The organism is Actinocatenispora sera (genome assembly GCF_018324685.1).
Classification (GTDB): Bacteria; Actinomycetota; Actinomycetes; order Mycobacteriales; family Micromonosporaceae; genus Actinocatenispora; species Actinocatenispora sera.
On record NZ_AP023354.1, the window covers coordinates 3114584 to 3172254 of the forward strand.

49 protein-coding genes (2 of these 49 running past the window's edge) are annotated in these 57671 nt (G+C 72.1%); 28 read left to right on the forward strand and 21 right to left on the reverse strand.

The window, feature by feature from the left end:
- Window positions 1-100, forward strand: the 3' portion of a protein-coding gene (locus Asera_RS14995; RefSeq protein WP_169745891.1) for a low temperature requirement protein A. The gene continues 1082 nt to the left of window position 1, outside the view; 100 of the gene's 1182 nt are visible here — the last part of the coding sequence; the start codon falls outside the window, past its left edge; it ends in the stop codon at window positions 98-100.
- 67 nt (window positions 101-167) lie between these two features.
- Here the strand turns inward: Asera_RS14995 and Asera_RS15000 are convergent, their stop codons facing one another.
- Window positions 168-422 carry a mycoredoxin gene (locus Asera_RS15000; RefSeq protein WP_030448432.1) on the reverse strand — a complete coding sequence of 85 codons (255 nt, stop codon included), beginning with the start codon at window positions 420-422 and terminating at the stop codon, window positions 168-170.
- 174 nt (window positions 423-596) lie between these two features.
- Between Asera_RS15000 and Asera_RS15005 the strand changes: the two genes are divergently transcribed.
- The 5 genes from Asera_RS15005 (at window position 597) to Asera_RS15025 (ending at window position 4903) form a co-directional block, all read left to right on the forward strand.
- Entirely contained in the window at window positions 597-2759 is a 2163-nt protein-coding gene (locus tag Asera_RS15005) for an ATP-dependent DNA helicase UvrD2 (RefSeq protein WP_051802760.1), read from the forward strand.
- 323 nt (window positions 2760-3082) lie between these two features.
- Window positions 3083-3499, forward strand: coding sequence for a hypothetical protein (locus Asera_RS15010; RefSeq protein ID WP_030448430.1), 417 nt, complete (start codon window positions 3083-3085; stop codon window positions 3497-3499).
- Window positions 3500-3608: 109 nt separating this feature from the next.
- Window positions 3609-3968 carry a WhiB family transcriptional regulator gene (locus tag Asera_RS15015; protein WP_030448429.1) on the forward strand — a complete coding sequence of 120 codons (360 nt, stop codon included), beginning with the start codon at window positions 3609-3611 and terminating at the stop codon, window positions 3966-3968.
- A 52-nt stretch (window positions 3969-4020) separates the two neighbouring features.
- Window positions 4021-4167, forward strand: a complete 147-nt coding sequence (locus Asera_RS15020; RefSeq protein WP_157035064.1) for a hypothetical protein — start codon at window positions 4021-4023, stop codon at window positions 4165-4167.
- A 475-nt stretch (window positions 4168-4642) separates the two neighbouring features.
- Complete coding sequence (locus Asera_RS15025; RefSeq protein WP_030448428.1) at window positions 4643-4903, forward strand: hypothetical protein; 261 nt, start codon at window positions 4643-4645, stop codon at window positions 4901-4903.
- Between the two features lie 8 nt (window positions 4904-4911).
- Here the strand turns inward: Asera_RS15025 and Asera_RS15030 are convergent, their stop codons facing one another.
- The 3 genes from Asera_RS15030 to Asera_RS15040 all read right to left on the reverse strand — a co-directional run bounded on the left by Asera_RS15030 (window position 4912) and on the right by Asera_RS15040 (window position 9681).
- On the reverse strand, window positions 4912-6381 hold the full coding sequence (locus Asera_RS15030; protein ID WP_030450043.1) for an NF041680 family putative transposase: 1470 nt from the start codon (window positions 6379-6381) through the stop codon (window positions 4912-4914).
- A gap of 309 nt (window positions 6382-6690) precedes the next feature.
- Window positions 6691-8004 carry an ABC1 kinase family protein gene (locus tag Asera_RS15035; RefSeq protein WP_212804602.1) on the reverse strand — a complete coding sequence of 438 codons (1314 nt, stop codon included), beginning with the start codon at window positions 8002-8004 and terminating at the stop codon, window positions 6691-6693.
- Window positions 8005-8127: 123 nt separating this feature from the next.
- Window positions 8128-9681, reverse strand: a complete 1554-nt coding sequence (locus tag Asera_RS15040; protein WP_030448589.1) for an FAD-dependent monooxygenase — start codon at window positions 9679-9681, stop codon at window positions 8128-8130.
- A 113-nt stretch (window positions 9682-9794) separates the two neighbouring features.
- On the opposite strand from Asera_RS15040, the gene Asera_RS15045 reads away from it, so the two are divergent.
- On the forward strand, window positions 9795-10307 hold the full coding sequence (locus tag Asera_RS15045; protein WP_084132455.1) for a MarR family winged helix-turn-helix transcriptional regulator: 513 nt from the start codon (window positions 9795-9797) through the stop codon (window positions 10305-10307).
- A 13-nt stretch (window positions 10308-10320) separates the two neighbouring features.
- Here Asera_RS15045 and Asera_RS15050 read toward each other — a convergent pair whose 3' ends face one another.
- Together Asera_RS15050 and Asera_RS15055 are read right to left on the reverse strand one after the other, a co-directional pair.
- On the reverse strand, window positions 10321-11373 hold the full coding sequence (locus tag Asera_RS15050; protein ID WP_030448591.1) for a hypothetical protein: 1053 nt from the start codon (window positions 11371-11373) through the stop codon (window positions 10321-10323).
- A 275-nt stretch (window positions 11374-11648) separates the two neighbouring features.
- Complete coding sequence (locus tag Asera_RS15055) at window positions 11649-11801, reverse strand: DUF5679 domain-containing protein (protein WP_169745899.1); 153 nt, start codon at window positions 11799-11801, stop codon at window positions 11649-11651.
- A gap of 575 nt (window positions 11802-12376) precedes the next feature.
- Here Asera_RS15055 and Asera_RS15060 point away from each other — a divergent pair.
- Window positions 12377-12976 carry a M48 family metallopeptidase gene (locus tag Asera_RS15060; protein ID WP_051802770.1) on the forward strand — a complete coding sequence of 200 codons (600 nt, stop codon included), beginning with the start codon at window positions 12377-12379 and terminating at the stop codon, window positions 12974-12976.
- Complete coding sequence (locus Asera_RS15065) at window positions 12973-13608, forward strand: hypothetical protein (RefSeq protein ID WP_030448593.1); 636 nt, start codon at window positions 12973-12975, stop codon at window positions 13606-13608. The genes Asera_RS15060 and Asera_RS15065 overlap by 4 nt, the downstream gene beginning before the upstream one ends.
- A 90-nt stretch (window positions 13609-13698) precedes the next feature.
- Here Asera_RS15065 and Asera_RS15070 read toward each other — a convergent pair whose 3' ends face one another.
- Window positions 13699-14598 (reverse strand): LysR family transcriptional regulator, encoded by a 900-nt coding sequence (locus Asera_RS15070; RefSeq protein WP_030448594.1) that lies wholly within the window; start codon window positions 14596-14598, stop codon window positions 13699-13701.
- 74 nt (window positions 14599-14672) lie between these two features.
- Here Asera_RS15070 and Asera_RS15075 point away from each other — a divergent pair, with 74 nt between their 5' ends.
- Window positions 14673-15686: a DMT family transporter gene (locus Asera_RS15075; RefSeq protein WP_084132512.1), complete on the forward strand. Its 1014-nt coding sequence runs from the start codon at window positions 14673-14675 to the stop codon at window positions 15684-15686.
- Here the strand turns inward: Asera_RS15075 and bcp are convergent.
- The 4 genes from bcp to Asera_RS15095 all read right to left on the reverse strand — a co-directional run bounded on the left by bcp (window position 15595) and on the right by Asera_RS15095 (window position 18392).
- Window positions 15595-16068 (reverse strand): thioredoxin-dependent thiol peroxidase, encoded by a 474-nt coding sequence (bcp, locus tag Asera_RS15080; RefSeq protein WP_030448596.1) that lies wholly within the window; start codon window positions 16066-16068, stop codon window positions 15595-15597. The two genes, Asera_RS15075 and bcp, sit on opposite strands and share 92 nt — an antisense overlap.
- Window positions 16069-16169: 101 nt before the next feature.
- Entirely contained in the window at window positions 16170-16775 is a 606-nt protein-coding gene (locus Asera_RS15085) for a DUF7144 family membrane protein (protein WP_157035081.1), read from the reverse strand.
- Window positions 16776-17110: 335 nt separating this feature from the next.
- Window positions 17111-17839: a DsbA family protein gene (locus tag Asera_RS15090; protein WP_084132457.1), complete on the reverse strand. Its 729-nt coding sequence runs from the start codon at window positions 17837-17839 to the stop codon at window positions 17111-17113.
- Window positions 17829-18392 (reverse strand): MauE/DoxX family redox-associated membrane protein, encoded by a 564-nt coding sequence (locus Asera_RS15095; RefSeq protein ID WP_244843887.1) that lies wholly within the window; start codon window positions 18390-18392, stop codon window positions 17829-17831. Before Asera_RS15095 ends, Asera_RS15090 begins: the two co-directional genes overlap by 11 nt.
- Before the next feature lie 345 nt (window positions 18393-18737).
- Between Asera_RS15095 and Asera_RS15100 the strand changes: the two genes are divergently transcribed.
- The 3 genes from Asera_RS15100 to Asera_RS15110 all read left to right on the forward strand — a co-directional run bounded on the left by Asera_RS15100 (window position 18738) and on the right by Asera_RS15110 (window position 23657).
- Window positions 18738-20825, forward strand: coding sequence for a copper resistance CopC/CopD family protein (locus Asera_RS15100; protein ID WP_169745900.1), 2088 nt, complete (start codon window positions 18738-18740; stop codon window positions 20823-20825).
- 36 nt (window positions 20826-20861) lie between these two features.
- The gene (locus Asera_RS15105; protein ID WP_030448601.1) at window positions 20862-21563 is read left to right on the forward strand and encodes a YcnI family protein; all 702 of its coding nucleotides are present in this window, start codon (window positions 20862-20864) and stop codon (window positions 21561-21563) included.
- Between the two features lie 222 nt (window positions 21564-21785).
- Window positions 21786-23657: a glycoside hydrolase family 15 protein gene (locus tag Asera_RS15110; protein ID WP_030448602.1), complete on the forward strand. Its 1872-nt coding sequence runs from the start codon at window positions 21786-21788 to the stop codon at window positions 23655-23657.
- A 344-nt stretch (window positions 23658-24001) separates the two neighbouring features.
- Here Asera_RS15110 and Asera_RS15115 read toward each other — a convergent pair whose 3' ends face one another.
- The gene (locus tag Asera_RS15115; RefSeq protein WP_030448603.1) at window positions 24002-25108 is read right to left on the reverse strand and encodes a mandelate racemase/muconate lactonizing enzyme family protein; all 1107 of its coding nucleotides are present in this window, start codon (window positions 25106-25108) and stop codon (window positions 24002-24004) included.
- Between the two features lie 71 nt (window positions 25109-25179).
- On the opposite strand from Asera_RS15115, the gene Asera_RS15120 reads away from it, so the two are divergent.
- A complete protein-coding gene (locus tag Asera_RS15120; RefSeq protein ID WP_211255743.1) occupies window positions 25180-26502 on the forward strand; it encodes an ROK family transcriptional regulator in 1323 nt (440 codons plus the stop codon).
- 47 nt (window positions 26503-26549) lie between these two features.
- Here Asera_RS15120 and Asera_RS15125 read toward each other — a convergent pair whose 3' ends face one another.
- The 4 genes from Asera_RS15125 to Asera_RS15140 all read right to left on the reverse strand — a co-directional run bounded on the left by Asera_RS15125 (window position 26550) and on the right by Asera_RS15140 (window position 31380).
- Entirely contained in the window at window positions 26550-27617 is a 1068-nt protein-coding gene (locus Asera_RS15125) for a serine hydrolase domain-containing protein (protein ID WP_211255744.1), read from the reverse strand.
- Window positions 27618-27779: 162 nt separating this feature from the next.
- Entirely contained in the window at window positions 27780-28511 is a 732-nt protein-coding gene (locus tag Asera_RS15130; RefSeq protein WP_030448606.1) for a copper homeostasis protein CutC, read from the reverse strand.
- A 97-nt stretch (window positions 28512-28608) separates the two neighbouring features.
- On the reverse strand, window positions 28609-30123 hold the full coding sequence (locus tag Asera_RS15135) for a M81 family metallopeptidase (protein ID WP_030448607.1): 1515 nt from the start codon (window positions 30121-30123) through the stop codon (window positions 28609-28611).
- Between the two features lie 45 nt (window positions 30124-30168).
- Complete coding sequence (locus tag Asera_RS15140) at window positions 30169-31380, reverse strand: ROK family transcriptional regulator (RefSeq protein WP_035298061.1); 1212 nt, start codon at window positions 31378-31380, stop codon at window positions 30169-30171.
- A gap of 264 nt (window positions 31381-31644) precedes the next feature.
- On the opposite strand from Asera_RS15140, the gene Asera_RS15145 reads away from it, so the two are divergent.
- From Asera_RS15145 to Asera_RS15165, 5 genes are read left to right on the forward strand one after another with little or no spacing between them, the layout of a single operon-like run.
- Window positions 31645-33453 (forward strand): peptide ABC transporter substrate-binding protein, encoded by a 1809-nt coding sequence (locus Asera_RS15145; RefSeq protein ID WP_211255745.1) that lies wholly within the window; start codon window positions 31645-31647, stop codon window positions 33451-33453.
- Window positions 33454-33456: 3 nt separating this feature from the next.
- On the forward strand, window positions 33457-34416 hold the full coding sequence (locus Asera_RS15150) for an ABC transporter permease (protein WP_030448610.1): 960 nt from the start codon (window positions 33457-33459) through the stop codon (window positions 34414-34416).
- Between the two features lie 46 nt (window positions 34417-34462).
- Window positions 34463-35344 (forward strand): ABC transporter permease, encoded by an 882-nt coding sequence (locus Asera_RS15155; protein ID WP_035298063.1) that lies wholly within the window; start codon window positions 34463-34465, stop codon window positions 35342-35344.
- Window positions 35345-35400: 56 nt separating this feature from the next.
- Entirely contained in the window at window positions 35401-37083 is a 1683-nt protein-coding gene (locus tag Asera_RS15160) for a dipeptide ABC transporter ATP-binding protein (protein ID WP_030448612.1), read from the forward strand.
- Complete coding sequence (locus Asera_RS15165; RefSeq protein ID WP_211255746.1) at window positions 37080-38030, forward strand: ROK family protein; 951 nt, start codon at window positions 37080-37082, stop codon at window positions 38028-38030. The genes Asera_RS15160 and Asera_RS15165 overlap by 4 nt, the downstream gene beginning before the upstream one ends.
- Before the next feature lie 209 nt (window positions 38031-38239).
- Here the strand turns inward: Asera_RS15165 and treZ are convergent, their stop codons facing one another.
- On the reverse strand, window positions 38240-40039 hold the full coding sequence (treZ, locus tag Asera_RS15170) for a malto-oligosyltrehalose trehalohydrolase (protein ID WP_051802773.1): 1800 nt from the start codon (window positions 40037-40039) through the stop codon (window positions 38240-38242).
- 382 nt (window positions 40040-40421) lie between these two features.
- A complete protein-coding gene (locus Asera_RS15175; protein ID WP_084132460.1) occupies window positions 40422-41735 on the reverse strand; it encodes an ROK family transcriptional regulator in 1314 nt (437 codons plus the stop codon).
- A gap of 179 nt (window positions 41736-41914) precedes the next feature.
- Here Asera_RS15175 and Asera_RS15180 point away from each other — a divergent pair, with 179 nt between their 5' ends.
- From Asera_RS15180 to Asera_RS15200, 5 genes are all read left to right on the forward strand, one after another.
- Complete coding sequence (locus tag Asera_RS15180; protein ID WP_051802774.1) at window positions 41915-43282, forward strand: extracellular solute-binding protein; 1368 nt, start codon at window positions 41915-41917, stop codon at window positions 43280-43282.
- A gap of 65 nt (window positions 43283-43347) precedes the next feature.
- Window positions 43348-44211 carry a carbohydrate ABC transporter permease gene (locus tag Asera_RS15185; RefSeq protein WP_030448617.1) on the forward strand — a complete coding sequence of 288 codons (864 nt, stop codon included), beginning with the start codon at window positions 43348-43350 and terminating at the stop codon, window positions 44209-44211.
- Complete coding sequence (locus tag Asera_RS15190) at window positions 44211-45044, forward strand: carbohydrate ABC transporter permease (protein WP_030448618.1); 834 nt, start codon at window positions 44211-44213, stop codon at window positions 45042-45044. The genes Asera_RS15185 and Asera_RS15190 overlap by 1 nt, the downstream gene beginning before the upstream one ends.
- A 324-nt stretch (window positions 45045-45368) precedes the next feature.
- A complete protein-coding gene (locus Asera_RS15195) occupies window positions 45369-49466 on the forward strand; it encodes a carboxypeptidase regulatory-like domain-containing protein (RefSeq protein WP_030448619.1) in 4098 nt (1365 codons plus the stop codon).
- Between the two features lie 213 nt (window positions 49467-49679).
- Entirely contained in the window at window positions 49680-50519 is an 840-nt protein-coding gene (locus Asera_RS15200) for a phosphoribosylaminoimidazolesuccinocarboxamide synthase (protein WP_030448620.1), read from the forward strand.
- 12 nt (window positions 50520-50531) lie between these two features.
- Here Asera_RS15200 and Asera_RS15205 read toward each other — a convergent pair whose 3' ends face one another.
- Entirely contained in the window at window positions 50532-51545 is a 1014-nt protein-coding gene (locus Asera_RS15205) for a helix-turn-helix domain-containing protein (RefSeq protein ID WP_342344419.1), read from the reverse strand.
- A 474-nt stretch (window positions 51546-52019) separates the two neighbouring features.
- Here Asera_RS15205 and Asera_RS15210 point away from each other — a divergent pair, with 474 nt between their 5' ends.
- The 4 genes from Asera_RS15210 (at window position 52020) to Asera_RS15225 (ending at window position 55932) form a co-directional block, all read left to right on the forward strand.
- Complete coding sequence (locus Asera_RS15210) at window positions 52020-52856, forward strand: hypothetical protein (RefSeq protein ID WP_157035083.1); 837 nt, start codon at window positions 52020-52022, stop codon at window positions 52854-52856.
- Window positions 52853-54541: a hypothetical protein gene (locus tag Asera_RS15215; RefSeq protein ID WP_030448623.1), complete on the forward strand. Its 1689-nt coding sequence runs from the start codon at window positions 52853-52855 to the stop codon at window positions 54539-54541. Before Asera_RS15210 ends, Asera_RS15215 begins: the two co-directional genes overlap by 4 nt.
- Window positions 54542-54661: 120 nt before the next feature.
- Window positions 54662-55111 (forward strand): tRNA (N6-threonylcarbamoyladenosine(37)-N6)-methyltransferase TrmO, encoded by a 450-nt coding sequence (tsaA, locus tag Asera_RS15220; RefSeq protein ID WP_244843888.1) that lies wholly within the window; start codon window positions 54662-54664, stop codon window positions 55109-55111.
- A 269-nt stretch (window positions 55112-55380) separates the two neighbouring features.
- Window positions 55381-55932, forward strand: coding sequence for a hypothetical protein (locus Asera_RS15225; RefSeq protein WP_030448625.1), 552 nt, complete (start codon window positions 55381-55383; stop codon window positions 55930-55932).
- A gap of 87 nt (window positions 55933-56019) precedes the next feature.
- On the opposite strand, the gene Asera_RS15230 is transcribed toward Asera_RS15225, so the two are convergent.
- Together Asera_RS15230 and hisN are read right to left on the reverse strand one after the other, a co-directional pair.
- Window positions 56020-56901: a hypothetical protein gene (locus Asera_RS15230; protein WP_051802775.1), complete on the reverse strand. Its 882-nt coding sequence runs from the start codon at window positions 56899-56901 to the stop codon at window positions 56020-56022.
- A gap of 136 nt (window positions 56902-57037) precedes the next feature.
- Window positions 57038-57671, reverse strand: the 3' portion of a protein-coding gene (hisN, locus tag Asera_RS15235) for a histidinol-phosphatase (RefSeq protein ID WP_030448627.1). It continues 173 nt past the right edge of the window; only the last 634 of its 807 coding nucleotides appear in the window; its start codon lies off the right edge, out of view — the gene reads right to left on this strand; its stop codon occupies window positions 57038-57040.

Here is a 57671-nt window from a genome sequence, read left to right on the forward strand (position 1 = left end):
CCCGGCGTTCACCGGCGTACTGGTGGTGTTGATGGCCTGGCAGTGGGCCTACAGCACCCGGCAGGAGCAGCGCCGCAGCCGGTTGGTACCGGTCGGGTAGGCTCCGCGCCGTCGCGGCCGTCGGTGGTTCGACGGCCGCGCCGGGCCACCGGGATCGGGCGGCTGCGTCAGGCCGCGGCGAGGGTGGCGAGCTTGTCGCGTACCTGCACGATCGTCGGGTTGGTCATCGCGGTGCCGTCCGCGTACTGGATCGTCGGCACCGTCTGGTTCCCGCCGTTGACGCTCATCACGTACTCGGCCGCGCTCGGGTCCTGCTCGATGTCGACCACCGTGTAGTCGATCTGCTCCCGGTCGAACTGGCTCTTCAGCCGCCGGCAGTAGCCGCACCACGGCGTCGAGTACATCGTGACCGAACCACTCATTGGGGGGTGCCTCCTCATGCACGTCCTGAACGCCGCGTCGCGTGCGCCGGCGCACTGCCAGCCTGCCACGCGTCGCGGACGTCCTCTTCGAGAGCGATAACGTCGTAGCCGGCTGAGACCATCCCCGCTGTGGCCAACGGCGCACAGAATCGGAGGCAGTTCGTGTCGCACGGTGTGCACCCCGACCGTCCAGCGGCACCCCGCGTCACGGCCCCGACCGCCGAGGGCGTGCTGGCCGGGCTCGACGACGACCAGCGCGCCGCCGTCACGGCACCGGCCGGCCCGCTGTGCATCCTCGCCGGCGCCGGAACGGGCAAGACCCGCGCGATCACCCACCGCATCGCACACCGGGTGCTGACCGGCGAGGTGCGCCCGCAACACGTGCTCGCGGTGACGTTCACGGCGCGCGCGGCGGGGGAGATGCGCGACCGGCTGCGCGCCCTGGGCGCCGGCGGCGTGCAGGCCCGCACGTTCCACGCCGCGGCGATGCGCCAGCTGCGGTTCTTCGCCCCCCGGCTGCTGGGTGGCCGGGAGCTGCCCGAGGTGCTCACCAGCAAGGCCCGGCTGATCAACCAGGCCGCCGCCGCGGCCAGGGTGCGGGCCGAGTCGGCGCTGCGGCGCGACCTCGCCACCGAGATCGAGTGGGCCAAGTCGAGCCTGGTCGAGCCGGCCGAATACCCGGTCGCCGCCGCCCGGGCCGGTCGCGACACCCCGGTCGCGCCCGACTCGATGGTGCGCGTCTACCAGGCGTACGAGCAGGCCAAGCAAGATGCCGGCGTGATCGACTTCGAGGACCTGCTGCGGTTCACCGTCTGGGCCATCGAGGAGCACCCGGACGTCGCCGACCAGGTCCGCGCGCAGTACCGGCACTTCGTCGTCGACGAGTACCAGGACGTCAACCCGGTGCAGCAGCGGCTGCTCGCGGCGTGGCTCGGCGGCCGCGACGACCTGACCGTGGTCGGCGACGCCAGCCAGACCATCTACTCGTTCACCGGCGCCTCCGCCGACCACCTGATCGGCTTCCCGCGCCGCTATCCCGGCGCGACGGTGGTGCGGCTGACCCGCGACTACCGGTCCACGCCGCAGGTGGTGGCGCTGGCCAACCAGATCATCGGGCAGGCCCGTGGCGCGCAGGCCCGACTGCGGCTGCAGCTGACCGGCCAGCGCAAGCCCGGCCCGGCGCCGACGATCCGGTCGTTCCCGGACGAGACCGCCGAGGCCGCCGCGGTCGCCGCCCGGTGCGCCGAGCTGGTCGCGGGCGGTACTCCGAGCAGCGAGATCGCGGTGCTGTTTCGCACCAACGCCCAGTCCGCGGCGTACGAGGATGCGCTGACCGACGCCAACGTGCCCTATCAGGTGCAGGGCAGCGCCCGGTTCTTCGACCGGCCCGAGGTGCGCCAGGCGATGGTCGCGCTGCGGGCCGCGACCCGGGCGGTGGAGCCCGGTACCCCGCTGCGGGTGGCGATCGTCGACGCGCTGGCCGCCACCGGCTGGTCGGCCGACTCGCCGCCGCCCGGCGGCGCCGGCCGGGAGCGCTGGGAGGCGCTCGCCGCGCTGGTGCGGCTGGTCGCCGACTTCCGGCCACCGCCGGGCGAGGACGGCGGCGAGCCGACCGCGGCCGACGCGCTGACCGCCTTCCACGCGGAGCTGACCCGCCGCGCCGCCGCCCAGCACGCGCCGGCCGTCGACGGCGTCACGCTCGCCTCGCTGCACGCCGCGAAGGGCCTGGAGTGGGACGCGGTGTTCCTGGTCGGTCTGGTCGAGGGCACCCTGCCGGTCGGCTTCGCCCGCACCGACGACCAGATCGAGGAGGAGCGCCGGCTGCTCTACGTCGGGATCACCCGGGCCCGCGAGCAGCTCTGGCTGTCCTGGCCGCAGGCGCGTGCGGACGGCGGCCGGCCGCGCCGCCCGTCCCGGTTCCTGCCAGCGTCGACCGCCGGCGCCGTTCCGTCGGCGGGTGTCGCCCGGCCGGAGCGGCCGGCCGCTGCCCGCCGGCGCCGCGGCACGCTGGTGCTGTGCCGGATCTGCGGTGCCACCCTCAGCGAGGCCACCGACCGCAAGCTGGGCCGGTGCAGCGACTGCCCGTCCGACCTCGACCCCGAGCTGTACGACCGGCTCGTGTCCTGGCGCGCCGACGTCGCCGCGCAGCAGCGCATCCCGGCCTACGTGGTGTTCACCGACGCCACCCTGGCCGCGCTCGCCGAGCTGCGCCCGGACGCACCCGAGACGCTGGTGCAGATCCCCGGCATCGGCGCCCGCAAGCTCGGCCTGTACGGCAAGGCCGTGCTGGCCCTGATCGACGGCACCGAGGCCGACCAGGCCGTCGCGATGGTCTGACCGGAAACGGCCCGACCGGCGCGGGCCACGACGACCCGCCGGACCCGGCGGCCGGGCCCGGATCCGGGCTGGCGAGCGCCGGTTAGGGTGCTGGTGGCGGGCTGATCCGGGGTCGCTGGCTGGCTTCGACAAGAGACGTCGATAACGTCTTTCGAAATTCGATTGCCACCCACCGGCGGACGGCATAACCTGCCAAGGTCCGGGTGACGCGCCGGCGCTCCGCGAGGGAGTTTTCCTCGCAGGAGATTGCCGGAGCACAGCCGCATCGCAGATCCGGACCGACCCGCGAGGGCGGTCCCGAGACAGGAACGAGGTGACTATCCGTGGAGACCAACCGCATCGATGAGCGGCGGTTCCTGTCGCTGCCAGTCGCTTCGGCCCTGCTGGATCGTGATCCGGCCGGTGTCGCGCCGATCGGCTCCGACGCACGCGACATCTCCGCTGTGTCGCCCGTTCTCGCCGTCTCGCTCTGCTCCACCGCCTTCACGGCTCCGGAGCCGATCTATGCGGCAGCTCAGTTCCGTACCCAGGGGTTCAGTGGCTTTGCGGGCAAGGTCTCGCCGAGTCACATCGCCTCTCAGGGGCTCAGTGTCGGCATTGCGCCGGCACCGCAGTCCGTCGACGCCGGCCAGCCGGCCGTCGACCAGCAGCAGGGGACCGGTGTAGCCGAAGCGATGGCCAACCTGATGGCCAAGCGCCGCGGTGTCCCGCCTCGAGGTAAACCGGATTATCCGGCCTGACCAGGCCGACCGGCACCTTGAGGCCGCGGAACCCGCACACCGGGATCCGCGGCCTTTTTGTTCCCCAAAAGTTGATCAAGCCACGAGCGAGAAACGAGGTGACCGGGCGATGAGCCTGGTGTTGGCCCCCCTCGACGGAGCCGTCGAGACCGGGGTGGACCTGCCCTGCCGGACCTTCGAAGCGGACCTGTGGTTCGCCGACACCCCGGCGGACCTGGAAGCGGCCAAGTCGCTGTGCGGCGACTGCCCGCTGCGGATCGAGTGCCTCGCCGGCGCCCTGGAGCGGCACGAGCCGTGGGGCGTATGGGGTGGGGAGATCTTCGAGCACGGAGCGGTGGTGCCGCGCAAGCGGCCGCGGGGCCGCCCGCGCAAGGAGGACCTCGCGCGTGACGCGGTGGCCCGGGCACAGGTTGCTGCCCGTACCGACGCCGTCCTGCGTGAGGCGAGCCGGGCCGTGACCGCGGCCTGACGTCCACCCACCACCGCGCGGGGCGACCCGCCACCCCTCAAGTGAGTACGAGATGAACGAGACGACGAACCGGAGCAACGAGATGCATACCTTGCAAGAAGCCCTGGCCCGAGCGCGAATGCGCCGGGCGCCGCGTTGGCGCTCGCTGCCGTACCGGTCGGCCCTTGATGTGGCCGCCCGGGCGCGCAAGCAGCGCTGACCGGCGCCGTAGGTCCACCGGTCGGTCCCGGCACAGCAGCCGGGGCCGACCCCGACCGGTCGGGACGCGCCTCGCGTCCCGACCACCCGAGGTCCGGACGCGCCTCGCGTCCCGACCACCCGAGGTCCGGACGCGCCTCGCGTCCCGACCACCGAGGTCCGCCCGGGCGGGCGACACCGTCCGTCCGGGCCGACCCATCCGAGCCCAGGGGTGCCGTACGGCCCGCTGAGCCCCGGCTCGATCCACACGCCGAGCCGCCGGCTCGCGCCGTACCGGGTGCCCCTTCCTGCCGGCCCCGGAGACCCCACACCAAGGTCTCCGGGGCCGGTTTCGTGCCTACCGGATTTCGGCCCGGTGCCGGGGATTCCGGTCGTGCCCGACATCACTGGCCCGTCCGGGTGGTTGCCGCGCGCTCTCCGTCGCACCCGCCGCCCGCCGGCGTAGCGTCTGCTCGCGAACGGAGGATGGACGCGAGATGACGAGTGGCCCCGCCATCGACGCCGGCCGGCCCGCACCGGCCGTCGCGGTCGACCCGTCGAGCCAGGTGGACATGGAATCCGTTGGAGTAGCAGAGATCCGGCCACGTTGCCGGGAGTGCGGCCGGGACAGCGCCGGGTCGTACGGGCTGGGTTGGTCGCGGGTCTGCTCGCCGACCGGCGAGTGGTGGCTGTGCGCCGCCTGTACCCGCGCGATCGTGGGCGCGATCGAGACCTGCCTGGACGGCAGACCCGCCTAGCTTGAGTTTTAACCTGTTCGTCGGGGTCGTGGCGTGGCCGACGGCTTCTTAGGTTTGTGGCGATGCGGTTTGGGTCGGTCCGGTCTGGACGCCGTGTGCACGTCATGGCGGGCGGCTGGCCGTTGGTTGGGGTGCCCGGCTGGGCGTCCTGGCCCGGGCCGGCAGAGTTTCGGCGCAGCCGCTAGAGGAGGCAGCCGCGGGTGCAGGTATCGAAACCCTCGCCGGAGGCGTGCCGGGGTCACCCGCTGTGGCGGGAGGGGTTTCTCCCACGGCCGACGCAGGTCCGCCGCGACGTTTCGTGCGAGGCGTAGTTGGGTGTAGGCGGCCAGCACCAGCCATGTCCAGCGTTCGGCCGCGGCCGGGTCGCGTAGTTTCGGGCAGGTCCAGCCCAGGGTCTGTTTGAGCATGCGGAAGGTGTGCTCGATGTCGAAGCGGCGCAGGAACGCCTGCCATGCCAGGTCGACCTGCCCAGGGTCCAGGTCGGTGGCCGAATGCCACAGCCACACCGGTTTCGGGATCGCGCCCGAGGGCAGCCTCTCGACGTCGAGGCGGATGACGGTGCCTTCCAGCACCGGCAGATCGCCGGTATGCGCGGCCCAGGCGGTGCGGTGCGTCAACCGCGGATGCAGACGGTCCCAAGCACGGATACGCGCCGGCCCGTAATGCCTGGTGTCGGTGGAGATCTGGACATCGGGCTCGCCCCAGGTTGCCGTCTGGCCGAACACGAACTCGCTGCCGTGCCGGCACGGCCGGCCCACCGTATGCCGACGATCAGACAGAGCCGCTCGGCGTAGGACCCGGTCGGAACGCATCCGCACCAGCACCCGCACCGGCAGATCGGCCAGCACGAACGACAGGCGGGGACCGTCGTAGCCGGCGTCGGCCACGATCAGGATCTCCGGATCACCGGCATCCCAATGCCCTGCCTCGATCAGGCCGGTCACGACCCGCCGTAGCTGGTAAGCGGTCACGGCCGCCGCGTCCTCACCCGGAGCCAACCGGACCGCGTCCAACGGCGCGGTCCATGACGACCGTCCGGTCTCCAACGCCACCACCACCGACCACGGCCAGCCCGGCACCCCGATGTGCTGATCCTTGCCACGACCGTAGGTATGACACATCATCCGGCCGGGACTGGTATGTGCCTCGGGCCGCAACCAACACGTCACGTCCACCGCCAGCACGATCCGCCCATCACCCGCCCGCGGCAACGTGCACCCCAACATCGCTTGCCGCAACCGATCGGAGTCGATACGGCCAGCCGCCAGCGCGCCATACAGACCACCGTGACCACGGCGGTGGACTCCGGCCAGCGACAACTCCGGCAACGACCGCACCGGCCCATCGACACACAACAAGGCGTCACACGCCTCGAACAGGCCATCGGCCCGGGACGTCAAACACGCATAAAAGTCCCGCCGGAACCGGCTCAACTGCCCGCCGACGACCCGACGATATGGTTGAGGCACACTGATCACCGCAGCCCTTGCTGTTGATCTTCCTACTGTCGCAAGAGGAATGATCAACCAAGGGCTGCTTCCATGATCAACCAGGGTGCCCCACACCGCCCACCAAGGTTAAAACTCAAGCTAGGGTCTGTTTCGCAAGTCCCGCGTGCCGGCTGCGGCGGCCCCGTTTGCCCACTCGCGGCGTTGTCGGACAGCCCGTGTGCAAGCCCGGCACACGAACTGCCCTCCGCCTTGCGAGCAGACAAACGCGACTCGCCTCGCTCGGCCGGGGGCCCCGAAACAGACCCTAGAACCCGCCGAGCGACCTGCCTCGGCGGATCACTCGTCGGCGAAGCCGGGCAGCCAGCGCTCCAGCACCCCGCGGTACTCGGCCTTCGCGTTGAGCTGGCACAGCACCCCGATCGAGCCGAGCGTCACCCGGTAGATCATCAGGTACGACGGGGGCAGGTTCAGCTTCTTGCCCAGCTGGTAGGCGTCGCTGCCGGGCTTGGCCAGCCGGGTCGCCTCGCTGCGCAGCCACTCGCGGGTGAACCGGAACTCGTCGACCGCGATCGGTTCCAGCACCGGCAGCAGGTAGTCGAGGATCGACTGCGCGTCGACGTGCACGTTCGACGGCACGAAGCCCTCGTCGCGCAGGCCGGACAGGACCGCCTCGGCGTCGCCGGCCAGGGTCAGCCGGGTCAGCCGGCCGATCGGCTCGGGCAGCCCGTCCGGCACCCGGGCCACCGCACCGAAGTCGATCACCCCGAGCCGGCCGTCGTCGAGCAGCCGGAAGTTGCCCGGGTGCGGGTCGGCGTGCAGCAGCCCGGCCCGGGCGGGCGCGGAGAAGTGCAGCGTCGCCATCCGCAGGCCGGCCAGGTCCCGGTCCTCTTCGCTGCCGTGCGCGATGACCTCGGCCAGCGGGGTGCCCTCCACCCAGGCGGTGATCAGCACCCGGTCGGTGCCGGCGAGCACCTTCGGCACGTAGATCTCGTCGTCGTGTGCGAACGCCTTGGCCATGGCCTTCTGGGTGGCCGCCTCGAGCTTGTAGTCGAGTTCCTCGGTGACCCGCTCGCGCAGTTCGCTGAGCAACGGCTTGATGTCCAGTCCCGGTTGCAGGATGCGGAACAGGCCCGCCAGCCGGGACAGCTGGTTCAGGTCGGAGACCAGCGCCTTGCCGGCCCCCGGGTACTGGATCTTGACCGCCACCGGGGTGCCGTTGTGGTAGACCGCCCGGTGCACCTGGCCGATGCTTGCCGCGGCGGCCGGCTGGTCGTCGAACTCGGCGAACCGGCGCTTCCATCGCGGCCCGAGCTCCTCGGTCAGCACCTTGTGCACGCTGGCCACCGGCATCGGCGGCGCCGCCTCCTGCAACTTGGTCAGCGCCGCCCGGTACGGCCCGGTCAGGTGTTCGGGCAGCGCCGCCTCGAACACCGACAGCGCCTGGCCGAACTTCATCGCGCCGCCCTTGAGCTGCCCCAGCACGCTGAACAGCTGCTCGGCGGTGCGCTGCTGGATCTCGGCGGAGACCAGATCGGCCGCGGTGCCGGTGACCCGCTTGCCCAGTCCGAGCGCGGCCCGTCCCGCCAGGCCCAGCGGCAGGGTCGCGAGTTTCGCTGTGCGGGACACGGCACGACGCGGGATATCGGTCACGCTTCCCATTGTCCCATCACAGCGTTCGCTCAGCCGGTCGCGCGCTGCCCGTATCGCCGCGCGACCGGCCGAGGCTGTGGGACTCCTCGATCGGGGAGAGGTTCCCGACCGCCCTCGAGCGGGTCAGCGGTCGAGGATCTGGCGCCAGGCGGCGTCGAGCGCGTCGCGGTCGGCGATCGTGGTCGACCGCCACCCGATGACGCCGTCCGGACGGACCAGGACCGCACCGCAGTCCGACAATCCGTAGTCGGATCGGAACGTACCGTCGTCGGTCAACTCGGCGCCGATCCGGTGCACCGCGAGTGGCACGGCCAGCTCCGCGGCGACCTGCTCGGCCGCGCCGGCCCAGTCGGGGTCCTCGGTGAGCAGGACGAACCCGGCGAAGAACAGATCCCGGGTGGACAGCATCTCGTCGCCGCGGTGCAGAACCACGTGCGGCGCGCGGGTGCCGGGGCGCCCGGCGGGCAGCTCGAAGCCGTACCCGTCGGTGCCGCCGGCCACCGCGCGGCTGGCCATCCGGTACCCGAACAGCCCCTGTACCGGGTCGGGCACCTCAGGCAGGTCGTCCGGGCGCTGGTCGGGCTGCAGCCGCTCGAACATGTTCGCGTACTGCCAGTCGGCGATGGTCTGCCCGTACGGCCGCTGCTCGGCGTCGTGACTGTCCAACAACCCCGGACCGGCCTCGCCCCTGACCACCGCGGCGAGCTTCCAGGCCAGGTGCATCCCGTCGAGCATCGCGGTGTTGCCACCCTGCCCGCCGGTCGGCGGCATCAGGTGCGCGGCGTCGCCGATCAGGTGTACCCGGCCGGCGGAGAACCGGTCCGCGACGCGGTGCGCGATCTCCCAGGCCGTGCCCATGTTGCAGACCTCGACCTTCAGCTCCGGCCGGCCGGCTGCGATCCGGATCACCTCGACGACCTCGGCCTCGGTGCGCTCCCGGTCGTCGTTGATGCCGAGCACGTACTCGCCCGGGTGGTCGGTGGACACGAACGACGCCGAGCCGTTCGGTAGCTGCGGGTTCTGCACGTAGTACATCAGGATCGCGGTGTCGGGCACCTCGTCGATCAGCTCGGGCGCCCGGAAGAGCACCGTCGTGGTGTGGCCGAACGCGCCCCGGCCGTGGTGGCCGATCCCGACCTCGCCGGCGATGGTGCCGCGACCGCCGTCGGCGCCGACGAGGTAGTCCGCGCGCACCTGGTACCGCTGGTCGGTACCGAGGTCGTGCAGGGTCGCGGTGACGCCGTCGTCGTCCTGCCGCAGCGAGTCCAGCACGGTACGGAAGCGCAGGTCGGCGCCGAGTTCGGTGGCGCGGGCCGCGATCGCCGCCTCGGCGGCCTGCTGGCTGGCGAGGCCGCTGGGCGACGGGGACAGCGCGGCGAAGTGCGGGACGTGCTCGTTGTACTGGTGCAGCACGGTGCCGGTGATGCTGTCGCAGATCACGATCGTCATCTCGGGCCGGCCGGGCGGCGCGGCGGCGAGCAGCGCGTCGGCGACCCCGGCGGTGCGGAACGCTTCCATGATCGTGGGTGACTGGCCGCGGGCCTTGGGCTGGTTCGCCGTACCCGGGTGCCGGTCGGCGACGATCGCCGGCACACCGTGCTGGCCCAGGAACAGCGCGGTGGTGAGGCCGGCCAGGCCGGCGCCGACGATCAGGACGGGTGTCTGCTCGGACCGCATCGTGGTACTCCGCTCGCTAAGATGATTCGATCCCGCGGATATCTCTCCGCGTCGGATCTCTCGACTCATCGAAATATAGAAGGGACGCCACGGTGACGTCAAGCGATGGCGCAATGATGTCAGAGAGACGCCGAGCACGGCAACGGGAGGACCTGCTCGCGATGATGCGGGAGAACGCGTCCCGCGCCGTGATGCTGCACCAGACCATCGCCGAGCGGTTCGGGCTCAACTCCACCGACATCAAGTGCCTCGACCTGGCTCGGGACGAGCCGGCGCTGACCGCCGGGCGGCTCGCCGAGCTGACCGGCATGTCCACCTCGGCGATCACCGCGGTGCTCGACCGGCTGGAGCGGCGCGGCTTCGTCGAGCGCCGCCGCGACCCCGCCGACCGGCGCAAGGTCATCGTCGTCGCCACCGGCGAACACGTCCGGCGCAACGCCGAGGTCTTCGCCCGGCTCGCCGCCGAGATCGGTGCCGTGCTCGACGACTACGACGAGGAACAGCTCGCCACCTTCCTGGCGATCGGCCGCCGCGTCAACGCGGCCGCCCGCGCCTTCACCGGCACGCTCACCAGGGAGAAGGACCATCCCGACGACGACGCCGCCGGACGGCCCCGACGCGGGTGATGTCGCCGTGATGTCATGCCCGGCGTCGAAGGCTCGGCCGTACGCAGCCGCAGCGGGGATGTGGCGGCCAGCTGCGGCGCCGGACGATACCGGGCGACGGAAGCTCCAGCGCGCCACCGAGCGTGTCCGGCTGCCCGCCGTCGAGCTCCTGGAGCACCTGCGCCGCGGCGAGCGCCGCACCGGCGGCGAGCAGCGGCGCGTCGACCGGCTCGGGCACCGGGCCGGGGATGGTGGCGAGCTGGGCGGCGAGCACCGGCCAGGCCCGGTCCCGGTCCGCCCGGGCGTGCTCGACGCAGCGCAGGCAGCTCGTGCGGCCGGGGCGCACCAGCGGGCCCACCACGACCGCTGCGTCGCGCACCCACACGCTCAGGTGGCGGACCGTCCGCAGGCTCTGCCCGTACCCGAACGGCGGGGTCGGGCGCGGCCGGCCGAACAGGATGATCAGGTCGGCATCGGGTCCGGTCAGGGCGCGGGTGTCGGTCTCCGGCGCGGCCCGCAGGATCGCGTCGCACACCGCCCGGCGCCACGGCCGGCGGGCGTCGTCGGGCAGTACCCCGCCGACGGCCGGGTCGGACGCACCCACCACCCCGCCGGCGACCGGGTGCAGCCGGCCGATCCCGGCCGCCGCGAGCAACGCGGCGGTGGGCGCGGCGAGCCGGCTGCGACCCACGAGTACCACCCGGGCCCGGCGCCGGTGGGCCAGCGCGCGGGCGGGGGAGACGGTGCTCGGCAGGCGCATCGACAGCGCCGCCGCCTCGGGCTCCAGCCGTCGCCGGGTCGCCGGGGCGAGCCGGCCAGGAAGCAGGCTGCTCGCGTCGCGCAGCAGGCCTCGGTCGGCCAGCGCGCGCAGCAGCCGGTCGAGCTCGTCGGTGTCGAAGCCGAGCTGGGCCGCCTCCTGCCGGAGCGAGGTCTCGGTGTGCCGGCCGTCGAGCAGCGTCAACAGCCGCGCCATCGGTGACCGGTCGGAGCGCAGGACCAGCGAACGGGTACCGGACAGGCCCACCTGGATCGAGCGACGGTCCCGGTGCAGCGGTGTCACGGTCGGCAGCAGCATGGGTCGTTTCATGCCGTCCACGGTGCTTCGCCGGTGCTCGGCGTGCTCACGTTGTCCACAGCCGGTAGCGGGAGATCGGCGGTTGTCCACAGAAAACACCGAGTTGTGCACAGCCATCCGGTCCGTCCTGTCGCCCTTCCGACACCCGTACCGGGGGCGGCCCGGCTGTGCGCGCGGGCCCGGACATGCAGAAGACCGGAGGCGCCGGGTGGCACCTCCGGTCTCGAGCGAAACGTCGGTACGAACGCGTCCGTACCGACGGCACGGGCGGACCCGTGCCGGGTGGATCAGGCCTTGCCCAGGATCCGGTTCATCTTGGTGCCGCAAACCGGGCACGGGCCCTTGGCCATCCGGCGACCGGAGTCGCTGACCGACACCTCGCCCTCGAAGTCCCGCTTCTCCTTGCACTTAACGCAGTAGCCGTTGTAAGTCTCGGCCACGGTGCCCCTCCTCGTGTTGTCCCGGCGCTGCCGAATCGCAGCTCCGGCCCGGCGCGGACCCTACCCAGCGAGGCTGCCCTCCCCCTCGCACCGCGTGGTGCGTGTGAGGAACGCGACCTCGGAGCCGGACGGCCCCGCACAAACCAGCAATCACCAACTGTGTGTGGACGAGGACTAAGAGTACGGGTAGCGGTTCGCTGCGCCGCGCTCGGACGTCACCCTGACCGCGTTGCCACCGCGGCCGGCGCCGACCGTGCGCCGTGCGCCGTACGCCGGGTCCGACGATGCCGCGCCGCTCGCGACCCGGCCCCCACGCCGACTCGTCACGCTCGGTGCGAGATCCCGGCACGACGACGCATCCGCCACCTTCCCCGAGCGCCGGAACGTGCATCGGCCGGGATCTCGTCGCCCATGACGCTAAGCGGACCGCAAGGCGAGGTCAACGCGCCGCGCGCGAGGAAATCCGGAAAACCGGCCGGTAACACGCCCGTACGGTGCGAAAGCCGCACGGGCTTCGGGCCGTACCACGGTGTCGCAACTGGTCTCGGGCCCTCCGGTCCGGATAGCGTGCGAGCGTGACCGAGCACAGCGGCCCGCCGGCGGGGCCCGACATCGAGGTGCGGCGCAGCGCGCGCCGGCGCAGCACGGTCTCGGCCTACCGCGACGGGGAGCGGGTCGTGGTGCTCATCCCGGCCCGGTTCAGCGCCCGCGAGGAGCGCGAGTGGGTCGACCGGATGGTGCAGCGGCTGGAGCGCCGGGAGCGCCGCACGCCGCGCAGCGACGAGCAGTTGCTGACGCGGGCCGGCGCGCTCGCCCGGCGGTACCTGCCGGACCACCCGGCCGTGGCGGTGCCGGCGAGCGTGCGCTGGGTCGGCAACCAGAACGGCCGGTGGGGCTCGTGCACGCCGGCCGACCGGACCATCCGGTTGTCCACCCGGTTGGCCGGAATGCCGGAATGGGTGGTCGACTACGTGCTGTTCCACGAGCTGTGCCATCTGGTCGTCGCCGGCCACGACGCCCGGTTCTGGGAGCTGATGGCGCGCTACCCGCGTACCGAGCGGGCCCGCGGCTTCCTGGAGGGCGTGTCGGCCACCGCCGGCCTGTCGCTGCGCGACACCGACGACGAGCCGACCGGGTTGGCGCCGGCGCCGGTGCCGCACGAGGAGGTCGGATGACCGACCGCTGCGTGCTGGTGCTGCTCGACCGGCCCGGCTGGGCGCCGCCCGGGGTGGATGCGCAGGCGTGGCGGCGGGCGCTGGCCGAGGACGTCGTCGACCTGCTCGCCCCGCTGGCCGAGGTCGACGTCGCGCTGGCCGCCACCGCGGCCGACCGGCCGCTGGCCGAGGACATCAGGTGGCCCACGACCCCGGTGTACGAGGTGACGGCGGCGCGGCCGGTCGCGGCACTCACCGCGGTGGCACGGGCCGGGTACCGGCAGGCCGCGGTGCTGCCGGCCGATCTGCCGGACCTGCCCGCGTTGCTGATCGGCAAGCTGTTCCGGGCGCTGTCCGACCGGGCGGTCGCGGCCGCTCCCCGGCTGCCGGACCGGGCCGACCTGGCCGCGTTGGCCAGCCGGTTGCCGGTACCGGAATGGCTGGTCACGGCCGATCCGGCGCTGACCGGTACGGACCAGGCCGGGCTGCGCGCCGCCGGCCGCACGGTGCCCGACGCGCCACCGCACGGCGACGTCGCGGCCTGCCCCGGCTGGCACCGGCTGCGCGGGCCGGCGGACCTGACCCGGCTCGACGAGAGCCTCGAAGGCTGGGAGGCCACCCGGGCCCTGCTCGCGACCGGCTCGGTGCGCTGACCGACCGCGGTGAGCGCCCCGAATCGGGCGGCTTGCGTCGGCCCGTCAGGTCGGGCGGCTCGCGTGGGCCGGTCAGGTTGGGCGGCTGGGTCAGGCGGTTCGGGCGTGGGTACGGAGCAGGTCGAGCAGCCCGCGCAGCGCCGGCCGGCGCTCGGTACCGGTGCGCCAGGCGACGTAGCAGCGGCGCCGCAGCGTCGGTGCGACCGCGACCACGCGGACCCCGTTCGGTACCGGATCGCGGCCCATACGTGGGATGACTGCGGCGCCGAGGCCCGCCGCGACGAGCGCGAGCTGGGTCTGGTGTTCCTCGGCGGTGTGCGCGATGCGCGGCTCGACGCCCTCGCCCCGCAGCGTCTGGCGCAGCCAGTCGTAGCAGATCGAGCCCTTGGTCCAGGCGATCCAGTCGGCGCCGGCAAGCTCGGCGAGGCTCACCTGGGCGTGGCCGGCCATCGGATGGTCGGCGGGCAGCACGAGGTCGATCGGGTCGTCGAGCAGGTGCTCGCCGGACAGCCCGTCGGCCAGCGCCAACGGCGAGTTGACCCAGTCGCAGTACAGGGCGGCGTCGAGGTCGCCGCGGGCCAGCAGCGGCAGCGAGTCGTCCATGTCGATCTCGAGCAGTTCGACCCGTAGCCGGGGGTAACGTTCGCGGGCGGCGCGCAGCAACTGCGGCATGATGCCGCGGGCGGCGGTGGCGAACACGGCGATCGTGACGTGCCCGATGACCTGGTCGCGGTGCGCCTCCAGGTCGGCCTGCGCCTCCTCGACCAGTGACAGGATCCGCCCGGCGTGCTCGACCAGCAGCTGCGCGGCGCCGGTGAGCCGGACGCCGCGGCCGTTCGGTTCGAGCAGCGTGTGGCCGGTCTCGCGCTCCAGCTTCGCCAGCTGCTGGGAGACCGCGGACGCGGTGAGGTGCAGCGTGTCGGCTGCGGCGGTCACCGAGCCGTAGGTGGCCACGGCGTGCAGGGTGCGTAACCGCTCCAGGCTCATCATATTAGGAATGCTAACGCATTCGATGAAGAACTATTTGATTGTCTAAACAGTTTCGCGGGACGAGCATGGGCGGCATGGCGATTCGTACGGCGTCCACCGGTGGGCTCGTCCGGTTCGGGCTGCTCGCGCTGATCTGGGGGCTCAGCTTCCTGTTCATCAAGCTCGGCGACGAGGGATTCAGCCCGATCCAGGTGACGCTGGGCCGGCTCGTCTTCGGCACCGGCACGCTCCTGCTGATCCTGCTGGTACGCCGGGACCGGCTGCCGCGCGGTCGGCGGGTGTGGTTCCACCTGGCGGTGGCCGGGCTGATCCTCAACGCGATCCCGTTCAGCCTGTTCGCCTACGCCGAACAGCACACCTCGTCCACCCTGGCCGGCATCTGCAACGCAACGACTCCACTGTGGACGGTCGTGGTCGCGTTGCTGGCGCTGCCGGACGAGCGGCCCGACCGGCGCCGTACCGCCGGGCTCGCCGTCGGCTTCCTGGGTGTGCTGCTGGTACTCGGCGCCTGGCGCGGCGCGGTGAGCGGCGACCTGCTCGGCGCCGGGATGGCGATCGCCGCGGCCGGCTGCTACGGCATCGGCTGGGTGTACCTGCGTCGCTTCCTCACGGGTACGCCGAACTCCGCCCTTGCGCTGTCGGCCGGACAGCTGCTCGCCGCGGCGGTCGAGGTCGCGCTGGTCGCCCCGCTGCTGACCGGCCTGCCGCGGCACGTGGCACCGTTGCCGCTGCTCGCCGTCGCCACGCTCGGCACGTTCGGCACCGGCATCGCCTACGTCCTGCAGTACGGGCTGATCCGGAACGGTGGCGCGGTGCTCGCCGCGACCGTCACCTACCTGATTCCGATCGTCGCCGCGGCGGCGGGCATCGGCCTGCTGCACGAGCACCCCAGCTGGAACCAGCCGGTCGGTGCCCTGGTCGTTCTGGCCGGCGCGGCGCTGTCGCAGCTGCGGCCGCGCCGACCGGCCGGGATCACCCCGGAGCGAACCGGTGGGTTCAGAGGCCGAGGTCGCGACGCAGCTTCGCGACATGCCCCGTCGCCCGAACGTTGTACTGCGCCAGTTCGATCCGACCCTGCTCGTCGATGACGAAGGTGGACCGGATGACGCCCTGCACCACCCGGCCGTAGTTCTTCTTCTCGCCGAACGCGCCGTAGGCCGACAGCACCTTCTTCTCCGGGTCCGAGACCAGCGGGAAGGTCAGGCCGTCCCGCTCGCGGAACTTCGCCAGCTTGGTCGGGGCGTCCGGGGAGATGCCGACCACCTGGTAGCCGGCCGCGGCGAGCGCGTCGAGCGAGTCGCGGAAATCGCACGCCTGCTTGGTGCAGCCCGGGGTCATCGCCGCCGGGTAGGCGTAGAGGATGACCTTCCGGCCGCGCAGCGCGGACAGCGTCAGCTGCTCGCCGTCGTCGGTGGGCAACGTGAAGTCGGGCGCCGCGTCGCCCTGGGCCAGCCGTACCTGTTCAGTCATGGCCCGAGCCTATCCGCGACGCCCGACCGTGGGCGGTGCTGTCTCGGCGGTTCCGGCAGGACGGCGCCGACCGGCGCCACCGTCCTTCCGGCCAGAACCTCTCACGTGTCGGCGCGGTGCTCCGGCACGATGTGGGCGTCGGCCGCGGTGTCCTGCGCCCGCTGGGTGGCCGCGTGCCGCGGTGCGTCGGTACCGGCCGGAGGCCGGCTCTGCGCGTCGGCATCCGCCGCGGTCCGGCTGCTCGGCGCACCCACGTTGCGCTGCGGCCACTTCTCCGCGCCGCCGCCGGTCTCCTGCCAGTCCTCGCGACGCGAGTCGGCACGGCTGTTGATGGCCGTGGCGAGCGACCAGATCACGAACACGTTCGCGGCGATCACCACGAGCGACCAGATCGGGTAGTGCGGCAGGAAGAAGAAGTTGTTGATCGCCGACAGCGCGGCCAGCGCGATCGCGGTCATGGCCGCCCAGGCGGCCCCGCCGAACAGGGCGATCCCCACGAGGACGAGCAACACGCCGAGCACCAGATGGACCCAGCCCCAGGCGGTCGTGTCGAGGTTGAACAGGTAGTTGTTCGTGGCCACGTAGAACTGGTTCTTCACGATTCCGACGACGCCCATGATGGCCTCGAAAACACCGATCATCACCATCATCGTCGCCGCGAAGACCGACCCGGCCATCGCCAGGCCGGCGTGCTGTGAACGTGCCATGGCTCCCCCTGAAAATCGGTCCTGATTCGACGCTACGGTGCCTCCGACATCCACCGATCGGATCGGCGAAACTCGGCGCGCGGTTTGCGCGGTTGGCGACCCGGTGTGCGGAAGTCGCCGATGCCTCGATGCTCGCGGTTCGGCTCAGCCAAGCCGGATCGATCATCAATCGTCCGAAGTAGACACTTCGGTGATGGGGACCGGAGGAGGTACGGCGTGAACCGATCACCGCCGGCGGTCGGGGGTGCGGCCGGCGGTCCGGGTGCGGTCGGGCCGGCGGCGACCGGAGCAGCCCGGGTGCCGGGCGGGTGTCGATGGCGGCGGGCCGCCGATGCTCAGGCCGCGGCGTTGATCGCGTTCGTCAGCGCGCTGACCGAGGCGTCGACCTGCTTGCCGTCCACGAACACCGTCGGGGTCTGCTGTACGCCCTTGCCCTGCGCGGCGTTGGACACGTGCGTCACCCACTTCGCGTACTTCTGCGAGGTCACGCACTTGTCGAAGGTGGCGCCGGTGATACCGGCATCGTGCGAGATCGAGAGGATCTGCTGGTTCGTCAGACCCTTGCTGTTCTCCGCCGGCTGCTTGCCGAAGATCGCCGTGGTGAAGTCGGGCAGCTTCTTCGCGTCTGCGGCGCAGCCGGCCGCGGCGGCCGACCGGGTGGAGTACTCGGTACCGGAGGAGTACCGGTTCAGGTAGTTGAGCGGGTGGTAGGTCAGCGTGATCGTGTTGTTACCAGCGAAGTCGTTGAGCGGGCCGGCCGCCAGCGTCTCGAACTCCTTGCAGTGCGGGCACATGTAGTCGAGGTAGATGTCGACCTGCACGCCGCCGCTGCTGACCGGCACGCCCAGGTCGGTGCGGGTCGCACCGGCCGGCATCGCGTACGACTGGGCCGCCTGGGCGTTGCGCCGGCTCAGGTAGATCGCGCCGGTCACGCCGCCGGCGAGCAACACCACCAGCACCGCCACCGCGGAGATCCAGATCGTCCGGCGCCGGCGGCGCTCGGCCGCCTGCTGGGCGCGGATCAGCTGGTTGGCACGCTTCTGGCCCTTGCGACTACTCATCATCGTCCTCGTCGTCGTCCACCGCGGGAACCGGCGGGAACAGCACCGAGTCCAGCGAGAACCGGGACCGCGACCACCAGAACACCAACAGCGCCAGCACCACGAAGCCTATGTCTCGCACGATGTCGAGCCCGTAGGTGGTGGACTGGTCGGCGCCGAGGGCACCGCCGGAGGAGAAGCAGCCGCAGTCGATGCGCAGACCGCGGGCCCAGACCGAGATGATGCCGCCGATGTAGATGAGGAACAGCACCGCCGAGGCGGCCGCCATCACCCGCACGGCGATGCCGACCAGCAGCGCCAGCCCGAGCAGTACCTCGATGATCGGCTGCGCGGACCCGATCACGGTGGACAGCCAGTACGGGAACAGCTTGTAGGCGGCGACCGAGCTGACCGACTGGGACAGGTCGACGAGCTTGGTGCCGCCGGAGACCAGCCAGACCACCGACAGCCCGAGCCGGAGCACCAGCGCGACCCAGGAACCGACCTGGGTGCGGTCGAAGCGCAGCCAGTAGGCGGCAGAGCGGGGATCCATCGGCGTCGCCTGTTCGAGCGTCATCTGCTGACCGTCCCGGGTCCTAGGTTGGTGGCTTCTAACTTGCCATGACCGCACGGAGTGCGTCGACATGCTCAACGCGCCCGGGCGCCACACGTGACCGGATTGTTCGAATCAGCTCCGGGTACCGCCCTGCATCGGACGGGCCGGCCGCCGCCGCGGCTCCACCCGCGCGCTATCGTGTGAGCCACGTCACGGCGGGAACCGCGACGCCGGACCCGACGACAGTACTGGCATGACGTGTGGCGAGGTGCGGACCGCAGCGGCCGGCGCGACCGCGCGGCCGGGCGGGGCGGCCCGGCCGGTGCGCGCCGGCCGGGCACGGTGCGGCCGGTCGGCAGGGGAGTCGTGACCGCGATCCGGACGAGAGTGCACATCTCGGCTTCGCCCCGCTCCGCCCGTCGCCGCGCGCTCGGGCTCCTGCTCGCGGCCGTGGTCGCCGCCCTCGCGGTACTGCTGCCCGCGGTACCGGCGAGCGCGCACGCGGTGTTGCTGCGAACCGACCCGGGCAGCGGTTCGATCGTGCAGGACACCCCGACGCGCGTGACGCTGACGTTCAACGAGCCGGTAAAGCTGGTCCCGGCCGACATCGGGGTGGTCGCGCCGACCGGGGCGAAGGTCGGCGGTACGCCGAAGCTGACCCACGACGGAACCGTGCTCTCCATTCCGCTGTCCGAGCGGCTGCCGAAGGGCACGTTCCTGGTCACCTACCGGATCATCTCGGCCGACAGCCATCCGGTCGCCGGCGGCTTCTCGTTCTCCATCGGTGCGCCGTCCAAGACGGCACCGGCCGCGACCGGCGGTACCGGTGCCGCCGAGCAACCGGTGGTCGGCGTCGCGATGCCGGTCGTGCGCTACCTCGGCTACGCCGGCATGGCGCTCGCGGTGGGTGCCGCGCTGGTGCTCATCTCGCTGTGGCCGCGGCGGCTGCCTCGGCGCGGGCCGGCCCGGGTGATGGGCCTCGGTGTGCTGCTGGTGGCGGTGTCCACGCTGGCTGAGGGGTACCTGCAGGTGCCGTACTCCACCGGCGGATCGCTGACCTCGGTCGGCTACCACGACCTCGTGCAGATCATGAACAGCCGGTTCGGCTGGGCCCACCTGGCCCGGCTGATCCTGCTCGCCGCCGCGGTGCCGCTGCTGTCGGTGATCGGCGCGGCCCGGCGCAACCGGCTCGGCACCGGCGAACGCATCGCGCTCGCGGTGATGGCCGCGCTCGCCGTGTTCACCTGGGGCTACGGCGGACACCCGAGCACCTCCCCGGTGCCCTGGCTGACCGTACTGTCCGACGCGGTGCACCTCGGCGCGATCGGCGCCTGGCTCGGCGGGCTGGTGATGCTGGTGTGCTTCCTGCTGCCCCGGGCGACGCCGCGCGAGCTCGCCGCGGTACTGCCGGTCTGGTCGCGGTGGGCCACCATCGCGGTCAGCGTGCTGGCCGCCGCCGGCATCCTCCAGGCCTGCCTGCAACTGGGCACGCCGGCGGCGCTGGTGCAGACGCTGTACGGGCAGCTGATCATCGTCAAGGTGGTCGCCTTCGCCGCGATTCTCGCGGTCGCGTCCTACTCCCGTTCCGCCTCCCGCCGCTATGCCCTGGCCGGGCTTCCTGCCCGGTCCGGGAGCAGCGCCGGCCCCGCGGAGGACCGGGCCCGCCAGACCTCGCCCGACGCCCCGGGCGATGATCCGGACGCGACCGAGTTCACCGACCCGGTCTGGGAAGAGGTGTACGCGGCCGACTCGGCCCGCCGCGACACCGCCCGGGCGGGCGGCCGCGACGTGCCTGGCGCGCCCGGAGACCAACCGGTTCCGGCCGACCGGGCCGTTCCCCTCGACGAGGCCTCCCCGACCGACCCGGCGGCCGGAGCCGACGGGGACACCCCGGCCGACCCGCCGGTCGGAGCTGGCGGGGACACCCCGGCCGATCCGCAGGCCGGGTCCGGATCGACCGGTGCGGAGCCGGAACCACCGCCCGAGCCGGCCACCGTGGATCGGCGGGCGCTGCGGCGGCTGATCCTGGTCGAGCTGTGCATCGCGGCGGTGATCTTCGGCGTCACCGCGGTACTGGTGCAGACCACGCCGGCGCGATCGGCGACCAGCGCGGCGAGCCAGGCGCGGAACCTGCCGTACTCGGCCACGCTGAACGACAAGCTGTTCAGCCTGCAGGTGCAGCTCGACCCGGCCCGGACCGGGAAGAACACCCTGCATGCCATCGCGTACCACCCCGACGACGGCAGCCCGGTACGGGTGCGCCAGTGGAAGGTGACCGCGAGCCTGCCCGGTGCCGGCATCGGTCCGGTGACCATCCCGACCGAGGCGATCACCGACAACCACGCGATCGCCGACGTGGCGCTGCCGAAGGCCGGCAACTGGAAGTTCTCGTTCACGTTGCGAATCTCCGAGATCGACGAATCGACCGTCACCACCACGGTGCCGGTGCGCTGACCGACGATCCACAGTGGACTGTTCGAAAGGGACCAGATGAAGCGCAAGAAGCTGCTGCTGTCGGTTTTCGCCGGGATGGTCGGCGCGATCGCGGTGGCCGCACCGGCCGCGGCGCACGTCACCGTCAACCCGCGTACCGCCGAGCCGGGCAGCTACGCCCGGGTGGCGTTCCGGGTGCCGACCGAGTCCGACACCGCGAGCACCACCAAGCTCGTCGTGTACCTGCCGGCCGACCACCCGGTGGCGTCGGTCAGCGTCCAACCGGTACCGGGTTGGAAAGCCGTACTGCACAAGGCGAAGCTGGCCAAGCCGCTGACCACCGAGGGGGGCAACGTGACCGAGGCGGTCGACCGGATCACCTGGACCGCGCGGTCCGGCGCGGCGATCGAACCGGGCCAGTTCCAGGAGTTCCCGGTCAGCCTGGGCCCGCTGCCGAAGTCCGGCACGATGACGTTCAAGGCGCTGCAGACCTACTCCGACGGCAAGGTGGTGCGCTGGATCCAGACCGGCAGCGACGACAGCGAGCTGGAGAACCCGGCGCCGGTACTGACGCTGGCCGCGAGCGGTGCGCCGGGCGCGCCGGCCGCCACCCCGACCAGGGCCGCGGCGGCGGGCAAGAGCGACGGGCCGAGCTCCGGTACCGCGTTGACCGTCGGGGTGATCGGGCTGGTCGCCGGGCTGGCCGGACTCGCCCTGGGCGGCGTCGCGTTCACCCGCTCCCGCCGCGCCGAAGACTAGCGACCGGCTCGAGCCCGTACCGGCGTCTCCGGGCGGCGTCGGGTCCCGCCACCCGGAGACGCCGAAGCCTGCGTGCCGGGGCCCGATCCGGACTGGCCCGGGCAGCGTCCGGTCACGCCGCCCGCAGACGGTGCAGCCCGCGTGCCGGGGCCCCGATCCGGGATCTCCGACCGGGATGCGCCGGGACCTGCGATGCGCGCCTGGAGGGGCCAGAATGGTGTCATGCCATTGCCCATCGAGAACTATGCGTTGATCGGGGACACCCATTCCGCAGCCCTGGTCGGTACGGACGGGTCGATCGACTGGCTGTGCCTGCCCCGGTTCGACTCGCCCGGTGTGTTCAGCGCGCTGCTCGGCGGCCCGTCCGACGGCCACTGGCAGCTGTGCCCGGCCGGCGAGGTCACGTCGGTGCACCGGCGCTACCGGGACGAGACGATGGTGCTGGAAACCGACTTCGTCACCCCGACGGGCCGGGCCCGGGTCATCGACTTCATGCCGGTGCGCGACCGCCGCGCCGACGTGATGCGCGTCGTCGAGTGCGTCGACGGCACGGTCGAGATGCGGATGGAGTGGGTGATCCGGTTCGACTACGGCGAGATCGTCCCCTGGGTGCAGCGCCGGTTCGACGCCGACGGGCGCCCGGCGATCACCGCCATCGGCGGGCCGGATGCGGTCTGCCTGCGCGGCGACCCGCTGCCCGAGCACGACTCCACCGACCACCGGCACACCGTGGAGTTCACCGTCGCGGCGGGGGAGCGGCGCACCTTCTCGATGACCTGGTACCCGTCCTCGGACTCGACGGTGCCGACCGTGCACGACGCGGACGAGCAGTTGCCTCGCACCGAGCGCTTCTGGCGCAGCTGGGCCCGCAAGTGCAAGTACCGCGGGCCGTACCGGGCACAGGTGGTGCGCTCGGCGCTCACCCTGAAGGCGTTGACGTACGAGCCGACCGGCGGCATCGTCGCGGCACCGACCACCTCGCTGCCCGAGCAGCTCGGCGGCGAGCGCAACTGGGACTACCGCTACTGCTGGCTGCGGGACGCGTCGCTGACGCTGCGCTCGATGCTGGACCACGGGTACCGGTCCGAGGCCAAGGCGTGGCGGTCCTGGCTGCTGCGCTCGGTCGCCGGTGACCCCGAGGACCTGCAGATCCTGTACGGGGTGGCGGGCGAGCGGCGGCTGTTCGAGTGGACGGTGGACACGCTCGACGGCTACCAGGGCGCCAAGCCGGTGCGGATCGGCAACGCGGCGAGCGGCCAGCTGCAGCTCGACGTGTACGGCGAGGTGCTGGACGCGCTGCACGAGGCACGCGTCGAGGGGATCAAGGAGGACGACTTCTCCTGGCCGCTGCAGCTGGCGCTGGCCGACAACCTGCTGTCCAAGTGGGACCAGCCGGACAACGGGATCTGGGAGGTACGCGGCGAACTGCGGCACTTCACCCATTCCCGGATGATGGTGTGGGTCGCGCTCGACCGGCTGGTGCAGGCGGTCGAGCGCAGCGGGCTGCCCGGTGACGTCGAGCGCTGGCGCACGATGCGCGACGAGGTGCACGAGGAGATCCTGACCAAGGGCTGGAACGACGAGGTCGGCGCGTTCACCCAGTACTACGGGGGCTCCACTGTGGACGCCGCGGTGCTGTTGATGCCGCAGATGGGTTTCCTGCCCGCGGACGACGAGCGGTTCGTCAGCACGATGGCGGTCATCGAACGGGAACTGCGCGACGGCCCGTTCGTCAAGCGGTACTCGACCGAACCGACCGAGGCGGACAAGACCGCCGTCGACGGCCTGTCGCCGGGCGAGGGCGCGTTCCTGATGTGCAGCTTCTGGCTGGTCCGGGCGTACGCGATGGCCGGCCGCACCGAGGAGGCCACCGAGCTGTTCGACCAGTTGCTCGGGCTGTGCAACGACGTCGGGCTGCTCGCCGAGGAGTACGACATCGAGCGGAACCGGATGCTCGGCAACTTCCCGCAGGCGTTCAGCCATCTGGCGTTGATCTCCGCCGCGCAGGCGGTCACCACGGCCGGCGCGCCGGACCGCGGCCGGGTGCCCGAGCAGTCGGACGGACCCGGCTACGGCGAACACCACACCCGCTGAGCGAACGGTGGCCGACCGCGGGTCCGGACGGCCGAAAGCCCCTGACGCCGTGCGCCAGAGGCCTTCGGTTTTCCGGGCGATCCCCCGTGGTCGGGCCGGCCGCACCGCCGGACCGCCAACCGATCGCCGTGGTGGTCGGACCCGCCTGGTCACCACCAGGGACACGTGCCGATGATGATTGCGATGCCCACGCCAATGCCGATCAACATGGCCGCGTCCCTTCCGCTCTGTTCGCGAGGCTGACCTCACCAACACTTACGGCAACCATGAAGCTACGGCACGTTATCGAATCGCCGCAGGTCAATGGAGTTATTTCACGGTAAGAGGGTTTATGACCGGTACGGTCATACCGGCTCGCCGTAGCGCGCCAGCTTCTCCTCGTCGACCGTGACACCGAGGCCCGGCCCGGCCGGTACCGGCAGTGCCGCGTCGGTGAGCGCGAACGGCTCGGTGATCAGATCGTCCGCGTGCAGGTAGTACATCGAGTCGATCGCGTACCGCAGGGCCGGGGTGCTCCCCGCCAGCGCCAGGTGCGCCGCGGTGGAGATGCCCAGCTCGCCGCCGGAGTGCAGGTTCATCCCGAGCCCGAACGTGTCGCAGTGCGCGGCGAGCGACTTGTTCGCCGCGATGCCGCCCCACTTGAACACGTCGCCGTGGATCACGTCGACCGCGCCGGCCCGTACCGCCGGGGCGAACTCCTCGAAGCGCACCACGCACATGTTGGTGCACAACGGAATCCCCAGCCGGGTGCGGACCGTCGCCATGCCCTCGATGCCGACGACCGGATCCTCCAGGTACTCCAGCGCCAACTCCTGCAGGGCGCCGCCGAGCCGCAGCGTGTCCGGCACCGGCCAGGCCGCGTTCGGGTCCACCCGCAGCCGGATCTGCGGCAGCGCGGCCCGGATCGCTCGCAGGATCGCCACGTCGCCGTCCGGATCGGTGCTGCCCTTCAACTTCACCGCGGTGAAGCCGTACTCGCCGACGACGGCGGCGGTGTGCTCGGCGAGCGCGCGGGGCAGGTCGGCCGGCGCGACCCGTCCGGCGTCGGCGCGGGTGACCAGCGCGGTCAGCGGTACCCGGTCGCGCACCCGGCCGCCGATCAGCTCGTGCACCGGGCGGCCCGCCGCCGTGCCGATCAGGTCCCAGCAGGCGACGTCGATGCCGGCCTTCGCCGCGTAGCCGAGGTAGCCGTGGAAGAACGGCAACATGTGCGTGTCGGCGTGGAACCGCTCCAGCTCGTACGGGCTGCGTCCGATCAGGGTCGGCGCGAGCTGGCGCACCAGCGCCGCGGTCGGCGCGCCCCACATGGTCTCGCCCCACCCGTCGACGCCCTCGTCGGTACGCAACCGCAGCACGGTGCGGGTGTTCCCGGTCTTGGTCTCGAACGAGGAGGTGAACGCGGTGCGCATCGGCACCGTCACCACCCACACGTCCACCCCGACGATCTGCACAGCGCGGCACCCTTCACGACGAGCTTCCGTGGCCAGTATGTTGGAAGCTACTACATGCAGGGAGGGCGCGGATGACTCCGGCCACGCTGATCTCGCCGGAGCGCCTGGGCGTGGTGAACCGGATGCGGGTGCTCGCCGCGCTGCACGCCGCCGGGCCGCAGAGCCGGGCGCAGCTCGCCCGTACCTTCCGGGTGTCCCGGGCGACCGTCGGCACGATCCTGCAACCGTTGCTGGACAGCGGCGTCCTGGTCGAGGCGGCGGCACCGGCCGGCGGCCGAGCGCCCGGGCCGGACCCGCGCCCCGGCGGTGCGGCGGCCGAGCCGGACGGGCGGCCTGGCGGTCCGGTGGGCGAGCCGGACGGGCGGCCCGGCGCTCCGGCGGCCGAGCCGGGCGCGCGCTTCGGAGGTCGGGCGGCCGGGTCGGGTGGGCGCTCCGGCGGGAGGCCGCCGCGGCCGGTGTGGTTCTCCGCGTCGGCCCGCTCGATCGGCGCGGTGGAGATCCTGCCCGGCCGCATCGAGGTGGCGACGGTGTCGCTCGCCGGAGAGATCCGCGCTCGTGCCAGCGCGCCGTACCCGAGGCGCGCGGCCGACCCGGCCGGGTTCGCCGCGGCGCTGCGGTCCTGCTGCGCCGAAGCGCTCGCCGGCAGCCCGGTGATCGGCGTCGGGATCGCCTCCGCCGGCCTGGTCGACCCGGACGCCGGTCGGCTGGTCGAGTTGCACGCGGCGCCGGCGCTCGCCGGGTACCGGATCGTACCGGCGCTGCGCGAACTCGTCGGGGCACCCGCCTACCTGGAGCACCACGCCCGGGTACAGGCGCTCGGCGACCGCTGGTTCGGGGCCGGCCGCGGCCTCGACACGTTCGCCTCGGTGTCCACCGGCGACAGCGTCGGCGTTGGCGTCGTCCGGCACGGCGTGGTGCTGTCGGCGCCCGGTGCGGGCAGCGGCGCGCACCTGACCGTCGCCGCCGGCGGCGACCGGTGCGACTGCGGCCGGCGCGGCTGCTGGAAGACCGTCGCCACCGTGAGCTGGCTGCGTCGCCGGGCCGCCGTGCTCGGCATCCCCGGCGCCCGCGGTACGACGCTGGCCCGGCTCACCGCCCGCGCCGGCCGCGGTGACCGGTCGGCGGCCGGGCTGATCGACGAGTACGCGGCGAACCTCGCGCTCGGGTTGGGCAACGTGCAACAGCTGCTCGCCCCCGGCACGTTCATCCTGCACGGCGACGCGACCGGCGGCGGGCGGCCGTTCGCCGACCGCCTGGCCGGTCACCTGGCCGCGAACTCGCCGTACGGCTCGAGCGCGGCGCTCACCGTGACGGTCGCCGAACCGGTCCCGGACACCGCCCTGCTCGGTTGCGCCGGCCTGGTGCTGTCCGAGGGCATGGAACTGCTGAGATGAGCAGGTGCGTTGTCACCACCACGCCCGACCGGCGCGGCGAGAGCCGCTCATCGCGCCGCGGCGAGGTTGTGGAAGCGCGGTCGCACCGTCTCCATGCCCGGCGTGTCCCGGCTCGGGTGCACCCGGTTGGTCAGCAGCACCGCGTACCGGCCGAGGGTGGGGTCGATCCAGATGCTGGTGCCGGTGAACCCGGTGTGCCCGTACGACTCGGGCGAGCTCAGGTCGCCGAACGGGCTGCCGTGCGGATCGCGGCCCTGCCAACCCAACCCGCGCCGCAGGTTGAGCCGATCGGTGTGCCCGCGGCCCATCAGCGCCAGCGTCGAGGCAGCCAGCCAGTCGCCGGTCACCGTGGTACCGCCGGACAGCACGGCACGCGCGAGTCGCTCCAGATCGTCGAGCGTGCCGAACAGTCCGGCATGGCCGGCGACACCGCCCAGCACGACCGCGTTCTCGTCGTGCACGCTGCCCTGCACCACCTCGCCGCGCCACGGGCAGTCCTCGGTGGCCGCGCACCTGTCCCGATCCGTTGCGGCGGGGCGGAACCCGGTGTCCGGCATGCCGACCGGACCGGTGACCGCCGTCGCCACCAACCGATCCAGCGGCCAGCCGGATGCCGCCTCGGCGACGAGCCCCAGCACGATGAACCCGGCCGAGCTGTAGTCCACCGCGGTACCCGGTGCGGTGTGCAGCGGCAGCGCCCGTACCGCGGCGAGCAGCGACTCCCGGTCGCGGTGCTGGCGCCACAACGGTTGCCGGCCCGGCAGGCCCGAGGTGTGGGTCAGCAGTTGCTCGATGGTGACCGGACCGAGCTCGCTGCCGGCATGGTTGGGCAAGTGCTCGCCGACGGTCTCGGCCAACCCCAGCGCGCCGCGTTCGACCAGCCACAGGGTGGCCAGCGCGACCACCGGCTTGGTCACCGACGCCCAGTCCCACAACGTGTCCGGCTGCACCGGCGGGCCGCCCCAGGACAGCGTGCCCAACTGGCCCCGGCGTACCGGGCCGTCGAGGTCACCGACCGACCAGGCGGCGCCGGAGAAGATCCGGGCCCGGTGTGCCGCGGTCAGCAGCTCCGCTTCGCTGGCCCGAATCCCGGCCAGCGCCGGCATCGTGTCCATCGTTCCTCCGGTCGGGTGCGCTCTCGCCGCCCACGATAGGCCCGAACCGGGCGGTCGGCGCCGGATCGTGGCACCCGACACCGGCCGGGCGGTCCCGGGTCGGGTGCGCAGCGCCGGTCCGTGACCGCCGGGGTTCGCGGTGTGCCCAGCGAGCTCACCGGGTCAACCGGCGAGCGGGGCGGCGTCCAGCGCGGTACGGGCGGCGGCGACCACGGCCGGATCGGTGACGAAGTGCGTGTCGTCGTCGGCGCTGCCCAGCGGTACCGCCGGTCCCGCGTGCCGCGCCCTCGTCGCCCGCTTGGCGGACAGGTGTACCGCGGCCACGCCGGCGGCGACCAGCGCCGGGATGTCGGCGATGCGCACGCCGCCACCGGCCATCAGCTGGATGCCGGGTGCGGCTGCGGCCATCCGTGCGATGGCGTTCACTCCGGCGCCGGCGGTGGCCGCGCCGCCGGAGGTCAGGATCCGGGTCAGACCGAGCTCGGCGGCCACCGTGGCGGCGGCGACCGGGTCGGCGGACCGGTCGATCGCCCGGTGCAGCGTCACCCCGGCGGTACCCGCGGCATCGGCCCAGCGCCGGATCGCCTCGGTGTCCAACGCTCCCGCCTCGGTGAGGGCGCCGACCACCACGCCGGTGGCGCCGGCCGCGAGCACGGTACGTACCTCGGCGGTCATCAGCGCGACCTCGTCGGCGTCGTAGCGGAAGTCGCCGGGCCGGCAGCGCACCAGCACGTGTACCGGCGGGCCGGCGGCGACCGCGGCCTCGATCAGCGCCTGGGACGGGGTGACTCCGCCCAGTTCCAGCGCGACGCACAGCTCGACCCGGTCGGCCCCGCCCGCCAGCGCGACCCGGGCACCGGCAGCGCTGGTGACGGCGATCTCCAGGGCGGTCATCGCTGCACCCCGCACGGTCGGGCAACCGGTCGCGTGCGCGCGCTCGGTCGTCCACGGTGGACGGCCGAGCGCGCCGTGCCGGTCCCCGCGGCCGGGCTCACTCGTCGGCCCCGGACAGCGGCTCGGTCGAGGCGGGGATGATCCGGGCGGTCAGGTCCGGGTCGGCCATGTCGGGATCGAACGGGAACATCGGCCGGCGGATCCGCCGGTGTCCCAACCGGACCAGGTCCTGGTCGACGCCGCCCGGCGTCAGCGCCATCTTCCAGTCGGCGGCCATCGCGTACAGCTCCGGCTCCAGGTAACCGATCTTCACGATCACGATGGCCGCCTCGCGCGGCGCGAGCGACAGGTCGGTGAAGTCGTGCTCGTGGTGGTACGGCTTGCGCAGCTTGGTGAGGATCGCGTACACACTGCCCACCCGCAGCACCACCTCCGTTTCCGCGTCCCGGTCGCCGTGCCGGATCGCGTGCACCACCCCGGTCATCGTCAGCGGGCCGGCGTGCCGGTCGTCCACCTCGGCGCCCGCGGTCACGGTGACGGTTGCGCCGACGCCGGCCTCGACCGCCGCGGCGACCGCCGCCGGGCCCGGAACCGAGGCGTAGATGACGGTGGGCCCGCCGTCGCCGAACTCGGGCCGGGCCAGTAGCTCGGTCAGCCCCCACGTCACGTCGCCGGCACCGCCCGCGGTCGGGTTGTCCCCGGTGTCGGAGACGAAGTACGGTCGGGCGTCGCTGGCGAGCGCCGCGTCCAGGCACTCGTCGTACGTGCCGGTCGGCGCCACGAAGTCGAAGTCGCGCCGGGCCGCCCAGAACCCGCGGGCCAGCCGCTCCGCCCCGGCGGCGACGGCGTTCTCGTCGGGTCCGGTCACCACCACGGCGGCCCGGTTGCGCGGCTCGTCGGCCCAGGCGTACCCGACCCAGATCGCCGCGTCGGTCACCCCGTCGGCGGCCTCCACCTCCGACACCGCGGCGTAGACGGACTTCGCCGGTTCGATCCGGGTGGAGGTCTGCTCGCCGGCCAGCAGCACCGGTACCGGCACCCACGCCTTGATCGGCCGGTCCGCGCCGGAGTGCAGCAGCCGCACCAGGTTGCGGGCGGCGCGCTCCTTGGTCTCCATGTGGTCCTCGTGCGGCGCCATCCGGTAGCAGGTGATCAGATCGCTGCGGTGCGCCAGCTCGCGCGAGACGTTGCCGTGCAGGTCCATCGAGGTCGACACCATCACGTCCGGGCCGATCACGTCCCGGATCCGGCGCAGCAGCAACGCTTCGGCGTCGTCGATGCCCTCCACCGTCATCGCCCCGTGGATGTCGTACCAGAGCCCGTCCAGGTGCGGCATCGCCGCGAGCCGGGCGAGCAGGTCCGCCGACAGCTCCTCGAACGCGGCCGCCGTGGCCATCCCGCCCGGCAGCGACTTGCCCACCAGCGCGCCGCGCCAGTCGGCCGCCGCCCGCAGCGGCTTGCCGTCGGCGAGGAACGGGTACCGGGTGAGTACCTCGGCGTCGCGCTGCGGGTGGAACGCCGGCGCCTCGGTGCGGGCCGGCGAGAACGTCGACGACTCGATCCCGAGCCCGGCGATGGCGATGACGGGATGCTCGATCGGGGTGCGGGACATGGCTCTCCAACGTTGTTCGGGCGGGTTCGGTACGGCGGTGCGCAGCTAGCGGGCGGTGCGGGTGGCGCGAATCGGCGCGGCGGGCGGTGCGGCGGACATGGTGGCCAGGGTGCGTTCGAGGGCGTGCTGCAGGGCGGCCTGGCCGGCGCCGACCAGCCCGGCGTTCGCGCCGAGGCTGACCCGCTCGATCACCAGGTGCGTGGTGGCGAGCGGGTGGCAGCCCTCGTACAGCTGGCTGCGTACCGCGGCGACCAGCGGGTCCAATGTGGACAGTATGCCGCCGAGGTAGACCGCGTCCGGGTTGAAGAAGTTGACGTTCGCGGCGAGCACCTCGCCCAGGTACTTGCCGGCCCGGCGGACCGCGCCGGTCGCCTCCGGGTCGGCCTCCTTGGCCAGCCGGACCACGTCCTCCAGCGAGCGGATCTCGGGCCGGGCGGCGCTCAGCTCGCGGACCAGGGTGGCGCCCGAGGCGACGGTCTCCAGGCAGCCGGTGTTGCCGCAGCCGCACGGCTTGTCGCCGGCGGCGTCGATGCGCACGTGGGTGATCTCGCCGGCCACCCCGGCCGCGCCGCGGTAGAGCCGGCCGTCGACGATGATGCCGGTACCGATGGCCGAACCGACCTTCACCGTGATCGACTGGCGCTGCTCCGGCGGTCGCACCGCGTGCTCGCCGAGCGCCATGCTGTTCGCGTCGTTCTCGCTCACCGCGGGCAGGCCGAACCGTTCCTCCAGCCACTCGGTGACCGGGAACTCGTTCCAGCCGGGCATCCGGGACGGCAGCGTGACGGTGCCGGTGGCCGGGTCGACCGGGCCGGGCAGCGACAGGCCCACCCCGCGCAGCCGCTCCCGCCCGCGCGCCTCGGCCAGCGATTCCAGCGTGTCGGCCAGCAGCGGCAGCGCCACCTCGGGGCCCTCGCCGACGGCGAACGGCACCGTCGTCGCGTCGGCGAGCGTGCCGCCGGGCAGCACCACGCCGACCCGGGCGTGCCGGCCGCCGACGTCGGCGGCAACCGCGAACTCGTCGGTACTGCCCAGCCGCAGCACCTTGCGCGGCCGGCCGCCGGTGGAGGACTGGGTGCCCTGCTCGGCGATCAGGCCGCGCTCGACGAGCTGGCCGACCGCGGTCGAGATGGTCGACGGCGCGGCGCCGAGCAGCGCGGCGAGCTCGGTGCGCGACGAGGCGCGCCCGGCGGCGACCAGCTCCAGCACGCGCGCCACGAGCGGCGGCGATCCGGCGCGTGCACTTTTTTCAGTCATGCAGAAAGTATCTTCCTCGACGGTCCGGCTGGCGGTTCACAGTACGCCGCTCGGCCGCTCGGTGGGAGAGCGGGCAGCCGTGCGAAGGGCTTTGTTCGGACCGGCTTGACCTGCAAAAACGCCCATCGAGGCAGCTTGCTGCCCGGCGCTGTCTTATTTCGGGACCGCAGAAACCGACTTGTTACGGTGCACCATCTGTTTTTTCGGCAGGGGCCCGCGTTCACTGGCCAGCGTTCCCCTGGAGTTCACTTTCGAGGAGTGACGATGTCCTTCCGCCGCATGGCGGCCCGCCGCCGCTTCGCGCTCGCCGCCGGCGCTGCCGTCGCGGCGAGCGCGCTGCTCGCCGGCTGTACCGGGACGAGCAGCTCGTCGTCCGGGTCGTCGGACTCGATCAACTACGCGCTGCCCGCCAACTTCACGCCGAACTGGCTGCTGCCGATCGGCACGGCGGCGCACCTGAACACCAACAACGGCTCCATCGCCGCGGCGCTGTGGGAGCCGCTCGTCGCCTACGACGGGTCCACCGGCAAGGTCCGCTGGAACAAGAAGGGCTCGATCGCGACCGCCGCCGACTTCGCCTCGGACGGCAAGAGCGTCACCATCACGCTCGGCGACCGGCACTGGAGCGACGGCAAGGCGATCACCAGCCGCGACGTCGAGTTCTGGTACAACCTGATCACGGTCAACAAGAAGCAGTACGCGAGCTACAGCCCGGGCAAGGCGCCGGACAACTGGACCTCGCTGAAGGCCACCGACGACCGGCACTTCACGATCACGTTCGACAAGGCGTACAACGCGCAGTGGATGCTCGCCAACGAGCTGAGCCTGATCAAGCCGCTGCCGCAGCACGCCTGGGACAAGACCTCCGCCTCGGCGAAGGTGAGCGACGCGGACCGCACCGCGGCCGGCGCGAAGCAGGTCTGGGCCTACCTCAACGACGCGGGCAAGGACATCTCGAAGTACGCGTCGAGCCCACTGTGGAAGACCGTCAGCGGCCCGTACACGGTGAAGTCGTTCTCCACCGCCGGCAAGGTCGTGCTGACCGCGAACCCGAAGTACGACGGCGGTGAGAAGGCCGGTATCAAGACCGTCAACCTGCTGCCGTTCACCACCAGCACCGCGGAGACCAACGCGCTGCGCGCCGGTACCGTCGACTACGGCTACATCGATCCGGGCGACCTGGACCAGAAGCAGTCGTTCGCCTCCCGCGGCTACAGCGTCAAGCCGTGGACCGGCTGGGCGATCACCTACATGCCGTACAACTTCAACAACCCGACCATGGGGCCGGTGTTCAAGCAGCTGTACGCGCGGCAGGCGATCCAGCGCTCCATCGACCAGGACGGCCTGGTCAAGGCGATCTTCAACGGCACCGCAACCCCGGGGTACGGCCCGATCCCGCAGGGGCAGGAGTCGGACTACGTGTCCGACGTGCAGAAGAACAACCCGTACCCGTTCGACACCGCGGCGGCGACCAAGCTGCTCACCGACCACGGCTGGACCAAGCAGAACGGCGTGATGGTCTGCACCAAGCCGGGCAGCGGCGCGGACCAGTGCGGCAGCGGCGTCAAGGCCGGCACCCAGTTCGCCATGGAGGTGCTGTCCCAGTCCGGCTCCACCGTGACCGACAACGAGATGAGCGCGATCCAGTCCTCGCTCGCGAAGACCGGCATCAAGTTCTCCATCCGTACCGCGCCGGTCAACTCGGTGCTGTCCCAGACCCCGCAGTGCAAGGCCAGCCAGTCGATCTGCAAGTGGGACCTGTCCTACTTCGGCACCGCGGGCAGCTGGTACTTCCCGGCGTTCCCGACCGGCGACTCGCTGTTCGCCTCGAGCGGTGGCTCGAACTTCGGCAACTACAGCAATCCGGACGTGGACAAGCTGATCAACAAGACCACCACGTCGAACGACCCGAGCGCGATGCAGGACTACAGCGCCGCGCTGGCCAAGGATCTGCCGGTGATCTGGCTGCCCGAGCCGGACTACCAGATCTCGGTGGTCAAGAACGGCCTGGGCGGTTTCAGCCAGGACTCGCTGGCGAACTTCCACCCGGCCCAGTGGAAGTGGACGAAGTAGTCCATGGCGACGCTGTGGTACCTGGTTCGGCGCGTGGCGCAGGCGGTGCTGGTGATCTTCCTGGTCACCATCGTGGTCTTCGCGCTGCTCCACGCGCTGCCGGGCGGGCCTGCGCGCGGCATCCTGGGCGCGCAGGCCACCGCCCAGCAGATCGCGACGTTCAACCACGAGCAGGGGCTGGACAAACCCGTTGTCGCGCAGTACTTCTACTACCTGCGCACGCTGCTGCACGGTGACCTCGGCACCTCGTACACGTTGAACGAGCCGGTGTCGACGCTGATCGTGCAGCGGCTGCCCAAGACGCTGGTGTTGACGGTGCTGTCGGCGGTTCTGGGGCTGCTGCTCGCGATCCCGCTCGGCATGTGGCAGGCGGTGCGGCGCAACAAGCCGTTCGACTACGCGATCACCACGCTCAGCTTCGTCGCCTACGCGACCCCGGTGTACTTCTTCGGGCTGATCCTGGTGCTGGTGTTCAGTCAGGCGCTGCGCTGGTTCCCGTCCCAGGCGCCGCAGGGCGACACGCTCGGGCAGGTGCTCGCCAACCCGGCCGGGCTGGTCCTGCCGGTCGTCGCCGGCGCCGCCTCGATGGTGGCGGTGTTCAGCCGGTACATGCGCTCGGCGACGCTGGAGAACCTGGCCGAGGACTACGTGCGTACCGCGAGGGCCGGTGGCGCCGGGCAGCGCGCGATCCTGTGGCGGCACGTGTTCCGCAACTCACTGACCCCGGTCGTTGCGATGCTCGGCTACTACATCCCGGTGCTGTTCGGCGGGGCGCTCGTGGTCGAGCAGCTGTTCAACTATCCGGGCATGGGGCTGCTGTTCTGGAGCGCCGCGCAGTCGTCGGACTATCCGGTACTGCTCGGCTGCGTCCTGGTCATCTCGGTGGCCACCGTGATCGGCACCCTGCTCGCCGACATCGCGCAGCGCATCATCGACCCCCGAGTCGTGGCGGGAAAGTCATGACCAACGTTGCCTGCGGTACAAGCAATCCGAACCGGGAGGTGCGCTCGTGACCGCGATCGCGGAGCCGTTGCCGGTGGCCGAGGGCGTCACCGGGCTGCGGCTGGTGGTACGGCGCTTCCTGCGCAACAAGCTCGCCGTGGTCGGCCTCGCCGTCGTGGTGGCGTTCGTGCTGTTCTGCTTCGTCGGACCGTACCTGTACCACACCGACCAGACGCACACCGCGCTCGACGCGGTCAACCAGCCCCCCGGCGGCAGCCACCCGCTCGGTACCGACGCGGTCGGCCACGACGAGCTCGGCCGGCTGATGTACGGCGGGGGAGTCTCGCTGCTCGTCGGCCTCGCCGCCGGCGCGCTCGCCACCATCATCGGGATGCTGTGGGGCGCGGTCGCCGGGTACGCCGGGGGCTGGGTCGACGCCGCGATGATGCGCGTGGTGGACGCCGGCATCGCCATCCCGGCGCTGTTCGTGCTGCTGGTCATCTCCGCCATCGTCAGCCCCGGCATCTGGGGCATGGTGGCGATCCTCGGTCTGGTGTCCTGGCTGGTGCCCTCGCGGCTGATCCGGGCCGAGACGCTGACGTTGAAGAACCGCGACTACGTGCTGACGTTGCGCGCCATCGGCGGTACGCACACCCGGGCGATCTCCCGGCACATCCTGCCGAACTCGGTGTCCACCATCGTGGTCGCCGCGACGTTCCAGATCGCCGACGCCATCATGCTGGTCGCGTACGTGTCGTACCTCGGGCTCGGCGTCCGCTCGCCGCAGACCGACTGGGGCGGCATGCTGTCGGCCGGACTCACCGCCGTCTACTCCGGACGGTGGTGGCTGATCCTGCCACCGGGCCTCGCGGTGATCCTGGTCGTCTGCGCGTTCAACGCGATCGGCGACGGCCTGCGCGACGCCTTCGACGTACGGGGACGCTCATGACCGGGCGGCGGCCCGGTCTCGTACCGCCGGGGCGGCCCGGCGAAGGAGGGGCGGGCATGACCGCGCCGATACTGGACGTGGCCGATCTCGCGGTCACCTTCCGCACCGAGACCGGCGAGGTCCCGGCGGTACGGGGCGTCTCGCTCACGGTGGCGCCCGGTGAGACGCTCGCGCTGGTCGGCGAGTCCGGTTCCGGCAAGTCCACCGTGGCGCTGGCCGCGATGGGCCTACTGTCCGGAAACGCCCGGGTCACCGGGCGCGCCACCATCGACGGCACCGACATCATCGGTTCGGGCGCCGGGCGGGGCGGTGCCGTCGATCTCCGCCGGCTGCGCGGTCGTACCGCGTCGATGGTGTTCCAGGAGCCGGCGACCGCACTGGACCCGTTGACCCGGGTGGGCGCGCAGATCGTCGAGGTGATCCGCAATCACCGGCCGGTGTCGAAGGCAGCGGCCCGGCAGGAGGCGGTCGAGCTGCTGCGCCGGGTCGGCATCCCGGATCCGGAACGGCGCGCGGCGGCATACCCGTTCCAGCTGTCCGGCGGGCAGCGGCAGCGGGTGGTGATCGCGATGGCGATCGCGAACGACCCGAGCCTGCTGATCGCCGACGAGCCGACCACCGCGCTCGACGTCACCGTGCAGGCGGAGATCCTCGACCTGTTGCGCGAGTTGGCCGCCGACGCCGGTACCGGCGTGCTGCTGGTGACCCACAACATGGGCGTGGTGGCCGACTTCGCCGACCGGGTGGCGGTGATGCTGTCCGGCGAGATCGTCGAGACCGGGCCGGTCGAGCAGGTACTGCTGCACCCGCAGCACGAGTACACCCAGCGGCTGCTCGCCGCAGTACCGCGGCTGGCGGTCGCGGAACCCGGCGTCCCGGTGGCCCGGACCGAACCGGCCGCGGAGGGGTCGGCCGGTGAGTCCGTGGTGGCGCTGCGCGACGTGTCGGTGGTGTTCGGCCGGGGCGGCCGCGCGGTGCGCGCGCTCGACCGGGTGTCGATCGAGGTACGGGCCGGCGAGACGGTCGGCCTGGTGGGGGAGTCCGGGTCCGGCAAGTCCACCGCGGCCCGGGTCGCGCTCGGGCTGATCACGCCCTCCGCCGGTACGGTGTCGCTGTTCGGCGCCGACCTGCGCCGCACCCGCGGCCGGTCCCGCCGCGAGCTGCGCGCGGGAATCGGCGTGGTACTGCAGGATCCGGTGGCGTCCCTGGACGCCCGGATGAGCGTCGCGGAGTGCGTGGCCGAGCCGCTGCGGGTGCACCGGTCGCTATCCGCCCGGCAGCGCCGGTCCCGGGTCGAGGAGGTCCTCGACCGGGTACGGCTGCCGCGCTCGCTCGCCGACCGGGCGCCGCGCGAGCTGTCCGGCGGGCAGCGGCAGCGGGTCAGCCTGGCCCGCGCGCTGGTGCTGGATCCGCGGCTGCTGGTGGCCGACGAGCCGACCAGCGCGCTGGACGTCAGCGTGCAGCAGGCGGTACTCGAGGTGATCGCCGAGCTGCAGGCCGAACTCGGCTTCGCCTGCCTGTTCGTCTCGCACGATCTGGCCGTGGTGCAACGGTTCGCCGCCCGGGTGGTGGTGCTGCGCGCCGGCCGGATCGAGGAGCAGGGCCGCACCGGTGCCACGTTGCTGCACCCGGAGACCGACTACACCCGGCGGCTGCTCGCCGCGGTGCCGGTACCCGATCCCGCCGTGCAGCGGCGTCGCCGCGCGGCGCGGCAGGCGGTCGCCGGAGCCGGCGCGTGACCGAACCCGAGGTGTACGCCGGGGTCGACATCGGCGGCACGACGACCCAGGTTGCCCTCTGCGCACCGGATCTGAGCATCCTGTCCCGGGCCGAACTGGCCACCCCGGCGAGCCGTGGCGGTGCCGCGATGGTCGCCGCGGCCGTCGACGCGGTACGGATGCTGGTGTCCCGGACCCCGGCGCGGCTGCTCGGCGTGGGCGTCGGCGCGGCCGGGGTGGTCGACACCCGTACCGGCGCGGTGGTGGCGGCGAGCGACTCGTTCGTCGACTGGGCCGGCTTCCCGGTTGCCGACACGATCGCCGCCGACCTCGCGGTACCGGCGTACCTGGACAACGATGTCAACGCGTTCCTGCGCGGCGAGGCGACCGGCGGTGCCGTCGCCGGCGAGCCGTACGTGCTCGGCATGACGCTGGGCACCGGTGTCGGCGGCGCGCTGTGGCTCGACGGCCGGCTGTACGAGGGGCCGCACGGTGCGGCCGGCGAGATCGGCCACGTACCGGGCTTCGGTGACCTGCCGTGCTCCTGCGGCGGTCGCGGCCACCTGGAGACGCTGGCGTCCGGCCGGGCCATCGCGGCCCGCTACGCCGACCGTACCGGCCGGGTCGCCACCGCGCGCGACGTCGCCCGGGCGGCCGAGGGTGGCGACCCCGCTGCCCGCGCCGTGTTCGACGCCGCCGGTACCGGCATCGCCCGCGCGGTGCTCATCACCGCCGGCGTGGTGGACGTGACCACCGTGGTCGTCGGCGGCGGGGTGAGCGCGGCGTGGTCGCTGCTCGAACCGCCGATCCGGGCCGCGCTGGCCGCCGAACCCCCGGTCAGCGGCCAGCCGATCCGCCTGGTGCGGGCCGGCTTGGGCAGCGACGCCGTCGTCGTCGGCGCCGCCTCCCGGGCCCGTACCGAACTCACCGACCCTGCCGCGCTCGCCCCCGCCGACTTCCCGCGTTGATCAAGGGACCCCGAGGGTTGATCAAGGGCTCCGAGGGTTGATCAAGGGCTCCGGGAGTTGATCAAGGGATCGCGGCCGAAGAAAGCGCTTGCCGCGCCTCTGATCCCTTGATCAACGCGACGGTCCCTTGATCGACGCGACGGTCCTTGATCAACGCGACGGTCCTTGATCAACGCGACGGTCCCTTGATCGACGGGGTGGTCCCTTGATCAACGCGGCAGGGGGTGGGGTGGGGGGAGGCAGCGGACGATGGCGGCGGACTGCGGTGGCAGCTGGATCTCGTGCCGGGCGTAGACGAAGCCGGGCGCGGTGGCGAGCGGGACGTCGACCGGGACCCCGTGCAGCGCAACGGTTCGACGGCGATCAGCGAGATTCACCGCGATCCGGTACTGTCCACGATGGATGGTCAGCCAGTCGGTGCCGGTGTCCACCCGTACCTCCTCCAGGCGGGGGTCCGACAGCTCCGGGATCGAACGGCGCAGCGCGATCAGCTTGCGGTAGAAGCCGAACATCGCCGCGTGCGCCGGCTCGGCCAGCTCCTCCCAGCGCAGCACCGAGGCGGCGAACGTCTCCGGATCCTGCGGATCGGGTACGTCGCCGGGTGGCCAGCCGTGCGCGGCGAACTCGGCCCGCCGCCCGGCCGCGACGGTTGCGGCGAGTTCCGGCTCCGGATGGCTGGTGAAGAACTGCCAGGGCGTGCTCGCCGCCCACTCCTCGCCCATGAACAGCATCGGCGTGAACGGCGCGGTGAGCATCAGCATGGCGCCCACCCGGCACAGCCGTTCGGGCAGCGTCGCCGAGATCCGGTCGCCGGTGGCCCGGTTGCCGATCTGGTCGTGGTCCTGCAGGAACACCACGAACCGGTGCCCCGGCGTCGAACGCGGATCCACCGGCCGGCCGTGGTGCCGGCGCCGGAAGCTGGACCAGGTGCCGTCGTGGAAGTACGCGCCGGTCAGCACCTTGGCCACCCCGTCGACCGAGCCGAAGTCGGCGTAGTAGCCCTGCCGCTCGCCGGTCAGCAGCGCGTGCACGCAGTGGTGCACGTCGTCGTCCCAGGACGCCGCGAGCCCGAAGCCGTTCGCCGCCCGCGGGGTGACCGGCCGCGGATCGTTGCGGTCGGATTCGGCGATCAGTGACAGCGGCCGGTTGACCCAGGACGACAACGCGTCGACCTCGATCGCCAGCTCCTCCAACAGATGCAGCGCCCGGTCGTCGGCGAGCGCGTGCACCGCGTCGAGCCGCAGCCCGTCGAGATGGTGGTCGCGCAACCACATCAGGGCGTTGTCGACGATGTAGCGGCGGACCTCGTCCGAGTCCGGCCCGTCCAGGTTGACCAGCTCGCCCCACGTGTTGCGGCCGGGCTTGAGGTAGGGCCCGAACCGCGGCAGGTAGTTGCCGGACGGGCCGAGGTGGTTGTACACCACGTCGAGGACGACACCGAGCCCGCGCGCGTGGCAGGCGTCGACGAAACGTTTCAGCCCGTCCGGTCCGCCGTACGGCTCGTGCACCGCGTACCACAGCACGCCGTCGTAGCCCCAGTTGCGCGGCCCGTTGAACGCGTTGACCGGAAGGATCTCCACCAGGTCGACGCCGAGCTCCACCAGGTGGTCCAGCCGCTCGATCGCGCTGTCGAACGTGCCGCCCGGGGTGAACGTGCCGACGTGCAGCTCGTACAGCACGCTGCCGGGCAGCGGCCGGCCGGTCCAGGCGTCGTCGGTCCACTCGAACGCGTCCTGGTCGTAGATAGCCGACAGCTCGTGCACGCCGTCGGGCTGCCGCAACGAGCGCGGATCGGGCAGCGCGGTCTCGTCGTCGTCGAGCAGGAAGCCGTACCGGGTGCCGACCGGTACCTCGGCCAGTTCCAGCCGCCACCAGCCGTCCGGCCCGCCGGTCAGCTCGTGCACCTCGTCGACGGTCGTCGGCGGCGCGCCGTTCGGCCCGTCGCCGGACGGCCGCAGCCGCAGCCGCACCCGCGATGCGGCCGGTGCCCACACCTCGAACGCCGTCACCGGAGCATCATCGCATGATCACCATCGGTACCGGCGAACGCGAGCGCCGCGCGTCGGCACTCGTGCCGTCGCCGTCGCGAGGCGGGCCGGCGGCGCCCCCGAGTCGCGTCGGCACTGGGCCGTGCCGGGCGCCGCGCGTCGGCCCTGTGTTTGATCTCGGGTCGGGCCGGGCGCCGCGTGTCGGCCCTCGGTCCGGGGTCGTGCCGGGCGCCGCGTGTCGGCCCTCGGTCCGGGGTCGTGCCGGGCGTCGCGTGTCGGCCCTGTGTGGGTCCGGGGTCGGGCCGGACGCCGCGTGTCAGCCCTGTGTCGGTCCCGGGTCGGGCCGGGCGACGCGCGTCGGCATGGGGTCGAGGCCGCCGGGACGTGGCATCGACCCCTGCGGTCACTGGCTCTCGGTGCCGAGCAGTAGCCGCCAGCCGGGCGCGTACGTGCCGTGCAGCACCAGCGAGGCGGCGCCGACCGCGCCGGCGTCCGGGCCGACCAGGCTGTCCTCGATCGCCACCGTGCGCACCCGGCGGGCGATCGAGTGCCCGTTGACCTGCCGGTCGATCTCGTCCCGGACCGGCTCGGCGAACCCGGGCGGTGCGTCGCCGCCGAGCACCACCCGGGAGACGTCGAGCAGGTTCACCGCGCTCAGCACCGCCTGGCCGATCCGCTCCGCGGCCACCCGTACCGTGTCGGCGGCGGCCTTGTCGCCGTCGCGGGCGGCGCGGCACAGCAGGTCGTAGTCGGCCCGTACCCGGTCGGGTCGCAGGTCGAGCCCGAGACGGTTGGTGGCGCGGCGGCCGTGCCGCTCGAGCAGGTCGGCCACCAACGCGGCCGGAGAACAGTGCGCCTCGAGGCAGCCGCGGGCGCCGCAGCGGCACGGTCGCCCGTCCGGAACCACGATGACGTGGCCGATCTCGCCGGCGTTGCCGGAGTCGCCGCGCAGCACCCGGTCCCAGTGCACGACCCCGGCGCCGATGCCGGTTCCGAGGTACAGGAACAGGAAGCTGCCGGAGCGTTCCGCGCCGCCCGCCCAGCGTTCCCCGATCGCGGCGGCGGTGGCGTCGTTGTCCACCACAGTGGACAGTCCGGTCGCGGTGTGCATCGCGTCGCGCAGCGCGACCTGGTGCCAGCCGGCCAGGTTCGGCGGCTCGACCACCAATCCGTGCCTGGTGTCCAGCGGACCGGGCACCGCGACCCCGAGCCCGAGGATGCGTCCGCAGGGTACGCCGGCCTGCTGCACGGCGCGGTCGACGGCCCGGGCCACCACGCCGACCAGCCGAGCCGGGTCGCCGGTGGAGGCCAGCCGGCGGCGGTGCCGGTGCACGGTGGCGCCGGCCAGGTCGACCACGGCGGTGACCATCGCGTCGGGGTCGAGGTGCACGCCGACGGAGAAGTACGCGTCGGAGCGGATGGTCAGCAGGGTGCGCCGCTTGCCACCGCTGGACGGGGCGTGGCCGGTCTCGGCGATCAGTCCGGCGGCGAGCAGCCGCCGGACGATGTTGGAGACGGTCTGGGTGGTCAGACCGGTCATGGCGGCGAGCTCCACCCGGCTGATCCCGGCCGACTCGCGGATCGCGTCGAGCACGACCGCCTGGTTGTAGCCGCCGACCCGGGGCAGGTTGGTACCGCTGCGCGCCTGGCCGACTGCTGCGGGTAGCGCCGGGGTCAGCGGCTCGCCGTCGTCGTCGGTTCGAGTCCGGGAAGTCATTGACTTAGTTAATCCAATGGTTTTACTTTCGTGCAACACGGTTTGCATGACCGACATGGGAACCCGCTACCACGTGGCACGACGTTGCCGCGCTCTGAGTGGTTGGTGCCCTCGCGTGACAGGTTGAGCGGGCGGTCCACATCGCACTGCGGGTACCCGGCCGCTCGGGAAGGACCACCATGCGGTTCCGAAAGCTCGCGACGATCGCCCTCACCGGTGCGGTGATCGCGCCCCTGCTGGCGGCGTGCGGCTCGTCCGGTGACTCGAAGAACGAGATCAAGATCGCCTACCAGCGGTCCACCGACAACAACAGCCGGATCATGGACAACTTCCTGGCCGGGGTGAAGAAGCAGTTCGAGAAGGCGAACCCGGGTAAGACGGTCAAGCTGATCCCGATCCAGGCGACCGAGAACGACTACTACACCAAGCTCGACCTGATGATGAAGTCGCCGCGCACCGCGCCCGACCTCGCGTACGAGGACACGTTCCTGATCAACTCCGACATCAAGGCCGGGTTCCTGCGCCCGATCGACGCCCAGGTCAAGTCGTGGGACCAGTGGAGCCAGTTCCAGGACGCCGCGAAGGAGTCGGTCACTGGTCAGGACGGCAAGGTGTACGGCGTGCCGGACGGCACCGACACCCGCGGGATCTGGTACGACAAGCAGGTTTTCGCCAAGGCCGGGCTGCCGGCGAACTGGGAACCGAAGTCGTGGAACGACCTGCTGTCCGCCGCGCGGCAGATCAAGAAGAAGGTGCCCGGCGTGACGCCGATGAACCTCTACACCGGCAAGGCCGGTGGTGAGGCGTCGAGCATGCAGGGCTTCGAGATGCTGCTCTACGGCACCGCCGACCAGCTGTACAACCCGCAGGAGAAGAAGTGGGTCGTCGGCAGCAAGGGTTTCCAGGACTCGATGAACTTCCTGAAGACCGTGTACTCCACCGGTCTCGGCCCGAAGCCGTCGCAGGCGCTGGACGCCAACATCAGTACCAACGTCAACACGGACTGGTTCCCGAACGCGAAGATCGGGTTCTCGATCGACGGCTCGTGGACGGCCAACAACTGGATCTCCACCGGCCCCAAGCCGTGGAAGGACTGGACGACGAACATCGGCTGGACCGCGATGCCGACCCAGAACGGCCAGGCGCCCGGCAAGACCAGCATGTCCGGCGGGTGGAGCTGGGCGATCACCAAGAACGCCAAGAACCCGACGCTGGCGTGGAAGTTCGTCACCGCGATGCAGACCGAGAAGAACGCGGTCACCTACGACAACGCTGCGCAGAACATCGCGGTGCGCAAGGACGTCGCGGCCGACCCGAAGTACCAGAACTCCTCGCCGACCGTGAAGTTCTTCACCGATCTGGTGGCGGTCACGCACTACCGGCCCGCGTACGCCGAGTACCCGAAGGTGTCCACGGCGATCCAGGAGCAGATGGAGGCGGTGACGACCGGTACCTCCAGCCCGGCCAAGGCGTCCGCGGACTATGACAAGTCGGTGGCCGACATCGTCGGCAACAACACGACCAAGGACTCGGGCCCCGCGAAATGACCGCGAGCACGACGGCCGAACGGACCACGGCGGCACCGGAAGCTCCCGGTGCCGCGCGGGTTCCGATGCGCGGCCGGACGATCCTTCGCGGGCTGCCGCTGCTGCCGGCGGTGGTGCTGTTGCTGGTCTTCCTGGCCGGACCGATCATCTACTGCATCTACTACGCGTTCACCGACATGCAGCTGACCGGCGCCACGACGACGAACTTCGTCGGGCTGGCCAACTTCCGCAAGGCGTTCGGCGACGACCAGTTCTACAACGCGATCCTGCAGACGCTGATCTTCACGGTGCTCTCGGCGATCGTCGGGCAGAACATCCTGGGTCTGGTCATCGCGCTGCTGTTCCGGTTGGCCACCAAGGTGCTGCGGTCGATCGTCGGCGCGCTGGTGATCGCCGCCTGGGTGGTGCCGGAGATCGTCGCCGGCTACCTGATGTACGCGTTCTTCCGGGACGAGGGCAGCCTCAACGAGATCCTGAAGTTCCTGCACCTGCCGCAGCAGAACTGGCTCTACACGCTACCGATCCTGGCGGTGTCGCTGGCCAACGTCTGGCGTGGTACCGCGTTCTCGATGCTGGTCTACTCGGCCGCGCTGGCCGAGGTACCGGCCGAGCTGACCGAGGCCGCGGCGATGGACGGTGCCGGTGTGTGGCAACGCTTCTGGCACGTCACCGTGCCGACCATCCGGCGTTCGGTGGCGACCAACCTGATGCTGATCACGTTGCAGACGCTGTCGGTGTTCGGGCTGATCTTCGCGATGACCAAGGGTGGCCCGAGCAACAAGAGCACGACGCTGCCGATCTACACGTACCAGACCGCGCTGCAGAACTACGAGATCGGGTACGGCACCGCGATGGCCCTGGTGCTGCTGGTGATCGGTGCCCTGTTCTCGCTGGTCTACCTGCGGGCGTTGCGACCGGAGGCGGACTGATGGCCAAGTCGGTACAGGCGGCGGGCAAGGTCGCCGCGAACGTCGGGCTGGCCGTGGTGGGCGTCGCGTTCCTGGTGCCGCTGCTGTGGGTGGTGACCACCTCGGTGGCGCAGGGGCAGACGTTGAAGGTGGAGTGGCCCCAGCACTTCACCGGGGCGAACTTCGCGCACGTGGCCACGGTGGACATCCTGTTCCGCCCGCTGTTCAACGGGCTCGTCCTGTGCGGTGGGGGCACGCTGATCACGGTGGTGGTGGCGATCCTCGCCGCGTACCCGTTGTCGCGCTACCGATCCCGGCTCAAACGACCGTTCCTGCTGACGATCCTGTTCACCACGGGCCTGCCGATCACCGCGATCATGATCCCGGTGTACGCGATGTTCACCCAGCTGAACCTGATCGACCGGATGTGGTCGGCCACGGTGTTCATGGGGTCCACGGCGTTGCCGTTCGGCATCTGGCTGATGAAGAACTTCATGGACAGCGTGCCGGTGGAGCTGGAGGAGGTCGCCTGGACCGACGGGGCGAGCTCGATGGCGACGCTGCGCCGCATCGTGCTGCCGCTGATGTGGCCCGGCGTGGTCGTCGTGACGATCTTCACCTTCATCGGCATGTGGGGCAACTTCTTCGTGCCGTTCATCCTGCTGATCGATCCGAACCAGTTGCCGGCATCGGTCAGCATCTTCACCTTCTTCGATCCGCAGCACGGCGGCGTGCAGTACGGCCAGCTGGCGGCGTTCTCGATCTTCTACTGCATCCCGGTGGCGGTGTTGTACCTGGTCATGTCGCGGAAACTGTCGGGCTCGTTCGCCCTCGGCGGTGCGTTGAAGGGCTGAATCACCGGTAACGGAAGGGAGCCGGGCCACGAACAGTGGCCCGGCTTTCGTCGTGCTCGCGCCGCAGCGAAACGCCCCTTAAGGTCGCTTTGCATTACTTGGAGTTGTTTCGTCCTGGCGGGCTGTGGTCATGGCGCATGTCCGCCACATGACGGACATTGAATGCCTACCGCCAGCTTCGGGATTGTTACCCCCAGCGCGGTACCAGCCGCGTCGTTGCTCACATTCAGGGGCAAGGAGGCCCCGGGTGACAACACGTGCAGAAAGGCTGGGAGGACCTTGATGCACAGTAAACGAACGCTGCACCGACGCGTGAGAGCCGGCATGTACGGCCTCGCGGTCGCCTCGGCGGTGGCGCTGGGAGGCCTGGGTACGCAGACCCCGGTGCTCGCCGCCCCGTCCGGGGACACCACGACCGCCCGTCCCAACGTGGAGAAGGTCTGCGGACCGGCCAAGGCCGGCGAGTTCACCTGCTTCTCGTTGCGTCGCACCGATGTGGCCGGTGCGAAGGGCATCCAACCCAACGACACGCCGTCCGGGTACGGGCCGACCGACCTGCGCAGCGCCTACAACCTGCCGGACAACGGCGGTGCGGGCCAGACCGTGGCGATCGTGGACGCGTACGACAACCCGAACGCCGAGTCCGACCTCGCGGTCTACCGCGAGCAGTACGGGCTGCCCGCCTGCACCACCGACAACGGGTGCTTCCAGAAGGTGGACCAGCGCGGCGGGACGGACTACCCGAACCCCGACTCCGGGTGGGCCGGTGAGATCGCCCTCGACCTCGACATGGTCTCCGCGATCGCGCCGAACGCGCACATCCTGCTGGTGGAGGGCGACACCGCCAGCTTCGACGACCTCGGTACCTCGGTCAACACCGCGGTGGCGATGGGCGCCAAGTACGTGTCGAACTCCTACGGCACCAACTACAACTCGCAGCCCGGCAGCGGCGAGTCCGCCGACGAGCTGACCTACGAGGAGGAGTACTACAACCACCCGGGCGTGGCGGTCACCGTCTCGTCCGGTGACAGCGACTACGGCGTCGCGTTCCCCGCGGCCTCGCAGTACGTCACCTCGGTCGGCGGCACCGCACTGGTGCGCGACAACAGCGACCGCGGGTGGTCGGAGAGCGTCTGGCACAACTCGTACGGTGGCCCCGGCTCGGGTTGCTCGATGTACGAGCCGAAGCCGACGTTCCAGCAGGACAGCGGTTGTGACATGCGGGCCGTCGCGGACGTGTCCGCGGTCTCCGACCCGGAGACCGGTGTCGCGGTCTACAACAGCTACCAGGCGTCCGGCTGGGCGCAGTACGGCGGCACCAGCGCGGCGTCCCCGATCATCGCCGGGGTCTACGCCACCGCCGGTACCCCGGTTGCGGGCAGCTACCCGAACGCCTACCCGTACGCCAACGCCGGCGCGCTCAACGACGTCACCGAGGGCGCGAACGGCAGCTGTGACCCGGCGTACCTGTGCACCGCCGGTGCCGGTTACGACGGGCCGACCGGCCTGGGCACGCCGGACGGGCTGGCCGCGTTCCGCAGCGGTCCGCACGGCGTGGTGTCCGGCTCGGTCACCGACGCGGGTTCCGGCTCGGCCATCTCCGGCGCGACCATCAAGGTCGGGGACAACCAGGCCACCAGCGGCGCGGACGGCAGCTACACGCTGACCATGCCGCCGGGTGACTACACCGCGACCGCCTCCGCATACGGCTACCAGGACAAGACCGCGTCGATCACCGTCTCCGACGGCGGCACCGTCACGGCCAACTTCGCCCTGTCGCCAGTGCAGAAGCACACCGTCACCGGTACCGTCACCGACGGCTCCGGCCACGGCTGGCCGCTGTACTCCAAGGTCACCGTGGACGGCGTCCCCGGCGGCCCGGTCTACACCAACCCGTACACCGGCAAGTTCTCGCTGGAGCTTCCGGCGGACGCCGACTACACCCTGCACGTCAGCTCCGAGCTGCCGGGCTACACGGGTGTGGACAGCGCCGTGCACGTCGGCGACGCCGACGTGCACCAGAACCTGCAGCTGCTGGCCGACGCGAGCACCTGCGCCGCGCCCGGCTACACCAAGAAGTACAACGGCACCAACCAGTCGTTCGACGGCACCACCGCGCCGGACGGCTGGACGGTTGCCGACGCCACCGGCGACGGCGGCTGGAGCTTCACCGACGACGGCAACCGGGGCAACAAGACCGGTGGTGACGGCGGCTTCGCCATCATCGACAGCGACCACCTCGGTTCGTCCAAGACCGAGGACACGACGCTGACCTCGCCGGTGACCGACCTGTCCGACGTGGACTCGCCGGCGGTCGGCTTCGACACGTACTACTACGGCTACTCCAGCCAGGTCGGTGACGTCGACGTCTCCGTCGACGGCGGCGCCACCTGGAGCAACGTCTGGCACCACACCAGCGGCATCACGTCCGGGCACCAGGAGGTCCAGGTACCCGAGGCGGCGAACCAGGCGGCGGTGCAGGTCCGGTTCCACTACACCGGCCACTACGGCTGGTACTGGGAGCTGGACAACGTGTTCCTCGGCGACGCGTACTGCGCGCCGGTGCACGGCGGCCTCGTCGCCGGGCAGGTCACCGACGCCAACACCGGCAGCGGCATCACGTCCGCCTCGGTGAGCAGCGATGACAAGCCGGCGGAGAACGCCAACACCGTCGACGCCGCCGGCGGCGGCTTCTACTGGATGTTCTCCTCGTTGACCGGTGCGCACCCGTTCACCGCCAGCAAGGGCGCCTACCAGTCGGTGTCGAAGTCGGTGTCGGTCGCCACCGACGACGTCACCCGGGCCGACTTCAGCCTGACCGCGGGACAGATCACGCTCGACAAGTCCTCGATCTCGAAGAAGGTCGACTGGGCCGGCACCGCGTCCGGCAGCGTGACCGTGACCAACACCGGCGGCCAGCCGGCGACGGTCAAGGTCAGCGAGCAGCCGGGCGGCTTCCAGATGCAGTCCAAGAGCACCGGTGCGCCGGTGCACAAGGTGAAGGCGGACACGTCGGCCAAGCGACTCGCCGGCAGCAACGGCAAGGCCGGCAACGCGCCCGCCGAGGTTCCCGCGGCCGACGACGCCTGGACCTCGATCGCGAACGCGCCGACCGCGATCCAGGACAGTGCCGTCGGTGTCCACGACGGCAAGGTGTACTCGGCCTTCGGCTTCAACGGCTCGGCCGACACGAAGGACCTGTACGTGTACGACCCGGCCGACGGCAGCTGGAGCCAGGCAGCCAGCGCCGCCGACACGCGCGAGGGCAACCCCGCGCACGGGTTCATCAACGGCAAGTTCTACGTGGTCGGTGGCTGGGGTGCCGACGGCAACCCGGACACCAAGCTGGAGATCTACGACCCCGCGAACGACAGCTGGTCCACCGGTACCTCGGCGCCGTCGATCTACGCCGGTGCGGGTAGCGCGGTGCTGGACGGCAAGCTGTACTCGATCGGCGGCTGCACCAGCTCCTGCGGCCAGAAGGCCGTGTCGGTGTACGACGCGTCGAGCGACTCGTGGTCGACGGCGGCCGACTACCCGGAGTCCACGTCGTGGACCTCGTGTGGCGCGCTGTCCGGCAAGATCTACTGCGCCGGTGGCTCGGGCCCGTCCTCGTCGAGCCAGCACGCCTTCGTCTACGACCCGGGTTCGAACACCTGGACCCAGGTTGCGGACCTGCCGATCGACCTGTGGGGCTCGGCGTACACGGCGGCCAACGGGCTGCTGCTGGTCTCGGGTGGCGTCACCGGCAACGGTGCGGCCATCACGAACCAGGGCTACGCGTACAACCCGCAGGACGACACGTGGAGCCCGCTGCCCAACGCGAACGCCTCGCTGTACCGCTCGGGCAGTGCCATCGGGTTCTACGCCATCGGCGGTAACCCCGGCGGCTTCCTCGTTCCGCCGGTGGCCACCTCCGAGGTGCTCGGCGGCTACGACCAGGGTGGGAGCTCCGACGTCACCTGGATGTCGCTGAACCGCAAGGAAATCACCCTGGCGCCGGGTGAGAGCAAGAAGATCAAGGTGTCCATGGACGCCTCGGTTCCGGACATCACCCAGCCCGGCGACTACACCGCGGGCATCGGCCTGAGCACCGACACGCCGTACCAGGTGGCGCCGGTGCAGGTCACGATGCACGTCCAGCCGCCGGCGACCTGGGGCAAGATCACCGGCACCGTGTCCGGTGACGACGGGAAGGGCAACGTGGCCCCGATCGTCGGAGCCACCGTCCAGATCGACAGCTGGACCGCCAGCTACACGTTGAAGACCGACAAGGACGGCAACTTCGCGCTGTGGCTGGACTACCGGAACAACCCGCTGACCGTCATCTACGCCAAGGACGGCTACGCGCCGCAGGTGAAGAGCGTGACGATCAAGCAGGGGAAGACGGTAACGGTCTCGGTCACGCTGAAGAAGAGCTGATCGACGGCTGTTGACGCACAGGCAGTGGGCCGGTTCGCCGAACCGGTGGGCCGGCCCACTTCCATCGCGGGTCCGCCCGGCCCCCAGCGCCGGACGGGCCCGCTTCCTGTTGCCCCCCGGGGGTCCGCCAGCCCCGCCCGAGCCACGACATGGGAGGCTGACCAACAACGACGCGCCGGGCAGCCGACCGGGACCGGAACAGGAGCAGCAGCAGTGAAGCACGTGTACAGCGGGAAGATCCGCGACCTGTACGAAGACGACAACGGCGACATCATCCTGGTCGCCTCCGACAAGATCTCCGTCTACGACGTCGTGCTGCCCACCCCGATCCCGGACAAGGGCAAGCTGCTGACCCAGCTGTCGCTGTGGTGGTTCGACCGGCTCGCCGGCCTGGTGCCCAACCACGTGCTCTCCGGTACCGACGTGCCGCCGGAATGGGCCGGCCGTGCGGTGCGGTGCCGGCCGCTGAAGATGCTGCCGGTGGAGTGCATCGCCCGCGGCTACCTCGCCGGGCTCGGCCTCAAGGAGTACCAGAAGCAGGGGTCGGTGTCCGGGGTGGAGCTGCCCGCCGGGCTGGTCGAGGGGTCGAAGCTGCCCGAGCCGATCTTCACCCCGACGACCAAGGCCACCGAGGGGCACGACGAGTTCATCACCCTCGACGAGGTCACGAAGCAGTTCGGTGCCGAGCTGACCGGCCGGCTCCGGGACCTGACCCTCGAGGTGTACCGGCGCGGCGCCGACCTGGCCCGCGAGCGCGGCATCATCGTGGCCGACACCAAGCTGGAGTTCGGCGTCGACGCCGACGGGCAGCTGGTGCTCGCCGACGAGGTACTCACCTCCGACTCGTCCCGGTTCTGGCTGGCCGACGAGTGGCAGCCCGGCCGGCCGCAGCGGGCGATGGACAAGCAGTTCCTGCGCGACTGGGCGTCCGCGGTGCCGGGCTGGGACAAGACCTACCCCGGCCCCGAGATTCCGGCCGACGTGGTCGCCACCACCCGGGCCCGCTACCAGGAGGCGTACGAGCGCATCACCGGCAACACCTGGACCGCCTGAGCGCGGGCGGGCTCAGAGCCAGTTGCGGTGGGCGGCGCGCCAGATCAGCTGCAGCCGGGTGCGCACCCCGGCCAGCTCGATCAGGTCGTGCACCCGGCGCTGCACGGTACGCATCGACAGCCCCAGCTGCGCCGCGATCGCCTGGTCGGTCAGCCCGGCCAGCAGCAGCGACAGCAGGTGCAGGTCCTGCGGTGACGGCGCGTTGTCGTTGGCCTCCCGTACCGTCTCGCCCGGCGCGGCGAGCAGCGGCGTGGCGTTGCCCCACATCGCCTCGAACAGCGCGACCAGCGCGTCGAGCAGCCCGCTGGGGTACACCAGCAGCGCGGACGGCTCGGTCGAGTCGGCGGGCAGCACCGGCACCACGGCGACCGAGCGGTCCACCATGATCATCTTCAGTGGCGTCTCGTCGATGACCCGCGCCCGCTCGCCCATCTCCACCGACTCCGACAGCCGGAACGGATCGCCCGGCATGGTGAGCACCTCGCGCGGATAGATGGTGCGGAACGTGACCCCGGCCCGCAGCCCCTCCAGCTCGGCGACGTTCTCCGACGCCTCCAGCGCGAACGTGGGCGTCTTGACGATCGCGCACACCTCCTGCTGCGCCTTGCGCTCCAGCTCCGCGATCCGCGGCCCGATCGCCTCGCCGAACACCACCTCGATCAGATCACCGGTGCCGCGCAGCGCCAGCTGGTTGCGGTACTCGGCGGACAGCCGGTCGACCGCCTCCTCGACCACGGCGAGGTCGCGCTGCCGGCGCCGCAGCTCCGGCCCGAACGCCAGATCCGGCGGTACGGCCCGGAACCGGTGCGGGTCGTCCGGGGTGCGGGTGACCGCGCCGCGCCGCTGCAGCACCGTCAGCGCGGCGGCGACCTCATCGATCCCCAGCCCGAGCCGCTCGGCGAGCTCGTCCGCGGTGCTCGTGGGCATCCGCATCAGTACGTGGTACGTACGCCATTCCGGCGGTCGCAGTCCGACGGCCTCCAGCACGGTATGAGTGCCTCCCGGTGACAGGCGGTGCGCGATCACGCGGATCGCGCCGGTATCGAGATCCCATCACAACGGCCGTCGTGCGCCATCGTGTCGGCATCCCGGTGCCGGCCGCACGGGAACCCTCGACGCACCCCCCATCACCTCGCGACCCGGTCGACGGGCGGGCAGCCCGTCGCGTCGGCCCCCGGCAGCCCGTAGCGGTCCGGACCGGCGACCCGTCGGACGACGCGTTGCGGCCGGCACCGCTTCGTGCGTGGATGGTAAGTGCTGAACCTGTCCCATACCGTGGATTCTCCGGCCGATCCCACCTTGTGTACCGCAGTTGGTGACCTATCGGCCGAATGTCCGGTTGTCGGGGTGTGATCGTGGCGCCGTGGACGCCTCCGTTGTCGGCCCGTACTCGGGTGAAGATAGGCTCGCGGCCGACCGGATGGGCTGTTTTCCACCCGGTGCGTGCTTTCTTGCGCACACGGAGCGTGAGGATGACGGCGGGTGGCGCGGGAGGAACAGGTGACCGAGCCGGCTGGCGTGTCGCTGCGCCGACGGTGGACCGGACGGCACTACGCGCACCTGTTGCTGCCCGTGCCGTACCTGACCGAGCCGGCCGCGGCGGTACTCGATGCCGCGGTCACCGCCGCCGACGGCTGGCGCCCGCACGGTGACGCCGACCCCGAGCTGGCCCGGCGCTGGCATCGCCGCCCCGCAGCCGGCGCGCTGCACCTCGCGGTCCTCGGCTGGTACCCGCTGCTGGTCACCATCGGTGCCGACCCGGCCGGCGGCCGGGCCGGCCGCCGCGCGCTGGCCAGATTGGCCGAGGCCGCCCTGTCGGTCGACGGTCGGCCGCTGTCCGACGCCGAACTGCCCGGCCGGCTGCGGGCCGCCGCAGATCGCGGTGCCGCCGCCGCCGACCTGCACGAACGGGCCACGCGCGAGCGCGCCGAACTGACCCGCCGACGCTGCCCGGCCTGCCCGGCGATCAGCGACCGGCTCGCCACCCACTGCGGCGGCTGCGACCGCCGGTTCACCGGCGCCGACGACGAGCGCCGCGACGCCGCGCACCGGGCCGCAAGCGAACGCCTGCACCAGCTCGCCGCCGAGCTGGACCGCCTCGCCCGCGACCGCCCGATGCGCGCCGGCACCGACGAACCCACCCCGCCGGTCGCGACCCCGACCGGCGCCGCCCCGGCCACGCCGCCCGGTCCACCGGCCGCACCGCCGTCTGCCGCGCCGCCGTCCTCCGCACCAACCGCACCCCCGTCCGCCGCACCGGCCGCGCCGCCGTCCGCCGCGTCGGCCGCGGCACCGGAACCGGTCGACGAGGTCGACGGACCGGGGGAGCCGGCGTGAGCCGCGGTGCCGAGCGCCGGTCCACCGCGCTGCTCGCTCCCGGTGAGCGCTGGGGCTGGGAGTACCGGTTGGAGCCCGCGCCGGTCCCCGAACGCGCCGCACCGACCACCCCGTCCGTGCCGCTGCCGGACTGGGTGCACGCCGCCGCGCAGCGCTACGACGCCGCCGCGCGTCGCACGCTGCGGTACCGGTGGCCGACCGTGGCCGCCGCCGGGCTTTCCGTCGTCGCGCTCGCGGTGGCCGCGGCGCTGGGCAGCGGGGGCCTGGCACTCGCCGGTGCCGGTTGTGCCGGGTTGGCGTTGGCGGGCGTTGCGGTGCTGATCCTGCCGCGCCGGTTCGCCGCCCGGTACGCCGACGCCGAACACCAGCGCTGGCTGCGCGGCTGCGCCCGGCGGGCCGAGCCGGCCCCGGCACCGGCACCCGAGGTACCGGCCGGGCGGTGGCGGCCGCTGCGCCCGGCGGGCGCCGAACACGTCGACGTGTACGGCGGCACCGACCGCGGCTGGGCGGCGCTGCTGTCCACGGTGGCCGGTTCGGTGATCGGCTCCGGCGGCTCGGTCACCATCCTCGACCTCACCGGCAGCAGCGCCGCGCGCGACCTGGTCCGCGTCGCCGGCGCCGCCGGGCACCGGCTCGACCTGCTCACCCTGCCCGACCACCTGCCGGCGGTCGGTCTGCTCGCCGACCTGGCCCCGGCGCAGGTCGGCACGGTGCTCGCGGAGGCGGTACACGCGGTGGACCGCGACCCCGACACCGGCGACCGGTCCGGCGACGCCGCGCTGGCCGGGCAGGCGGTGACGGCGCTGCGCGGCGCGGTCACCTTCCGCCGGGTGGCCGCCGCGCTGCGGGCACTCAACGGCGAGATCGCCGACGGTGACGCGCTGAGCTCCGCGGAACGCGCGAACCTCGCCGCCGCGCTGCGCCAGGTCGGCAACCAGACCGCCGCGAGCAGGCTGCGCCGGCTGGCCGCCGCGGCCGAGCAGCTCGCGCTGCTGGAGGAACACGACCCGGGCGTCCGGCCGTACCGCGATCCCCACGCCCAGCTGCGCGTCATGCAACTCGCCGGCGACGACGAGGACCTGTCCACCGGGCTACTCGCGCAGATCCTCGCCGGCACGCTGCTGCACCAGGTGCGCCGGCTGGTCCCCACCGAGTCCGGACCGGCCCGGCTGCTGGTGGTCGCCGGTGCGGGCGGGCTGCGCCGCGCGCAGCTGGAACGGCTCGGCACGCTGGCCCGCCGCCGCGGGATCCGGCTGCTGCTGCTCTACCGGCGGCTGCGCGCCGACGTCGCGCCACCCACCGGTACCGACGCCACCGTACTGATGCGCCAGCACGGCGCCGCCCAGGCGAACCAGGCCGCCCGCCTGCTGCCCGCCGGTATCGAACTGCTCGTCGCCGACTCCACCGCCGAGCGCCGCGCCGCCGCGGCCGGCACGGCCCGCCGGGCCGGCGCCGAGCCGGAGCCACCCGGCCGGTTGCCGGCACCGCCACCGGCGCCGCCGCTGCCACCGCACCCGTGGCGGCCGGACGTACCGCCCGCGGTTCCGGACGCCGCCCGGTACGCGCCGACGCCGGAGTTCCTGCGTGACCTGCCGGACACCGCGTACCTGCTGCTCGATCCGCGCGACGGCGGCAGCCCCCGGCTGCTGGAAGCCGACCCTTCGGTTCTGGGCCAGGGCATCTGATCCGGGGTGGATGATGGACGCGCCGCGCTCCCGCGGCCGCGCTCGACGATGCGGTACCAGCGTGCCGTCGGCCGGCCCGGCTGCGGGCGGCGCCGACCGGCCGGAGCGGGGAGGACGATCTTGGCCATCGACGACACCGAGTCCATCGACGACACCGACGATGACGGCTACCTGATCCGGCCCGTGGGCCGGGTCGAGTCGCCGCTGACCGACCGTGACCAGGCGCCCCGGCAGGGTGACGAGGGTGCGCCGGACGCCTGGCTGGTGCTCGAGCCGGGCGTGGCCGAGGCGATGCGCGACCTCGCCGTCGGCACCGACGTGCTGGTACTGACCTGGCTGCACCGGGCCGACCGGCAGGTGCTCGCCGTACATCCGCGCGGGGACACCGCCCGGCCGGTCACCGGCGTGTTCGCCACCCGGTCACCGGACCGGCCGAACCCGATCGGGCTGCACCGGGTGACCATCGTCGCGATCGACGGGATGCGGATCCGGGTCCGCGATCTGGAGGCGCTCGACGCCACCCCGATCGTCGACATCAAACCGGTCCTCGGCCCCGAAGCCGAGCGCTGAGCCACCCGCCGGCGACCGGTGACGTGCCACCGGACCGGGGTGGATCCGACGCCGGCCGCGGCGGGTGACCGGGCCGCGAACCGCCGCGGGCGACCGGATCCCGGGCCGCGGTGGCGACCGGATAGCGAGCCTTCGTCGGCGGCTGGATGCCGGGCCGCGGTGGCGACCGTGTGGTGAACCTTCGTCGGCGACCGGATGCCGGGCCGCGGTAGGGCGACCGGATGGCGGGGCGCCGTGGGGTACAGGCGCGCGCCTGGCAGGCTGAACCGATGACCGAGCAGTCGACGATCCGCCCGCGCCGCCTCTGGTACGGCATCGCCATCGCGGTGCTGGTCGTCGGCATCGCCGCCGGCATCGGGGCGTTCCTGTTCGCGCTGCGCCCCGCGCTCGGCGACCTGCAGCGCTTCGAGACCGGGCAGACGGTGCGGCTGTCGCTGTCCGCCGGGCAGCGACGCACCCTGTACGTGTCCGGCGACACCGCCGGAGGCGACCTGCGCTGTACCGCCAGCCCGGCCGGGCTGTCGCTGTCCGAGACCTCCGGGCTGACCATGAGCCAGGGCGACGAGTCGTGGTCGGCCGCCTACCAGCTGCGCGCCGACCGGACCGGCAGCTACCGGCTGACCTGCACCAGCCCGGCCGGCCGGAAGGAGCTCGCGGTCGGTGCGACGCTCAGCGGCCCGCGGTTGGTCGGTGGCATCGTCGCGGCGGTCGCCTGCCCGTGCGGCGGTCTGCTGTTCGCCGGCATCGTCTGCCTGGTGGTGGCGCTGCGCCGGCACGCCCGCCGCCGCGCCCTGCGCGAAGCCACCCCACCGGCGGGTTGATCAAGGGATCGCGGCAGAGCGTCCTGCGCCGACGTGTCCCGATCCCTTGATCAACGCGGGGCTGGGCGGGCGGGGCGGGCGGGGCGGTCAGTGCACGTCGGCGGGGCCGAAGGCGGTGACGTGGCCGGCGGCGATCCGCCGCGGCTGCGGCTTGGCGTACCGGCTGAGCAGCAGCACGGCGCACAGTGAGAGGCAGAACCCGGCGAGGGCGATCCAGTGCATGCCGGCCCGGATCCCGTCGCCGAGGAACAGCAGCCCGACGACCGCGGCCGGGATCGCCGACGCGGCGTCCATCGCCGCCACCGCGGCGGTGGCGCTGCCCCGCTGCATCGCCAGGCCGAGCAGCAGCTGGGCCAGGATCGAGTGCAGCACCAGCAGGTACAGCAGGGGACTGGTGGCCAGCCCGCTGAGGCTGGGCGCCGAGGCGAGCGGCCGGGAGGCGATCGCGCCGGCACCGAACGCCAGCCCGGCCAGCGAGCCGAGCGCGACCGACCCGACCGAACCGCGCAGCCGTACCGCGAGCAGCGCGAGCGCGCCGATGGCGCCGATGGCGGCGAGCAGCACGATCGCCCCGACGGTACCGATGCGGTGGGCCGGTCCGGGTTTGGCGGCGAGCACCTGGGCGGCGATGCCGACCGACAGCAGCAGGATCAGGCCCAGCTCGACCGGCACGATGCGCCAGCGCAGCAGGACGACGCCGAGCACCACCATCACGCCGATGCCGGCCGCCGAGGACGCCTGGACGAGGTAGAGCGGCAGGTCGCGGCGGGCGAGGAAGGCGAGCAGGAAGCCGACGAACTGCAGCACCACGCCGACCACGTACGTCTTGTGGCCGGCCAGCCGGACGAACAGGCCCGGGTGCAGCGTGTCGTGCACCCGGACCCGGTTGGCCGCGACGGACTGCAGCAGGTTGGCCACGCCGTACGCCAGGATCATCGCGAACAGACTCAGCCAACCCACAGACATCACGGGGCGAGGATATGCGCTACTCGCCACGGCATCGACACCGGTGATTGCCCGACCGGCAAACGTGCGGCGACCATCCGTGTCCGGCCGACCGCCGATGGTCGCCGGTCACGCGCGTACGGTCGTCGGACGCCTACGGTCAGTCGCTCAGTGCGGTGAGCAGCTCGCCGTGCAGCGGGCCGTTGCTCGCCACCGCGCTGCCGTCGCCCGGCGCCGGGGCGCCGGCCAGATCGGTGAAACTGCCACCCGCTTCGGTGACGATCGGGATCAGTGCCGCCACGTCCCACAGCGACAGCTCCGGCTCGACCATCGCGTCCACCGCGCCCTCGGCGAGCAGCATGTAGCCGTAGAAGTCGCCGTACGCCCGGGACCGCCAGCTGCGCCGGGTCAGCGACAGCATCCCGTCGAGCTTGCCGCGCTGCTCCCAGCCGGTCAGCGACGAGTAGCAGAACGACGCGTCGGACAGCGACTTCACCCCGGACACGCCGATCCGGTTGGCGTGCGTGGCGTTGCGGCCGGCATAGGCGCCGTGGCCCAGCGCGGCCCACCAACGCCGGCCCAGCGCCGGCGCGCTGACCAGCCCCACCACCGGACGGCCGCCGGTGAACAGCGCGATCAGGGTGGCCCAGATCGGCACCCCGCGGACGAAGTTCTTCGTCCCGTCGATCGGGTCGACGATCCACTGCCGGTTGCCCCGCCAGTCGCCGGGGTCGCTCGCGCCGAACTCCTCGCCGAGCACCGAGTCGCGCGGCCGGGCCCGGGCCAGCGACGAC

Coding starts and splice junctions, on each gene's coding strand:
- Asera_RS15065 (WP_030448593.1), top strand. CDS start 12,973: ATGACCGACCGCTGCGTGCTGGTGCTGCTCGACCGGCCCGGCTGGGCG.
- Asera_RS15110 (WP_030448602.1), top strand. CDS start 21,786: ATGCCATTGCCCATCGAGAACTATGCGTTGATCGGGGACACCCATTCC.
- Asera_RS15150 (WP_030448610.1), top strand. CDS start 33,457: ATGGCGACGCTGTGGTACCTGGTTCGGCGCGTGGCGCAGGCGGTGCTG.
- Asera_RS15070 (WP_030448594.1), bottom strand. CDS start 14,598: ATGATGAGCCTGGAGCGGTTACGCACCCTGCACGCCGTGGCCACCTAC.
- Asera_RS15125 (WP_211255744.1), bottom strand. CDS start 27,617: ATGGACACGATGCCGGCGCTGGCCGGGATTCGGGCCAGCGAAGCGGAG.
- Asera_RS15040 (WP_030448589.1), bottom strand. CDS start 9,681: ATGCGGTCCGAGCAGACACCCGTCCTGATCGTCGGCGCCGGCCTGGCC.
- Asera_RS15105 (WP_030448601.1), top strand. CDS start 20,862: ATGAAGCGCAAGAAGCTGCTGCTGTCGGTTTTCGCCGGGATGGTCGGC.
- Asera_RS15120 (WP_211255743.1), top strand. CDS start 25,180: ATGACTCCGGCCACGCTGATCTCGCCGGAGCGCCTGGGCGTGGTGAAC.
- Asera_RS15095 (WP_244843887.1), bottom strand. CDS start 18,392: ATGACGCTCGAACAGGCGACGCCGATGGATCCCCGCTCTGCCGCCTAC.
- Asera_RS15075 (WP_084132512.1), top strand. CDS start 14,673: ATGGCGATTCGTACGGCGTCCACCGGTGGGCTCGTCCGGTTCGGGCTG.
- Asera_RS15090 (WP_084132457.1), bottom strand. CDS start 17,839: ATGATGAGTAGTCGCAAGGGCCAGAAGCGTGCCAACCAGCTGATCCGC.
- Asera_RS15225 (WP_030448625.1), top strand. CDS start 55,381: ATGACCGAGCAGTCGACGATCCGCCCGCGCCGCCTCTGGTACGGCATC.
- bcp (WP_030448596.1), bottom strand. CDS start 16,068: ATGACTGAACAGGTACGGCTGGCCCAGGGCGACGCGGCGCCCGACTTC.
- Asera_RS15050 (WP_030448591.1), bottom strand. CDS start 11,373: ATGAAACGACCCATGCTGCTGCCGACCGTGACACCGCTGCACCGGGAC.
- Asera_RS15020 (WP_157035064.1), top strand. CDS start 4,021: ATGAACGAGACGACGAACCGGAGCAACGAGATGCATACCTTGCAAGAA.
- Asera_RS15140 (WP_035298061.1), bottom strand. CDS start 31,380: ATGACTGAAAAAAGTGCACGCGCCGGATCGCCGCCGCTCGTGGCGCGC.
- Asera_RS15130 (WP_030448606.1), bottom strand. CDS start 28,511: ATGACCGCCCTGGAGATCGCCGTCACCAGCGCTGCCGGTGCCCGGGTC.
- Asera_RS15000 (WP_030448432.1), bottom strand. CDS start 422: ATGAGTGGTTCGGTCACGATGTACTCGACGCCGTGGTGCGGCTACTGC.
- Asera_RS15135 (WP_030448607.1), bottom strand. CDS start 30,123: ATGTCCCGCACCCCGATCGAGCATCCCGTCATCGCCATCGCCGGGCTC.
- Asera_RS15160 (WP_030448612.1), top strand. CDS start 35,401: ATGACCGCGCCGATACTGGACGTGGCCGATCTCGCGGTCACCTTCCGC.
- Asera_RS15015 (WP_030448429.1), top strand. CDS start 3,609: ATGAGCCTGGTGTTGGCCCCCCTCGACGGAGCCGTCGAGACCGGGGTG.
- Asera_RS15145 (WP_211255745.1), top strand. CDS start 31,645: ATGTCCTTCCGCCGCATGGCGGCCCGCCGCCGCTTCGCGCTCGCCGCC.
- Asera_RS15195 (WP_030448619.1), top strand. CDS start 45,369: ATGTACGGCCTCGCGGTCGCCTCGGCGGTGGCGCTGGGAGGCCTGGGT.
- Asera_RS15185 (WP_030448617.1), top strand. CDS start 43,348: ATGCGCGGCCGGACGATCCTTCGCGGGCTGCCGCTGCTGCCGGCGGTG.
- Asera_RS15085 (WP_157035081.1), bottom strand. CDS start 16,775: ATGGCACGTTCACAGCACGCCGGCCTGGCGATGGCCGGGTCGGTCTTC.
- Asera_RS15190 (WP_030448618.1), top strand. CDS start 44,211: ATGGCCAAGTCGGTACAGGCGGCGGGCAAGGTCGCCGCGAACGTCGGG.
- Asera_RS15180 (WP_051802774.1), top strand. CDS start 41,915: ATGCGGTTCCGAAAGCTCGCGACGATCGCCCTCACCGGTGCGGTGATC.
- Asera_RS15175 (WP_084132460.1), bottom strand. CDS start 41,735: ATGACTTCCCGGACTCGAACCGACGACGACGGCGAGCCGCTGACCCCG.
- Asera_RS15045 (WP_084132455.1), top strand. CDS start 9,795: ATGATGTCAGAGAGACGCCGAGCACGGCAACGGGAGGACCTGCTCGCG.
- Asera_RS15025 (WP_030448428.1), top strand. CDS start 4,643: ATGACGAGTGGCCCCGCCATCGACGCCGGCCGGCCCGCACCGGCCGTC.